This is a genomic window from Variovorax sp. OV084 (assembly GCF_900111625.1).
Taxonomy (GTDB): domain Bacteria; phylum Pseudomonadota; class Gammaproteobacteria; order Burkholderiales; family Burkholderiaceae_C; genus Variovorax.
Genome location: NZ_FOII01000028.1, coordinates 1 through 57,532, shown reverse-complemented (window position 1 = coordinate 57,532; position 57,532 = coordinate 1). Strand labels below are relative to the sequence as shown.

Here is a 57,532-nt window from a genome sequence, read left to right as displayed (position 1 = left end):
TATAGTTATTCACAGCTGGCTCCTAACGGAACCAGCTCCAGCCCCTGGTCAATGTTCGATTGGCACCGCTGATCACGATTGCACTGGCGCTAACACGCTGCAGTTCAGCGGGGTCCAGCGTCCCTTCGGTCATTAGCACCCAGAGATCGAAGTAGTCCTTCATCCGGGTGTTGGTCATTCCCAGGAGGCAGACCGCATGGAACTTTTCAGCCACCACGGTGTACTTGGGATAGCTGCGCAACTGCGGGGCGGGCAAGTCGTCAAGCAGGACCGGATAGCTGATGGCTTCCGCTGCTGGTGTTACAGCATCGCCGAAGCCGATGTCCACCTGCAGCGCGATGCGCGCGCCGTCCAGCATCGCTCTCAGGTCAATTCGCACGCCTCCGTAGCCGGTCTCCTTGCGAATGACTGCCCCTTGCACTGACGCGTCATCGAAGGTGATTCCATCTTCCACTGCAATCCGGCAGATTTCGCGAAATGCGTTCACCGCCGATTCGACGTCGTCTGGACCGAACCCCAACAGGTCGGCATCGCGGGTGGGCCGATGTGGCTGGTCGTACCAGAGCGAAAACAGCAGTGCACCCTTGAGCAGGTAGTTGGGGGCATGGTCCGAGATGGACAACCGGTACAGCAGGCGCTCAAGGCCATAGCGGGTGAGCGTCAGGTTGAAGTCCTGCTTCTTAGCATCCGCCTGTTGCTTCAAGCGGGCGCGGATGGAGGCTGCGATGTTGCGGCTCACGTGGTGACGCTTTCGAGGTAGGGGCGTATCACATTGGATACGCGGTCGATCGTGGCGTAATGCCAGAGCGCGTCAACTGTTACTTTGCGCTGTGTCCATCCGTCGCGTAGCGCTTCTAGCGCGACGTCCAGGCCGATTTTGTTGCGAAATTTGAAGCAGTCGGCAATGGTCTTGGCTGCGTTGAAGACCGGAACGTGTACACCATCGATCTGCATGGGTTCAACGCCTTCGGACAGTGCGGGGCCGGACATGCGGATGGCGCGTAGCGAAGGCTGGTCGAGCTTGGGTGTTGGCGAGTTGTGAGGAATCGCGATCCACACTTCAAACGGCGCTTGCGTGCCGATTCCATGGACGCGCAGCGCTGACAGCAGACAGACGATGCCCTGCGGCACGCGAAGGGCGACCTCTGCCAGTGAGCGGTGCTCACTGAGCGTGCGTCCCGGCAGGCTGTAGACGCCTCGGGCGACTCGTTCGAGCCGGCCTGCGGCGACCAGTCGGCTGAGTGCCATCGTGGGGAGGCCGTGCTCGGCTAGATCCCGCGCGCGCAGCAACGGCCGCTTTTTAGCCAGCGCCAGGACGGCTTGTTCGCGTGTCGAAATAGAGAGCATGCTGGAGTTTGTTGCATTTGCTAGTCATTTGTCAACAAAAGAAGAAAAAATGCAACGCGAGTGACTACGCGCGCCCCACAGCTATGCGGTCTATGTGACGCTAAAGATTTGGTTCCGAGAGTAGCGCCGGAGGGGGCGGCGAACTGCGACGGGGACGGGCGACCCCGTTCGCACGGTGGAGCGTCCGACTTCAGTCGGCCACGAGCGACGGTCGTCGACGACGGCATTCCGGCATTCCGGCATTCCGGCACGATAGTGATAACGCGCCAGTCCGGTCAGATCTATCCCAAACCTTGCCGAGGGCTTCGTGCCAGGCGGCGAGCGGAGCCTCACACACCCGCATCAGCCTATGCGGCGGCGGTACCTTTGGGCGAAATCCACGTACCAGTCGATGCTCCCAGGCTCCGCCAGCGCATCGCGGCTCACGACCTTCTCGAGCGCGTGGCCCAGTAGGAGCTTCTTGACGGGCAACTCCAGTTTCTTACCGGTGATGGTCTTCGGGATCGTGCTCACCTGGATGATCTCGTTGGGCACGTGTCGTGCTGACAAGCCTGTACGCAAGGCCTGCCGGATGTATTGCTCCAGCGGCGCGCTCAGCTGAATGCCGGGCTGCAGCTGAACGAACAGCGCCATGTACGACTCGCGCCCGAGGTACTCCAGGTCCACGACCAGGCTGTCCAGCACTTCGGTGATGCCCTGTACGACCCGGTACAGCTCGGAGGTTCCCATGCGCACACCCTGGCGATTGATGGTGGCGTCTGAACGGCCGTAGATCACGCCCGCCGTCGCTTGGGGCCGCGGCGCCAGTCGCAGCCAGTCGCCATGGCGCCAGACGTTGCGGCCCTGGCTGTCCTTGAAGTTCTCGAAGTAGCTCTCCAGGTAGCGCCGATTTCCCGCGTCTCCCCAGAAGTACAGCGGCATCGAAGGCAAGGGCCTTGTGCACACCAGTTCCCCCACCTCGTCCATCACGGGCTGCCCGGCATCGTTCCAGGCTTGCACACACGCGCCCAAGGTGCGGCATTGCATCTCGCCTGTGTAGACCGGCAGGGTGGGGAGCCCTACCAGGAAGCCACCGGCAATGTCCGTTCCGCCCGAAACGATGTTGAGCCAGAGATCGGGTTTGACGGCGCTGTACAGCCACTCGCAAGCCTCGGGTGACAGAGGAGATCCGGTGGATGACACCGTGTGCAACTGCCGCAGATCTGCGATGTCGTGCGGCACGATGCCGGCCTTGAGACAGGCGTGATGGATCGCGGCGCCCGCGCCGAACACGTGAACGCCCAGTCGCCCCGCCAGCTTCCACAGGTAGCCCCAGTCGGGCTCGGCACCGCCACCAGTCACGGCGCCGTCGTACAGCACGAGGGTGGCGCCCCCCAGCAGCCCCATGACGTGTGCGTTCCACACCATCCACGACGTGTTGGCGGCCCAGAAGACGCGCTCGCCCGGGTGCAGGTCGCCGTGCAGGATCATGTTCACCATGCCGTTCGCGAGCACGCCGCCGTGGCCGTGGACGATCGCCTTGGGCAGCCCCGTCGTTCCCGACGAGTAAAGGATCCACAGTGGGTGCTCCGCCGGGAGCGCCGCCGGTTGCCAGGCCGCCTCGCGCGCGATGGCGTCCTGCCAGTGCATCGTTGTGCGGCTCGCGGCCTGCACGGGTGGATGCGCTGCCGCGTCGAGATGCGCGATCCAGAGGATGCCGGTGACCGTCGGCAGCTCGCGCAGAATCTCGTCCAGTGCGCCGCGGCGGTCGAACGCCTTGCTGCCGAAGCGATAGCCGTCCACCGCGACCAGCACCTTGGGCTCGATCTGGCGGAGCCGGTCTCCCACGCTGACCGGCCCCATGTCCGGCGCGCACAGAGACCACACCGCACCCAGGCTGGCAGCGGCCAGGAACGCAACGACCGCCTGGGGAATGTTGGGAAGGTAGCCGGCCACGCGGTCACCTTGCTGCACGCCCAACTCGCGCAGGGCTTGGGCCACCGATGCCACTTGGCACCGAAGCTCGTCCCAGCTCACGGTGCCGGTGCCCGAGGCTTCGCTTTCAAAAACGATGGCGGGCGAGGCCAGGTGCGCGTGGCGGAACACCTGGTCGACCAGATTGAGCTGGGCGCCTTCGAACCATCGGGCGCCCGGCATGTCGTCGCAGGACAGGATGCGCGCGTACGACGTTCGCAACGGAAGCTCGAAGAAGGCCAGGACGGCACTCCAGAAGCCCTCCAGGTCGGTCACCGACCATTGCCACAGCGCCTCGTAGTTCTCGAAACGAAGACCGCGTTCGCGATCCAGCCAGGCCTCGAAGTGGGTGATCAGAGCCCGTGCCTTGCGGTCTGGTGAAGGCGTCCACAGGGGCGCATCGAGCGCCGTGTGAGCTGTGATTTCTGGATGTGTGGCCATCACGTTGCCGTCTTGCCGGTAGGTGCTTGCATGGAATTTCTGGGGGCTATGCCGAAACGATGCAGCACGTTGCCGAGCAGTTGTCCGAAGAGCGGGTCGCTGCCGATCACCCAGGCCGCACCGACGGCGCCTGCATGAAACACGCGCCCGCCCTGTGGCCGCTCCCAATAGATCATTTCGGCCGACAGTCCGTCGAGCGATTCGGTGGGTCTCGAGTAGTAGTCGAGGTACGCGTCCAACTTGCCCGGCACGCGCCGGATGCCCTTGGCGATGACCTCGATGCCTTCTTGTGCGAAGGGAAGGGAAGCACCGGGGGGGGCGCACTTCGTCATCTTCGCGAGGGTCGAAAGGGTCAGGTCCCACTCGTGTCCGATGGCGCGCGGCAGCCCGCCGCGGGGTGCGTGGCCGAAGGTGTCTCCCTTGCCGAGACCCAGCGGCTGCGGCTCGTTGAAGAGCCCATGCGCCGGCAGCTCGACGTGATAGACGCCGAAGTCGTCGCCATGGGCGAAGGCCCAGCCCGCAGTCTCAAGGCCGATGATTTCGCCGGCCGGTCGGCCCGATGCCTTGAGCCGTCCGCCGCGCGCCCAGTCCTGGCTGTGGTACTGCTCGCCGAATGCGCCGGCCGGCGGGCCCACGGGCGACCTGGTGTCGTCGTGATCAGGCCCGTTGACCTTGCGCTGCTCCATGACGGTGAAGTCTTCGTCGTAGCTCACGCGCAGGTACATGGTGTTGCCCGACAGCACGACCGCGCTGCCCCCGCGCTTCAGGAAATCGTCGAGTGCCTCCACGCCCGGCAGCGACCAATATTCGCTGTGGCCGTTGACGATGACGGTCTTGTAGCGCGCGAGCAGCGACGGATCGCGGTGCAGGTCGATGTCGCCGATCACGTCGTAGTCGTAGCCCTGCTTGTCGAGCCAGACGTGCAGATGGCGTTCGAGCCGCGTCCACTGGCTGAAACCGCTCTCGGCTGGGTCGTAGAGCGCATTGGGGCTGGCATTGGGCCAGGGCATGCGCAGGCCGACCTGGTAGCAGGGCTGGCCGTGGCGGTGGTAGACGTAGCTGCTGTAGGCCGGCGCGTCGGGATGGCTGTTCTCCAGGCCCTCCGAGCGGCGCGGCCACACCGGATCGTCGACCACGTTCTTCGCGAAGGGCGTGGTGGCGTAGGCGAGCCAGCTGTTGACGGCGCACAGCACGAGGATGGGGGCAGGTGCCACGTGCGCGGGCTTGCGCACGATGAAGGTGATGTCGTAGTCCGCCTTGCGGCCCTCGATATCGAAGCGCGCGCGGCCGACGTAGACGCCGGACCTAGCGTCGTCGGGAACGCGGAATGCGTGCACCGCATCCCAGCGGCAGTCGTAGAGGTCGTCGCCGGCGAAACGCAGGCCGTGCCCGCGCGTCGGATCGTGCAGCGGGTCGTAGGGCGATTCGTCTTCTTCGTACTGGCCGACCTTGCCGGGTTCGAAGGCCGGGCCGACGATCATCCAGGTCGCGTGGTTGACGATGCGGCCGGTGCGCTGGTGCCCACTGGCATCGGCCACTTGCGCGCCGCGCTCTTCCCGAAGGGGCCAGCAGGCGAGCACCGAGCGGCCCGTGGCGATCTGCAATCCGCGTTGTCCGTGTCGGGCGGCGATCTCGCTGCCCGACAGCGCCCGGTCGTACAACGCAGGCATGACGAGGTCGGCTTCGAGGAACAGGTCGGCCAGGCCGTCGATGGCGCTGGCGCCGAGCCGCAGCGGCGCGGCTGCGGGCTCGACGGCCTGCCGTGCGGGCCACTGCGCCACGCACCCCCCATCGATCCACAGCGTTGCGAACTCACCGTCCCACGTGGCGGCAACGTGCTGCCAACGGCGCGCCGCGAGCCGGCCGTGCGAAGGCGCGGCGTTGTCTCCCAGGTGGAACGACAGTGCGCCGCCGGGCTCGATGAAGAACGCAAAGCCGCGCTGCGCGGCGTCGTCGTCGTGCTGGCTGACGATGGTCTGCCTGACATCGACGGTCCAGGGCTTGATCCAGCATTCGAAGCTCAATCCGCGCAGCGGCAGGCCGGCCGGCAAGCCACGCTCCACATACACGTAGGAGCCGGGATGGATCGGCTGAACGCGCGCCTGATAGGGCGCGAACGCTTCGAGCGCCACGTCGTCGCTGCGTCCTTCGACGTCGCTGCCCAGCCGGCAGACCGCGAATTCGTAAGGCACGTCACTGCTGACGTGGAAGCGGACGAGTTCACCCGCCGCCACGGTCTTGGCATCGGCGTAGCCATGGAGGCCGGGCAGCTGCAGCGGTTTGTGCGGCGGGATCGGGTGCAAGGCGGTCGCCGTCATTCCGATGTGAATCCCGAGGCCTTCACCACCGGCCCCCATCGCTTGATGTCGTCGGCGATGAGGGCCGAGAGTTCTTCCGGCGTGCTCGGATTCGGGTCGCTGCTGAGCTTCAGCAGCCGTTCCTGCACGTCCTTGTTGGCCAGTGCCTTGCCGAGTGCCGCATTCAGCTGGTCGACGATGGGCCGCGGCGTGCCCGCCGGCACGAAGAGGCCGGTCCATTCCAGGTTGTCGAAGTGCGGCTGGCCGAGTTCCTTGAGCGTCGGCACGTCGGGCAGCAAGGCTGCACGCCGGGTGCCGTTCACTGCCAGCACCTTGAGCTTGCCCGACTGCTGATGCGCGACAAGGTCGGCAATGGGCATGATGCCGGCCGAGATCTGGTTGCCGAGCAGGTCCTGCACCAGCGGCGCTGCGCCTCGGTAGGGCGCGGCGACGAGGCCGGCCTTGGCGTCGCTGCCGAGGCGATAGCCCATGAACTGCGAGACGCTGCCCGGTGCGGGCACGCCGTAGTTCGCCTTCTTCGGGTCCCGAGTGGCGATGTCGAGCCACTGCTTCACATCCTTGGCCTGCAGCTCGGCGGGCACCGCGATGCCTTCGTAGAAGCTCGCGATGCGGCCGACGGGCTTGAAGTCCTTGACGGCGTCGTAGCGCACCGACTTCGTGGTCAGTGGCAGCATGACCATCATGTGCATGTTGGCCAGCAGCACGGTCAGGCCGTCCGCCGGCGCCGTGCGAACGTAGTCGGCCGCGATCGCGCCGCCCGCACCGGTGCGGTTGTCGACGACGACAACCGTGCCAAGCTCGGCGGCCAGCTTGTCGGCGAGCGTGCGCGCCTGCACGTCGGCCGAGCCGCCGGCCGGGTAGCCGACGATGAGCTTCAGCGGACCGTGCGCGGTGCTGATCTGTGCCGTGGCCGCGGCTGCGAAGGCCAGCGCGGTGCAGGCGAGCGTGACCTTGAGAGTGAACGGGAGCTTCATCGGAGGCTTTCCTGGGTGGGTTGCGAAATCGGTGCGATCGCCGGGTTCAGTGCGCGAGGCCCTTGCGCGCGATCTCGTCGGCGAGATCGGCCAGCGACTTTTCGAGCAGGTCGGCGAGTTCGTCGATCTCCGCCTCGTTGATCGTGAGCGGCGGCGTGATCATCTGGAAATCGCCGAAGGCGCCGAGGTTGGCTCGGCGGTTGTAGAGCGCGATGCCATGCTTCAACCCGTGCTCTGTCAACCGCGCGGGCGCGTTGAAGGCGACCGGCAGCTGGCTGCGCTCGGCCTTGCCCGAGACGATCTCGATGGCGGTGAGAAGGCCCTTGCCGCGCACGTCGCCGACGATCGGCGATCGCGAGGCGATGTCGCGCAGGCGTGCCATCAGCAGTTCACCCCTGTCACGTGCGCGGGTCACAAGGTCTTGCCTCACGACCTCGTCGACCACCGCGCGCGCCACCGCACACGACAGCGGATTCGTGAAGTAGGTGTGGCCGTGCACGAAGCCGCCGGCGCCTGCGATCGCATCGACCATCCGGTTGGGTGCAAGCAGGCAACCCAGCGGCGTGTAGCCGGCGGCCAAGCCCTTGGCGAGCGTCACGAGGTCGGGGCGCGCGCCCTCCCAGTGGTGCGCGGCGAGGAAGGCACCGGTGCGGCCGGCGCCGCTCATGATCTCGTCGAAGATCACCAGCACGCCGTGGCGGTCGCAGATCTCGCGCACGCGCCGGAAGTAGGCCGCCGAGGAAACCACCGCACCGGTCGAGAGGCCGCCGATGGGTTCGAGGATGAACGCCAGCACCGTGTCCGGGCCTTCGCGCAGGATGGTCTGTTCGAGAGCGTCGGCGCACGCCTGCTCGTGCGACTCCACCGTGTGGCCATCGGGGATGCGATACGACAAGGGCGCCGGCACCTTGGGCATGGCACGAACCATCGGGCCATACAGGTTGAGCGTGTTGGCATCGCCCGTAACCGCGAGCGCGCCGAGCGTCGAGCCGTGGTAGCTCGGATCACGCGAGATCACCTTCGCGCGGCTGCCCTGGCCGGTCACGACCGCATATTGGCGCGCGAGCTTGATCGCGGCCTCGTTGGCCTCCGATCCGCCCGAGACGAAGAATGCGCGATCGAAGCCGTCGCCCGCGAGTGCGCAGACGCTGTCGGCCAGCGCGATGTTGTGCTCGCTCTCGAAAAAGCGCGGGTACGCGAAGGTCACCTTCGAGGCCTGCTCGGTCATCGCGGCCAGCACGCGCGGATTGCCGTGGCCGATGTTCGCGACGACGGCGCCGGCCGTTGCGTCGAGATACCGCTTGCCGTTCGCGTCCCACAGGAAGACGCCTTCGCCGCGGGCGACGCGCGGCGGACGGGCCGACCCCTTGGGTGCGTAGAAGCCGAGGACGGAGCCGCCTTTGGGCTCGTCGCCGATCCGGGCGATGCCGGCCGTGGGGGCGTTCGAAGTGTTCATGGCCCGACGATACGAACCACAGTCACTTTCCGCTAGACGCATGGAGTGATGAAGTGCTATACGTTCGGCGTATGAAGCACGTACATGACCGGCTCGACCTGCTCGACACGTTCCAGAAGATCGGCGAGAGCGGATCACTCAGCAAGGCGGCGCGGCTGCTGGGCACGACGCAGCCCACGGTCAGTCGTCGACTGCTCGAGCTGGAGCGGCTGCTCGGCTGCAAGCTGGCGCTGCGCACGACCGCGAGCTTTTCGCTCACCGACGAAGGACGCTCGCTGCTTGCCGAGGCCCGTGACCTCGGGGACCGATGGTCAGGCCTGTCGCAGCGTCTGAAGGGCGGGCAAAGCCGGCCTGAAGGCACGCTGCGCGTGATCGGGCCTTCGGGGTACGGGACGGGCTTCCTGACCGACGCGGTGACCGATCTGCGCGCGGCGCATCCTGCTTTACGCATCGAACTCACGCTGACCGATCGGGTGCTCGACCTGACTGCATGGGGCGCGGATTGCTGGGTCTGCGTGGGGGAGGTACGCGATCCCGGATTGGTGAGCCGCAAGCTCGGCATGATGGAGCGCGTGCTGATCGCTACGCCCGAACTGCTCGAGAGGCTCGGGCCCATCAGCATCGCACGTCTTCCGCAGTTGCCTTGCGTCGGACTCGTGCCCTATGTGACCGGCAACGTGCGCATGCTGGATCGATTGGGCCGCCCCCGCATGGTGATGCTTGACACCCCGATCCAGACCGACAGCCTGCTGTCGAGCTACCGTGCGATCCTCAACGGATCGGGCATCGGCGCGGCGGCCCCCTGGATGTGCCAAGAAGACCTCAAGACCGGTCGGGTGCAACGGGTGCTGGCGAATTGGTGGCTCGAACCCATCGCCATTCATGTCGCGCTGCCTCCAGGCATCTACCGTCCCGCGCGCGTGACGGCCTTCATTCAAGCGCTCAAGGCGCGGATGTTTGCCCTTTCCGGATTCAAGCCATCGCGCTAAGAAGCCAAACCACCAAGGCGCACCCAATGGCCATTGCAATCCGAGGCCGAAGTTCTGCGACGTTTCATATCCGAGGGACCGCTCCCATGCGCCGAGCTCGTCAAAAAGCGCACAAAGGTTGCCCAACAAAGCTTCGCCGCATTTCGTCAAGATCGAGAGAAGAGGTCGTCCAATCGTTGAACGACAGCCTTTCGGAAGACAATTTTGGCGGCTGAACGCCGACAGTGGTTAAGGGTTGTCCGACACCTGTCCGTGCCAACATTACGAGCCCGCGCACGACAGTGCCTGAGGGCAGGTGTTGGACAAGCCTCTAAGGAGGAAACCGCGGAATGCTCTGCTGCGGACTGGGAAGGCTACGGGCCTATGGGGATTCGGACGCTTGGCCCGGAAGGTCGCCCTGGTGGCGGCCATGCGCAAGCTGCTGACCACGCTCAACGCCATTGCGAAGTCCGGAAAATACTGGGAGGAATCGCTCCACGCTTCTTAACTTTTAAGACGGTTGCTCAGGACGTCGAACGGGAATTTTTTGTTCTTGCTCGCGACAAAACCTTCGCGTTGTTGATCCGGTAAACCAGTCCATTGGGATTGTCGTCAACAATTTCCATCGTGCCTCGAATCGTCAGCGGTTCGTCGGTTTGACTTTGCGGCCTCAGCGCATTGATCTCCGCCGTGGTGGTCGGTGAATTCATGGCGTGGCACTCGTCGCACAACAAGGGCTGCGCACTTAGCAGGAATCGGGTGTGATGCTTGCCACCGGAAATCGCGGTCATATAGCCGACCAAGGTGACCGACTTGCCGTGAAGCTCGCGAATCTTCGCAGGCATAAAGGTCAACTTGTATTGACCGTTCTTCCTGGTTAACCCTGCGCGAGCGAGGTCACCCCACAAGACCAAGTCGCGCGGCGCGCCTGAGAAATCGGACGCTTTCAATTCTCTGGCAGCACCGTGCTCATGCACATCGCGAGAGCGCTGCGCCAACGAAGGGGTGGCCAGCAACGACAGCGCCGCAGTGAGCAACGCTGCCGAAGTGGCTCTCAGTCTGAGTCGTAGTTGAATCATCGAGGTTCAAAGAACTAAAGGGGAGTACTTGAATTCTGGTACACGCGCTTGCCACCGACATAGGTTTCAAGCGCTTTGAGATCCTCGATTTCACCGGTCGGAATCGTCATGATGTCACCGGATATAACCACGAAGTCAGCGAGTTTCGCCGGCTCGATGGATCCCTTGATATCCGCTTCGTCGGTGAGTTTGGCGTTGTTGAGTGTGAGAACACGCAACGCTTCTTCGCGACTGGTTGCCTGATTTGCGCCGGCGACGCCGCCCGAGATGGAGTCGCGCGACACGAGATGGTAGAGCCCCCAGAACGGATTGATGGGGATCACCGGAGCATCCGTTCCCCCTGCGACCAGAAGGCCTGCGTCAAGGTAAGTTCTGATCGGCGAATACTGCGAATATCGATCAACGCCAAGATAATTCTTAAGAATCGGCGCTACAAGATACAGGTGATCCTGGACGGACATGCGCAGATTCAGTGCCTTGAGCTTCGGCAATTGATCAGGGCGCATGATCGCCGCATGTTCGATGGTCCAACCGGTCTGCCGAATGTCCTTGGCTGCGCTGGCCTTCTCATAGCCCTCAAGTACCTGGTCGATTGCGGCATCGCCAACGGCGTGTGTTGCCACGCGCCAGCCGGCGTTGTTGAAGGCAATGACAGAGTCATTGAATGCCGCCTGCGGCATGGTCGCTAACCCGAAGTAAGTTCCGCCTTGCCCCATCGGCTCGGCGTACGCCTGGGTCGTGTGGGCGCCTTCAAAGCCACCGTCGACGGCCATTTTGATGCCCCAGACACTCACCAGGCTATCGCCCTCGCCCTGCTTGATTCCCTGGGACGCCAAGGCATCCGGACTCACGCCGCGGAAGAGAACGCTGTAACGCACAGTTGATCTTCCCGAGTCCCTGACTTGCTGCAGTTGTCGGTACGCCGCCACGCTCGTGCCCGCGACGCGGACGCTCGTCAGGCCATAGGAGTTGAGCACAGCCTGCTGCTTCTCGATGCTTGCTTGCGTCTCAGGTGGGGGCGGCGGCAACTCAACGGGATTACGCGCCGTATCGACCAGTTCGCCGGTGAGGTCGCCATTCGCGTCCCTTGGAATTGCGCCCCCAGCTGGCACAGGCGAACTGGTCGTAATGCTCCATTTCGCCAGCGCTGTCTTGTTCAGGAAATAGCTGTGCCCCCCTCGGACAAGCACCACTGGTATGCCGGGTGCTGCGGCTTCCAGCTCCGAGGCGGTAGGTGTGCGCTGCTCTTTGAGCTGGGCTTCGTGCCAGTCTGAATTCGAGACAAGAATTTGGCCGGGCGTGGCGGTCTTGGCAGCGTCACTGATCTTTGCAAAGATATCTGCAAGTGATCGGGCTTGAGAAATGTCAATGCCCGATCCGCCGCCAGGACTGTGAAAGTGACCGTCGGCCAATCCAGGTATCACCGTGCGGCCTTTGAGGTCTACCACCTGAGTATTCGCACTTGCAAGCGGTTTGATCTCATCGGTGGACCCGACACTCAAGAACTTTCCATCTTTGACGGCGAAGGCTTGCGCGACACGCGAATTGTTGTCCACGGTAACCACCTTGCCGTTGATGAAGATCGCGTCCGCTGATGCGGGAGTGACGGGACTCGTGTCCGTCGGTCCGACAGCGTTGAATCCGCCGAATCCGCTGGACCCGCCGGATCCGCCGCAGCCAGCCACAAGGATTGCTGAAGCGCTCGCGGCGGCGATCAGGCTGAGTGAAGATGGAACGCTTTTCATGTTGACCCTCGTTTTCTTGGTTCTGCTATGGCAGAAGGCCGTGAGAACCTGAAGCCCACTGCCCGCTCGGCCTCGATCAAGTAAATTCCCGCGGGATTCCGAGTCGACGGTGTGCCACGACATCTTTCGGTATCAGTTCGCGGGGCTGGCGCAGCCTGCGATCACCGAATGCGCAATCGTGGTCTCATCGAGGTTTCGCATTTGCGGGCTCCTATGACTTCCTTGCAGACCAAGGTCATGCAAGTGAGCAAGGTGGATGCTAGTGATCGCTCGAATGCAGATATATGTCGATTTTGGAAATGATTCTTCTACTGAAAGGAAGAATCTCGTTCGACATCGGACCGATTACAAAGCTCTGGGCAGGTGGTGAGAATGCGTTGCGCGGATCGGTGTCGAATGGCTTGAGCGCCACGGACGACCTCTGGAAAGCCGACAGCGCACGCCGCCGTGATTGGCCGCGCTAATAAGTGGCCGAGCTTGAGCGCCGGCCGTCATCCAACGCAATCGCGAGCCGCTGCGCACCGGCACCACCGTGCAGCACGCCAATCGCAAGGCCTTCCCGGGCCTGATGGAATCTGCTCGCCACCGGCTAGACCGGACGGCTGTCCTGGGCAATGGGTTGGTCGACATGCACCACTGGCAGGCGCTCGTGCTGTCTTTGGCGTCATTGGTTGCCGCCTTGGTCTACGCAATGAACGGATACCCGGCCTTTGACGCGATTGCGCCTATCAACCGGCCTGCTTGGTCTGTCCCCAAGCCATCGAATTCCAGCGCCGCTGGTAGTCCTGTCGTTCAAAGTCTTCGACCAGAAAGTCGATGAAGGCACGCGTCTTTGCGGGGACGAGGCGGCGGTGCTGATACACGAGGTTGACAGACATCGAGGGTAGCTTCCAGTCGGTCATAAGCGGAACCAGTCGGCCCGCCACCAAGTCGTCGTAGACCACGTACATCGGCTGCACCACGATCCCGAGCCCCTGCACACTGGCCACACGCAAAATCTGCCCATCGTTAGCTTCCAGTTTGGATTTGGTCGCAATCGTCACGCGTTCATCGCCTCGCTCGAAGGTCAGTGTGTCGGGGTCATGGTAGGTGTACAACAGCAATGGATGCTTCGCGAGTGCATGGGGGTCGCCGGGGGCTCCGTAGCGATCGAGGTACGCGGGCGAGGCGGCCAGTACGCGTCGCGTCGTTGCCAGGCTTCGGATGACGAGGCTCGAGTCAGGCTCGGACTCGCGCGTGCGCAGCGCCACGTCGATGTTGTTGTCGATGATGTCGTAGTAGCGATTTGCTGCGACCACCTCCACGCGCAGGTTTGGGTAGCGCTGCGTGAATTCCGGCAGCAGGGGAGCGATGTGCTGCAGCGACAGCGACAGCGACGCAGTCACGCGCAAGACGCCCACCGGATTGGATGTCGTGACGTTGACTGCCTCGACGGCCTCCTGCATGTCGTCCAGTGCGCCTTTGCAGCGGCGGTAGAAGTCCTGGCCAACGTCTGTCACAAACAAGCGGCGCGTGCTGCGTTCGATCAGCCGAGCGCCAAGGCGACGCTCCAGGGCCGCAAGCTGGCGGCTTGCCGAGGGGTTGGACAGGCCCATGGATTCGGCCGCCTTGCTGAGGCTACCCAACTCCACAACGCGCACGAAGAACTCGTACTCGATCCAGTGGTTCATGAGCCATCTTTCCTTGGGATGAAAATATAGTTTTCATTATCATCATATATTTCCATCTAAGTCATTAATAGCATTCGCTCAGACCTTCGTGAAACGACTTTTTGTCGGGGAAAGGTCCGGAGCGCACGAATGCAAAATCTCGACGAGACAACGATCACCCAAGCGGTGATCGCGCGCCACGCGAACACGGCGGACCAACGTCTGAAGACGGTCATGACCTGTCTGGTGCGGCACCTGCACTGCTTTGCGCGGGAGGTCGACCTCACTGAGGTCGAATGGGCCGCGGGACTCGAATTCCTAACGGCTGTCGGCCGTGCCTGCAGTCCAACACGGCAAGAGTTCATCCTGCTGTCGGACACGCTGGGCCTGTCGACGCTGGTGGCGGCTCAAAATCATCGCAAGCCCGTGGGCTGCACCGAGGCCACCGTGTTCGGTCCATTCCACGTCGAAGGCGCACCTGAGCGGGCGTTGGGCACCGATGTAGCGAACGGCGCCGAGGGCGAGCCGTGCTTCGTGCGCGGCAGCATCCGTGGGCTGGCCGGCGAGCCGGTGGCGGGGGCCGTGATCGAGATCTGGCAGGCAGATGCCAGGGGCCTATACGACGTGCAGTACGAGCCATTTGACGAGCATCGCGCGCGTGCCACGCTTCGTTCGGCAGCCGATGGCGGCTACCACTTCCTCAGCATCGTGGCGACGCCATATCCGATTCCGCACGATGGGCCAGTTGGTCAGCTCCTGGACGCATTGGGCCGCCATCCTTGGCGTCCAGCACACCTGCACTTTCGCATCAGCGCACCGGGCTACGAAACCCTCGTGACCCATGTGTTCCGCGCTGGCGACCCGTATCTCGACTCGGATGCAGTGTTCGGCGTTCGTTCGTCCCTTGTGGTGGACTGGGTTCGTCACGAGGCCGGGCTTGCTCCCAATGGCCAGCTGCTCGATATTCCGTTTTCGACGCTGGACTTCGACTTCGTGCTCAATCCGGCGCACCAGGGCTGATTCCATGATCAAGCACGTGGTCATGTGGAAGGTCTCGGGCGACACACCCGATGCACGTCGCGCCACGCGCGAGAAGGTCAAGCAGCAGTTCGAAGGCCTGCGCTCGCTGATTCCGGGCCTGCTCGCCTTGGAGGTCGGGCTGGATGTTAGCGGCGTCGACTACGCCTGTGATGTGGTCCTGTACACCGAATTCGATTCGCCGCAAGCACTGGCGGCCTATGCCGACCACCCTGAGCATCTGCGCGTCAGGCGCGAACTCGATGGCTTGAGGGTGGCCCGCTTTCAGGTCGACTACTTTCCTGCCGAGGCTTCGAGCCATGCGTGATTTCGTCTACGGCGCCCTGCTTGTACGGGTGGTATTTGCCGCGGGCAGTCGAACATGCCTCGCGAACGAAGTGGCAGCGCTGGGCATTCAACGCGCGCTGGTGCTGTGCACCCCCCATCAACGAGACCTGGCTGAAGCCGCTGCGACCTTGTTGGAACAGCGCTGCGTGGGCGTGTTCGACGGTGCGCGCATGCATGTCCCTGTCGAGGTGGCGCGCGCGGCGAGTGCATACGCCACCTCTGTCGGCGCCGATGGGCTCGTGGCGGTCGGTGGCGGCTCCACCATTGGGCTGGCCAAGGGGATTGCGCTCGATATGGGTCTGCCGATCGTCGCCGTTCCGACCACCTATGCAGGTTCTGAAATGACACCCATCTATGGGTTGACGGAAGACGGCGTGAAGAAAACCGGACGCGATGCGCGCGTGCTGCCTCGCACCGTGGTGTACGACCCCGAGTTGACGCTGGGGCTGCCGGTGGCGCTTTCTGTCACCAGTGGATTGAATGCGATTGCACATGCCGCCGAAGGGCTGTACGCACATGACGGCAACCCCGTGCTCGATCTCATGGCCGAGGAAGGCATTCGCGCCCTGGCCGCCGGTCTGACGCGCGTGGCTGCCGCGCCGAGCGATATCGAGGCGCGCAGCGACTGCTTGTATGGCGCGTGGCTGTGCGGCACGGTGCTGGGGCAGGCGGGCATGGCGCTGCATCACAAGCTGTGCCACGTGCTCGGCGGCAGCCTGGATCTGCCCCATGCAGAGACGCACGCCGTGATGCTGCCGCACACCCTGGCCTACAACGCACCGGCTGCGCCGGTGGCCATGCGCCGCATCGCGCGCGCCCTGGGCCGACCGGACGCCAGCTCGGGCCTGCACGAACTTGCCAAGGAGCTTGGCGCGCCAACGTCGTTGCGTGAGTTGGGCGTGACCGCCGGGGCCCTCGATCGAGTGACCGACCTGGCGCTCACCAGCCCCTACGCAAACCCGCGCCCGCTGAGCCGCGAAGCGATTGCCGGGCTACTGGCGCGCGCTTGGTCCGGCGCACCACCCGCGCCCTGACCGGCCGCGCCAGTGAGCAATGCAGCACCAAATTTCTACAGGAGAAAAGCGATGAAACGAATTACCCGTTGGGCCCTTTCCCTCATGGCGTGCGCCAGCTTGGCCACGGCTGGTGCCGCAGAACTTCGCATCGGCGTCATGACGACGCTGAGCGGCGCCCAGGCCGTGCCGGGCGTCGACATGCGAGACGGCATCGAGCTGGCCGTCAAGCAGCTCTCCGGAAAGGTCGGCGGGCAGCCGACCCGCCTGATCGTCGCGGACGACCAGTTCAACCCCGGTGCTGCCAAGCAAATCGCCGAGCGGCTGGTCAAGAAGGACAAGGTGCAGGTGCTCACGGGCATCATCTACTCGAACATCCTGCTGGCGGCGGCGCCTGTCGCGCTGGAAAACGGCAACGTCTATCTCAGCTCGAATGCGGGACCGTCGCAGTATGCGGGCGCGCAATGCGATAGCGGTTTCTTCAGCGTGAGCTGGCAGAACGACGCCGTGCACGAGGCTGCCGGCAAGTACGCGCAGGACAAGGATTACAAGCGCGTGATCCTGGTCGCGCCCAACTATCCGGCCGGCCGCGATGCGACCACCGGCTTCAAGCGCTTCTTCAAGGGCGAGGTGGTCGAGGAGCTCTACCCCAAGCTGGGCCAGCTCGACTTCGCCGTGGAAATCGCGCGCCTGCGCGAACAGAAGCCGGACGCCGTGTACTTCTTCCTGCCCGGCGGCATGGGGATCAACTTCACCAAGCAGTACCGCGCTGCAGGCATTTCGGACAAGACCCGCCTGCTGACCAGCCAGTTCTCCGCTGACCAGGACATCTTTGCCGCCAGTGGCGATGCGATGCTCGGCGTCTACAACACCGGCCACTGGTCGACCGACACCGACAACGCGCCGAGCCGCGAGTTCGTCAACGGCTTCGAGAAGGCCTACGGTCGCCTGCCGAGTTTCTACGCCTCCCAAGGCTACGACGCGATCATGATGATCGACGCAGCGGTTCGCGCGGCCGGAGGCAACGCCGACGATCCCGTGGCACTGCGCAAAGCCCTGGCCGAGAGCAAGTTCACGTCGGTCCGCGGCAAGTTCAGCCTTGGCCCCAATCGCTTTCCGGTGCAGGACTTCTTTGCTCGCGTCGTCTCGCGCGACTCCAAAGGCCGCCTCTACAACAAGACCGAGTCGCTCGTGCTGAGCAACCACGCCGACGCCTACGGCGCGGCCTGCACGCAGAAGTAAGCCAAGACCATGCTTTGGATCGAACAACTCCTCAACGGGTTGCAGTACAGCCTCATGCTGTTCCTCTTCGCCGCAGGCCTGACCCTGGTGTTCGGGATCATGAACCTGGTCAACCTCGCGCACGGTTCGCTGTACATGCTAGGTGCGTATGCGGCTGCCGCTCTGACCACATACAGCGGGTCGTACGTCATGGGCCTCATCGGTGCGCTGCTGTTCATGGGGGCCTTCGGCACGGTGCTGGAGATCGTGTTGATCCGGCGGCTGTACCGCCAGGATCACCTGACGCAGGTGCTGGCGACCTTCGCGTTGATCCTGATCTTCAACGAGTCCGTTCGCATCGTGTGGGGCGTGCAGCCGTTGCCCTACGACATGCCGGCCGCGTTGTCGGGCTCGGTGCCCATCGTGGGCGATCTGCGTTACTCGGCCTACAGGCTTGCGCTCATCGTCGCCGGCGTGGTCGTGGCGCTGCTGCTGTACTGGATGGTCGCGCGCACCCGGGTCGGCATGTGGGTGCGGGCCGGAGCCTCGAATCGCGAGATGGTGCAGATGATGGGCGTGAACGTGCGGTGGTTGTTCACCGCGATATTCGCTCTCGGCGCGGCCTTGTCCGGGCTGGCGGGCGCGGCGCTGGCACCGCTGATGTCGGTGCAGGTCGGCATGGGTGAGGAAGTGCTGATTCTTGCCTTCGTCGTCGTGGTCGTGGGCGGCGTCGGCTCGGTCCGTGGCGCGTTCATCGCCGCGCTGCTGGTGGGCATGGTCGACTCGCTGGGACGCGCTTGGTTGCCCGGCCTTCTGGGCGTGGTGCTCCCACAGGCGATCGTCTCCGATCTTGGGCCCGCGCTCGCGTCGATGTCGGTCTACCTGTTGATGATCGTTGTACTGGCGTTCCGGCCGATGGGCCTGTTCTCGCCCGGCGCCACGGGCCTTTGGCCGAAATGGCTGCGCGTGCGTCGCTCGCCCGTGCTCGCAAGTACCGAACTGGGGAGTGCGTCGTCATGAAGCGCGGAGTCATTGCGACCTTGCTGGTGGGACTCGGCCTTGCCGCGTTGCCTGTGGTGCTCGCCGCAGCAGGGCAGGAGTTCTACCTGGGCCTGTTGACGCGCGTCATGATCTACGCGCTGGCTGCCACCAGCCTGAACCTGTTGCTCGGGTATGGCGGCATGGTCAGCTTCGGCCATGCCGCCTTCCTCGGCATCGGCGGCTATGTGGTGGCGATCGCCGCACAGCATGGCGTGGGCAGCGCATGGGTGGCGTGGCCTCTCGCGCTGTCTGTCGTTGCACTGATGGGCGCCGTCATGGGCGCCATCAGCCTGCGCACCCAGGGTGTTCACTTCCTCATGATCACGCTGGCGCTGGCGCAGATGTTCTATTACGCCTTCGTCTCGCTGCGCAGCTACGGCGGCGACGACGGCCTCTCGATGGCCCGGCGCTCCAGCTTTGGCTGGGAAGCCTGGTGGCCAACAGGTGGCGACATGGGCTTCTACTACCTCGCCCTGGTGCTGCTGGCCCTCGCGCTGCTTCTGGTGCACCGCCTGATTCCTTCGCGTTTCGGCAGCGTCCTGATCGGCGTGCGAGAAAACGAAGCCCGCATGAGCACCATCGGGTTCCCGGTCTACCGCTATAAGCTGGTGGCCTTTGTGATCGCGGCGGTGTTGTGCGGCCTGGCGGGCGTGCTCAACGTCGAGCTCAACCGCTTCGTCAGCCCGTCGGTGATGCACTGGTCGCAGTCGGGCATGTTGATGGTCATGGTGATCATCGGGGGCCTCGGCCGCCCGTGGGCCGGTGTCGTCGGTGCCGCCGTCTTCCTTGGCCTCGAGGAAGTGCTGTCGCACTACACCGAGCGCTGGCAGTTGCCGCTGGGTATCCTGCTGCTGGCGCTGGTGCTTGCACGCGTGGCTGGCTGGAAGCTGCCCGGCAGTGCGCGCAAGGAGCCGCAGCATGTCTAGGCCGCTGCTGGAAATCCAGGGGCTGCACAAGCAGTTCGGCGCGCTGCGCGTGACCGACGACCTGCACCTGCAGGTGCGGCGCGACGAAGTGCATGCCTTGATCGGACCGAACGGGGCCGGCAAGACCACGCTGATCCACCAGATCGCAGGCACGCTGGCGTCCGATGCGGGCACGATCACCCTGGATGCGCACGACGTGACAGCCTTGCCTGCCAGTGCGCGCGTGCGGCGCGGCATTGCGCGCTCCTACCAGATCACCAACGTATTCCGCCAACTGAGCGTGCTGGACAACATCGCGCTCGCCGTGCAGGCGCGGCTCGGGCATAGCTTTTCATTCTGGCGCCCGGTCGCGCGCGACACCGCGCTGCGCGACGAAGCAGCGGCCGTGCTTGACCGGCTGGGGTTGACCGACCACGCCCTGCTTTCTGCTGCAAGCCTGTCTTACGGCGACCAACGCCTGCTGGAAGTCGGCATCGCGTTGGCCACCTCGCCGAGCATGTTGCTGCTCGACGAGCCGATGGCCGGCATGGGGCCGCAGGAATCGAGCCGCATGGTCGAGATGATCGAACGCCTGCGTGGGCAGGTCACTGTTCTGCTCGTCGAGCACGACATGGACGCCGTGTTCCGCCTGGCGGACCGCATCTCCGTGCTCGTCTACGGAAACGTCATTGCGACGGGAACACCGCAGGAGATCCGCTCCAACCCGGATGTCGTGCAAGCCTATCTGGGTGGGGAGGACATCGCGTGAGCGCTCTGCTGGACATCATCGAGATCGACGCCGCCTATGGGGAAAGCCAAGTGCTGTCGCAGGTTCGCCTGCAGATCCAGTCGGGCAGCGCGCACGCCTTGCTCGGCAGGAACGGCATGGGCAAGACCACGCTGGTGCGTTCGATCATGGGGCTGACGCCGCCCCGGCGCGGCGAGATCCGCTTCCTCGGCCAGCGCATCGACGGCCTGTCGACGAGCGAGATCGCGCGGCTGGGCATCGCGGTCGTGCCCGAAGGCCGGCAGATCTTTCCCAACCTGAGCGTGCGCGAGAACCTCACGGCGTTTGCCGCCACCCGGTCGGGCGACGGCCATTGGACCTTCGATCGCGTGCTGGCGCTGTTCCCGCGCCTGGGCGAACGGGCCGCCAACATGGGCAACCAGCTCTCCGGCGGCGAGCAGCAGATGCTGGCCATCGGCCGCGCACTGATGACCAACCCGCGGCTGCTGATTCTCGACGAGGCCACCGAGGGACTCGCGCCGCTGGTGCGCGCCGAGATTTGGCGCAGCCTCGCACTGCTGCGAGAGACGGGGCTCGGCATTCTGGTGATCGACAAGTACGTCGAGCGGCTCATCGAACTGGTCGACCGCCACACGATCCTCGAGCGCGGCCGCGTTGCCTGGGAAGGCGACTCCCGTGCGCTGGCGCAAGACCGAGCGCTCTGGCACCGCTACCTCGGTGTCTGACCACCGACTGAACTCAATCAAAGGAAGACAAGGCATGACTAACAGCAATCCGGCATCGACGCCGACCGTCGAAAAGCCGATGACTTGGCCCGCTGCGGACTTCTCGCGCGTGCCCTACGACGTGTTCACCGACCCGCAGATCTACCGGCTGGAAATGGACAAGCTCTTCCGCGGCGAGGTCTGGAACTACCTCGGCATGGAGTGCGAGATCCCGGCGTGGGGCGACTACCAGACCACCTGGATCGGCGATACCCAGATCGTGGTCACGCGCGCCAAGGACGGCTCCGTCAACGCGTTCGAGAACAGCTGCGCCCATCGCGGCGCGCGCATCGTCGACAAGCTGCGCGGCAACGCCAAGCGCCACACCTGCCCCTACCACCTGTGGACCTACAACCTCGCGGGCGAGCTCACGGGCGTGCCGCTGGAGAAGGGCCACAACGGCAAGGGCGGCATGCCTCCGTGCTTCGAAAAAAAGGACCATGGCCTGCGTACGCTGCGCGTGGCCACGCGCGGCGGGCTGATCTTCGGCACGTATTGCGACACGACCGAACCCCTCGAGGACTACCTCGGCCAGCACAGCGTGGCGCAGATCGATCGCCTGCTTGTCCAGCGCAAGCCCAAGGTCATCGGCTACCTGCGCCAGAAGATTCCCGGGAACTGGAAGCTCTACAACGAAAACGTTCGCGATCCGTACCACGCCTCTTTGCTGCACCTGTTCCAGGTGTCGTTCGGCATCCAGACGCCGGCCATGCAGGGCGGCATCAAGCTCGACAAGGATGGAAAGAACACCTGGAACCATTCAATCATGGGGGACAACGACAACGCGAACCTGGGCAAGCTGTCCGGCGCCTACGCGGACACAGGCAAGCTCATGCCCGACCTGGAAATGCATGACCCTTCGCTGCTGAAGATCCCGCTGGACCTGGGCGACGGCTACAAGACGACGATCCTGTCCATGTTCCCGACCCTGATCGTGGCGCAGGTCGACAACACCTACGCCGTGCGCCACCTGCGGCCCAAAGGGCCTGACGCGGTCGAACTGCACATCACCTACCTGGGCTTCGAAGGCGACACGCCGGAACAGCTGCATAACCGCTTGCTCGCGGTCAACCTCATCGGACCCTCTGGCTTCATCTCGATGGAAGACGGCGAGGCGCTGCGTCTGGTGCAGGAAGGCGTCAAGGCACGCCGTGGCGACCACTCGGTGCTCGAGATGGGTGGTGTTGGAAAGCCGCACGACACCGACTACCTGTCGCAGGAAATCTCGATACGCGGCTTCTGGCAGTACTACCACCGCATGATGGGCTTCGCGCCGGCAGGCAACATGAATCGCGACGAGGAGTCCGCCTGATGACTGTGTCACTTCAACAGCGCGTCGAGCGCTTCAACTTCGACTACGCGGATGCCTTGAACCATCGCCGCTTCGCCGAGTGGCCTGAGTCTTTTGCCGCCGACGCCTGCGACTACCGCGTGGTCTCGCGCGAAAACCATGATGCTGGCCTGCCTGCGCCACTGATGGGCTGCTACACATCGGGCATGGTCAAGGACCGCGTGTCGATGCTCATCAAGGAGACGCTGACGTACCGACAGATGTATTTGCGGCACTACATCACCAACGTGAGAGCCAATGAGGAATCCGACGGCACGATCACCGCCAGCGCCAACCTGCTGGTCATGCAGAGCGACCTGGAAGGAAATTCTTCTATCTATATCGTCGGCTGCTACGAGGACACGATGATCGAGATCGACGGGCAGCTCAAGTTGCGCAAGCGGCTGGTGATCGTTGACTCCTTCAGCATCGACAACATGCTGGCCGTGCCGCTGTGAGCGAAGGGACGGCACAGCCATGACTACCGGATCCACCATCGTCATCGTGGGCGCAGGCCTGGCGGGTGCCGAAGCCGCGTTCGCGCTGCGCGACGGCGGCTACGAAGGGCGCCTCGTGGTGGTCGGGCGCGAGACCTGGCCGCCCTACGAGCGTCCGCCTCTGTCCAAGGCCTTCCTCCAAGGCGAACCGGCACGCGACAGGCTCTGGCTTCGTCCCGCCAAGTCGTACGCCGAAGAGAACATCGAACTGCAGCTGGGCACCGAGGTCACCGCCATCGATCGCGCGCAACGCTGCGTGCACCTGAACACCGGCGCGGCGCTCGCCTACGACAAGCTGCTGCTGGCCACGGGCGGTGAAGCGCGCCGCCTGACGATCCCGGGCGCCGAACTCGAAGGAGTTTGCGAACTCAAGTCGCTCGACGATGCGGAACTCTTGCGCGCCAAGCTGGTGGAAGGGCGATCGGTCATCATCATTGGTGGAGGCTATGTGGGCATGGAGTTCGCGGCAACCGCCTGCCAGGCCGGTTGCCAGGTCACCGTGCTGGAGAGCCAGGACAGGGTGTTGTCGCGCTCGCTTTCTGCGGTGATCGCCCGATACCTGCAGCGCGAGCATGAAAGGCGCGGCGTACGCGTGCTCACGCAATCGAGCGTGGCGTGCGTTGAGGGTGATGAGCACGTCGACTCCGTGGTCCTCTCGGATGGCACGCGGCTTCCTGCCGATGTGGTGCTCGTGAGCATCGGCAACGAGGCCAGCGACGCGCTGGCGCGGGGTGGCCGTCTGCCGGTCGATCGCGGCATCGTGGTCGATCGCGAAGGACGCACCACCGATCCGCATGTGTTCGCCGCCGGCGATTGCACGGTCAGTCGGTGCGAAGGCTTCGCTGCACCGCTGCGGCTGGAGTCGGTGCAGCACGCCACACTGCAAGCCCGGCGGGCGGCGGCTGCAATGCTGGGTCAGCCTGCGGGACGCGACGAAGTGCCGTGGTTCTGGTCGGATCAGTTCGACATCAAGCTGCAGATGGCGGGATTGCCTTTGTCAGGCGATACCGAGCTGGTGCGCGGCGATCCGCAGAGTGGACGCTTCAGTGTCATTTATCAGAACGCCGATCGCCTCACGGCGATTCAATGCGTCAACGCGTCAGCTGACTTTGCGGCGGCCAAAAAAATGATCGCTGAGAGGCGCAGGTTCGCCTTCGCATTGTTGTGCGACCCGCTTGTCAGTTTGCGCGACGTCCGATTGGGCCGGACGGTGAGCGAATCAGTCCTGTAAATTTTGTTTAGTATTTTGAGAGTTCCTTATGGTCGATATAGCCATCGAAGTCACCGATCGGAGAGGTCGCGTCAGCCAATTTGCAGGTACCGAGGGCCTCACGCTCATGGATGCCCTCAAGAACCAGGGGCTGCCCGTGGCCGCTACATGCGGCGGAGCGAAATCATGCGCCACCTGCCATGTGTACATCGGCGAAGGCTCCGCGCCGGTTGGCCTCCCTGATGAGGACGAAATTGATCTGCTGTCCGAATCAGACCACTACCGCGAAGGCGTGTCGCGCCTGAGTTGCCAAATCGTGTTGCTGCCAGTGTTAGCAGGGTTGCGCGTTGAGCTGGCCCCTCAGGACTGAAATGCGCGGGCGATCACGCTCGCGGCAATGTCGTACAACTCACGCGACATGAATCTACGGCGGGAGAGCAACAGTTTTGGAGAAGGCGTCACCGATGGGACGCAATGAAAAGCCCGGCCGGATTGAATTCCTGAAGACCTCCAGTCCCCCCGGTCGAAAAAAAAATGGATGCACCCGTTCTAAGCCGGGTTCCTGTTGAATCTCGCCGGCCTCTGACCCTAGCGCGTCCCACGGCGGTGCCGTAGGGCCGGCCGAGCCTGATTCCCGTCGACCAGCTTCTCGCCGCATGCGGCGGTAGCCGGATGGCGTGCTGCCGAAAGCCGCCGTGAAGCCTTCATGAAGTCGGGGATGTCGCTGAAACCCCAACATGCCGCAATGGACCATCCCGGGCGCGTATCGCGACTATTTAATCTAGCGATGGTCAACACGGGGCAGGGTAGCCGTGCGCATTTCTCCAACATTCGTGCACGGCACTCATACGCGGGTAGGCCGCGCAGTTCTTAAAGTCTCACCGAGGCATTGCCCAAGCCACAGCACAGGCAGGGCAGCACACGAAGCTTGGGAGAAGCACAGATGCGACGGACGGAATTCGTCGCGTACGCGGCAGACAATGAAGACTCATTTCACACAAACTCAGCTGGCCGAACCGCAAATCGCGGAGGCCGCCGACATCCTGCAGAGTTGCCAGCACTTTGGCTTTTGCACATCCGGCTGCCCGACCTACGTTCTGCTGCACGACGAGAACGACGGTCCGCGTGGCCGTATCGACCTGATCAAGGAGATGCTCGAATCTGGCGGGGCGCCATCGCCGAAGACAGTGAAGCACCTTGACCGTTGCATGTCCTGCATGTCCTGCATGGGAACCTGTGCCGTCAAGGTGGATTACATGCATCTAATCGACGTGGGACGCGCGCACATCGAAAAGACGTACCGGCGCCCTTTGGCTGAGAGGTTGCTACGCAGTGCCTTGGGCTTCGTGCTCCCGCGCAGGAACCTGTTCAAGGCAGCGCTCAGCCTGGGTCGGATCGCGGCGCGTTTCGGCCGCTGGATGCCCCCGGCAGTGCGGCCGCTGCTGGAGCTACTGCCGCCCCCAAGATCATCCGATCCGGCAGACGCCATCGGACAACGCAGCTACCCGGCAGTAGGCGTTCGCCGATGGCGGGTCGCACTGCTTCAAGGATGCGTCCAGCCCGAGATTGCGCCGCACATCAATGCGGCCACCATTCGCATGCTGACTCGCTTCGGCTGCGAGGTCGTCATGCCAGAAGCTGCTGGTTGTTGCGGCTCCCTCAACCTGCACATGGGAAACCAGGAAGCCGCTCGCAGTTTCGCCAGGGCGAATGTTGCCGCTTGGCTCAATGAACTCGATCGAGGCGGGCTCGACGCCATTCTCGTCAATGCATCGGGCTGTGGAACCACAGTGAAGGACTACGGCCATCTGTTGAAGGGCGATCCCGACTTCGAGCAGGGCGCGCACCGAGTAGCCGCCATTGCGGTCGACGTGTGCGAGTGGCTCATGCGTATCGGAGTCTCTGCCCCGACGACACCCCGACGCCATAGGGTGACCTACCACGATGCGTGCTCTCTGCGAAATGTGCAGAAGGTAACGCAGCCGCCAAGGGCGCTTTTACTCAAGGCCGGCTATCTTGTTTCCGATGTGCCGGAGGCCCATTTCTGTTGTGGCTCCGCCGGAACCTACAACATGCTCCAGCCCGACCTCGCCAGGCAGCTTGGCCAGCGCAAGGCAGCAAACTTGGCAAGCACTCACCCTCAGATCGTGGCGGCTGGCAACATCGGCTGCATCACGCAGATTGGATTACATAGCCCCACGCCGATCGTACACACGGTGGAGTTGCTCGACTGGGCTTATGGCGGGCCAGCGCCTCTGTCATTGCGAACCGCTAGCCTCGAGGAGATTGCAATTGACGAGGTGGTGGATGAGTCGCTCGCTTCGTCATCTGAACAACCCATCCACTTCTCTCCGGGCAAGACGTCGAAAGACATGGGCGTTTGGTAGGCCCTCATTCCAGCAGTAATCCAATCATGAAAAACATACAGAACTTCCTGGCCCAGGTCCGCAGCGACTTGGGTGACCAATGGGTCGACCAGCGGCCCGAGACACTGGTGCGTTACGGAGAGCACACCCTGCCCGGGCAGGCAAGAGCGCCTTCCGCTGTTCTATTCCCTGAGTCAACGGCCCAGGTGGTTGCCATTGTCAAAGCCGCCAACGAGTTTGGCGTCGCGCTCTATCCGATCAGCACGGGTAACAACATCGGCCTGGGTTCGCGTGCCCCGGCACGTGCGGGACAGGTGGTGGTCGATCTCGGCTACCGTATGAACCGCATCCGCGAGATCAACGAAGAGACCTGCTATGCGGAGCTAGAGCCTGGCGTCAGTTTCCAGATGCTGCGCGACGAGCTCCGACGCCGCGGTGACAAACTGATGGTCTCCGCCACTTCGGGACCGCCGCATGGCGGAATTGTCGGTAACGCAATGGATCGAGGCGCCGGCTATGGGCCGTACTTCGATCACTTCGGGATGACCTGCGGCATGGAGGTCGTGCTCGGCAACGGCGAGGTGATCCGCACCGGCGACGGCAGCCTGGACACGGAATCGCTGGTGAACTGGCACGTGTCGAAGTTTTCCTTCGGTCCGGCCTTGGACGGTCTGTTCGCGCAATCGAACTTCGGCATCGTGACGCGAGTGGGCGTGTGGCTCATGCCGCGACCGCCGGCCTCGCGGTCCTTTCATTTCGTGTTCCCCGATGATGAAGATCTGGCGGAAATAATCGAGTTGTGCCGGCCGATGAAGCTCTCCAACTTCGTGCCGTCGCTCTTTCGCATTGCCAACGACTTGTATGCGATGGCGCCGGACGAGCGCAACCCGGAGTACCTGGAGGGCAGCAGACAAAGCATCTCCGGCGTCGCACGCAAGGCACTTCAAGGCAAGCACGGGCTCGGCGCGTGGCAGGTCTCGGGCATGTTCTACGGTGCGTCAACTGCGGCGATCGAGCCGCTGGTCGCGCGTGTGCGCGGGCACTTCGAGCGCAGCGGAAAGGCTCGCTACATCGGGCATGATGAAGCATTGAACATTCCAGCGCTTCGCATCGCGATCGATTCAATGTCGGGTGAGCCGAGCGCAGGCGAGTTGGGCATGCTGCAGTGGCGTCCGGGTAGCGGCAACTCGTGGTTCCTTCCGGGCACGCCCATGGTGGGCAGCCAGGCGATGGAACTCGACCGATTGGGCCGTTCGATTTATGAGAAGCATGGCATGGACTACATCGTCATGCACGTGGCGTCGGCACGCTTCGCCCGCGGTCTTCACGTCCTGGTCTGGAACAAGGATGACCGGGGCGAGAACACAAGAGCGGATGCCTGCTATCGCGAACTCACACTTGAATTCTCCAAAAGGGGCATCGGCGTTGGCCGTGCGCCGGCCGACTACGCAGATCTGCACATGGAGCAGATGATGCCTTCCCTGCGGCGGGCATGCCAAGCCATCAAGCAGGCGCTGGACCCCAACGGCGTCATCAGTCCAGGCAAATACGGCATCGATCTGCCAGGAGCGGAATAATGGCACTCCACGCAAATGGTCTAGAACCCGCTCGTTCCTCGCGCATGGTGGTTGCCGGCGGTTGCGGCGGTATTGGGCGCGAGTTGGTCGCCCAAGCTGCGGCGAGTGGCATTGACGTCATCGTGCTGGATTTGCCGCAGAGCATTCGCGATGACACGAAAGTCGAGGGGGCGCGCTATGTCGGGTTTGATGCTGCGGACCCGGCCACCATCGAAGCGTCAGTCGCCGATGTCGCAAGACAATGGGACCGCGTCGATTCGTTCATTTTTCTTTGCGGCTATCCCATCTTGCCGCGTCGCCCGCTCGCTGAGGTTTCCCTGAATCAGTGGAACCATCTAATGGCTGTGAACATGACCTCGGCCTACTTGCTTGCCAACGCACTGCTGCCCATGCTGCGCAAGAGTGAGCAAGCGGCAATCGTCACCGTAGCCTCCTCCCTCGCCTATCAGGTGATGCCGGGAATGGGGGCGTACGCATCGTCCAAAGGCGGTCTGGTGAGTCTCACAAAGGCGCTTGCGATGGAATGTGCGCCGCGCGTGAGAGCCAATGTCGTCGCCCCGGGCGCAGTGGAAACCGACTTTCTCGCCGGCGGCACGGGAAAAGCCGAGGGCGAGGCGGACCGAAGCTGGTTCGACGCTATGGCGGAGAAGTACGTCGCAACCGTTCCTTTGGGACGGGTAGCGACGCCCGCCGACGTGGTCGGGCCCATTCTTTTTCTGGCCGGACCGGCATCCGGCTACATGACCGGCCAGGTGTTACACCTCAATGGCGGCAGACTCACACCCTAAGCCCCCGGAGCACCCGATGAGTCTGCAAACTGAGGGACCGAACCACGCTGGCGACACCGAGTACCAGTATGTATCCGGACAGTTCCGCGGCAGTTTTGCTTCCCTGTTTTCCCGGTTCGACGCACTCAACGTCCAAGCCTTGACATCGAATTGCTGGCAATTGGATCTCCGGTACGGACCGCATGAGCGGCAAACTCTTGATCTCTGCCCTGCCGTCGGTGTGGCGCGCGGCACGGCCTTCTACTTTCACGCCGGTTACTGGCACTCGCGCGACAAGGCGCAATTCCGTTTTCTTGCTCCGCCCTTGGCCGATGCCGGTTTCAATGTGGCCATGGTCAACTATCCGCTGTCTCCGGAAGTCCGGATTCCGCAGATCACCGAGGCGGTGCGTGCTGCGGTTCCCGTGCTCATCGCGACGCTAGCTGACCGCCACAAGAGCCTGCCGCTGTTCTTGTGCGGGCACTCAGCCGGCGCTCATCTTGCGATCGAGCTTGCCGCGAACACGTCTTCGGCATGGCAATCGCAGGTGTCGGCCGTCATCTGCATCAGCGGTCTGTTTGACCTTGTTCCCTTGGTGAACACCTCACTTAATCAAAAGCTGGTGCTGGACCATTTGGACGCGCACGATTGCTCGCCTCTGTACCGGGTGAGATCGAACGAGCTTCCGGAGGGCTATTTTTTGGTGGGGGGTGACGAAACCCCCGCGTTTCAGGATCAAAGCCGAGCCATGGCCCAGCACTGGGCCAGCGCCGGTAACCGAAGTCGACTTATTGCCGTGGCGGGACAGGACCATTTCAGCGTCTTGGACGCGCTTCAGGGCCCAGATGGCTTGCTGCTCGCGCTTATGAACGAGCGGTCTACTGGCTGCTAAGAGACCTTGCCAGATGTGGCCCGGTACTGGCTTGGAGTCAGGCCGAATCGCCGTTTGAAGAGATGATTGAAGTGGGGGATGTCATTGAAGCCGCTGCGATAGGCGATTTCGGCCACCGTCGTGTCAGACAGCTGCATGAGCTTCTCGGCGGCCATTTGCAGCCGCGCTGCCATCAACACTGTCGAAAAATTCGTGTCCATCTCGTGCAAGATCTTTTGCACGAGCCGGGGCGAGATGTGAAGATGCTCGGCGACACGTTGTAGCGACAATTCGGGATCGGTCGCTTGCTGCCGGATGTAGTGCGCGATCGCCTGCTGGCGGATTTCCCTGGACTCGGCCGTCGCGATGCCTGCCCGCGTTGCGGCTATCTTGAGCAGGTTGCAGACGTTATCGGCCATCAGTGCCATCTCGTCCGAGGTGACTGCCGACTCTTGGTTGGAAAGCTCCTTGAGATACGAGATCAACATGCTGGCAACAGGCTCGGCTGGCCGTAGCAGCAGCGAGTGCGAGCGCAAAAGCGTAGGCAGCCGCTCCTCGATGGCGCGCGCCGGCAAGCTCGCGACAATGCGGTGTACGGGGCCTGGAAAGCGCACGCGCATCGATCTTCTGCCGTCCACAATTGCCAGGCTCCCCGGCGACAGCACGCTGCGAGAATCCCCGTGAGAGAGGTACGCATCTCCCTCCAGCTGCCAGCTGACCAGGTAGCCTGAACGACCGGCGTCCGAGAAGGAATCGCCCGGACAAGAAACTTCATGCGGTCCGCTAAGGAAATCCGCGCAACTGATCTGCCCGTCGCGGCGCGCCGAAATACACGCCGAGAAATCCCGCGCCGAAAGCTTGCCGATGTCCACCTTATGGATCATCTTGCTCACGGAGCTACGCCACCAGTCGCCGCGCTGTTGCGGCGCCATGGCTTGCGTTGACATCGAGACGACTTCCATTTTTCCGCGCTTTAGAGTTGCCCAAACACATGCAAGATCCCAGCCAGCCGCTGCCATAGTGGTCATCTGGCGTAGCTGCCGTCTCTCTTTTGCTGTGGAGAGTTCTGCAAAAGTTAATCCCGTGTGCGCCGCGGCGCGTACTTACCGAAGACGCGGCGTTCGGCTTAAGTACCGCAAGCTGCCGGGCCTTGGCCGCTGGTCCCGAATCATCTTGCTGAATCGCAGCGCTGTCGATCAGGTTTTGCCCTCGCTGCTCGACCAGCTTTTCGTGATTTCCAGGGCAGATCGTGCGCCGGCATTGTCGTGTGCGCGAATCCGATTCGAGTGAGTCCGATGGTCAAGGTGATCGACGATGCGGCCATACGCTTCGTCGAAGCTGATTCGTAGTGGAAATCCATATTGGGTCAACTTCACAATCCTGGCGGCTCCGGTGTACGGGGCGACCAGTGCACTTGACCTCATTGGCGGCTCTAAACGCGCGCGTTGCCTTAGCACGGCAGCCGCCTCAAACCCGTCCATGATGGGCAGGCATAGGTCGAGCAAGACTGCGCGGTAGTGCATCCAGGTTGCCTCCCGGACAGTCTCCAGCCGATTGTGGGCCGTACCGGTACAACAACTTCAGAGTTGCTCGATTCAGCACAGCTAAGTGAGCAGCGCGGCTCTCATGCCCGGCGCGTCTGGCTTGGTCTGGATCACACGGTCGATGGTGCGATGCAGTCTGCTGTTGCGCTGAACGGGTTGGATGGTGACTTGGCTGGCGATGATGGGCCAACCCATGGCCATGGCTCGATCGTTAACGCAGCACTGGGCGCGGCGTTCGTCGTCGAGAAGGGAATCGAGTATCGCTGACACTTCACGCTCCTGGCCATTACTTGCTACTTTGCCGCTTGGGCATTTGGTTGGGGCAGAACATGCATAGCTGACATCGGGTTCACGAGTTCAGACCTTTCCTAGAAGCTGTGGCGGACGCCCATCGCAATTGCGGTTTGGCTGCCGCCCGCGACTGGATTGCTGGCGGCCTGGCCGCTACTGACGGACAGCGACAAAGCTCCGTCGTTGTTGATCCGGCCCGCAGTCGCGTACACCGCTGTCCGCTTTGAAAAGTTGTAGGTGGCGCGCACGGCGACCATCGTCGACTTGTTGGAGTTGCCCTTGAACTTCAACCGGAAGAATTCACCATCCACTACCAGCTGCGGGGTTACGGTGTACGCGACTCCCAAGTAGGCCAAGTCGCTGCGCGGCGCGGCGACGCTGGCTTCGTTGTCTCGGCGGATCAGGCCAGCGCCCAATTTGAACGCTCCCAACTTGGCGTAGCCATTGGCCGACAGGCGAGTGTCCTTCAGGGCACTTCTGACCAGGCCCGCAAAGGCGCCGGCGCCGCCACGCATTTCGTCTACCGCCAACGCGGCACCCCACATGGGGGCGTCATACTTTATGAGGGCGGACCACTCTCGACAGGCCTGCTTGTCGGTGGCACTTTCACCGGCGCAATTGCTACCCGAAGGGCTGGGGCCGGCGTTGACGGTATCTCGCCCCAAGCTATAGGTCGCACCCACCGTAAAGCCGCTGAAGGTGCCGCGATACGCGATGGAATTATCGGCGCGGGCGTTGGGAATGTAGCTGTCGAGGGAAGAAGAGCCGTAAATGTTGGGCCCAAGAATGTCCGCGTCCAGGATGGACCAGAACAGCATGGTGTACTGCCGGCCCAGGGTCACCGAACCCCAAGGCCCGGCGAGGCCGACGAATGACTGCCGACCAAAGGAACGCCCCCCTTGGTTCATGCTCCCGCTATCGGGTGCGATGCCCATTTCTAGAGTAAACAGAGCGCCTAAACCTCCACCGAGATCCTCGGTTCCGCGAAAGCCCAGCCTTGAAGGAACGCTGCCTGTCAAACTGGGCATGCGAGTTAATCCTTCGCCCCCGGCGCCCACGTCGGTCACATGTTCTACGGCCGCATCCATGATGCCGTAAATGGTCACTGCGGACTGGGCAGATGCTCCGCCTGCGATCAGTGACAAGCCAATACTGGCGATAAGTTTTCGTTGCATTGTCTAGCTCCTCGTTGAAAAAACGACGTGCTGCCCTGGCGCCTTTGCGCACAGGGTTTCAATGCGGCACCTCAGCGAGCGACATCCATCACGTTAGGCATCAATCATTTAGAGGTCAACGATCGGCGATGCGATTTACCGCAGCGAATAGGGCACGTGCGCGTTTGCCCAAGCTTTGTGCGCCTTGCCCAAACCCGTCAGTTCGACGCAGCGTAAAAAATATTGCCTTGCTCACAAGGCATAGGGCGCTACAAGTCGTGCAGCCAAGTCACGAACCGGCGAAGGAGTAAGTCGATCCCTGCTAGCTATGTCAGGACATCGTTCATTCTTTGAAAGGAAACAAGATGTCGCGAGTTTCGTTTTCTCCACTGTCCACTCCGCAGCGCCTCATAACGCCGGGTCGACGTCACTGTTCCAAGGAGACTGTGTTGGCCCTGTTGTTTCGTTCCTTCCTCATCACGGCAGTCGCTGCGCTTGCCGCTTGCGGTGGCAACGGTGGCTCCGGCTTCGCCGCGATCCCCCAACCCGGCCCGGCCGCGATCCCCCCACCCGACGCAGCCCCGGTCCCCCAATCGCTGTTGACGTGCGACGACTCCCTGAAGACCGGCTTCTCTCCCGATGCCAACACCACGGTGGTGGCCGTGAAGTCGTTCAAGAAGGGCGATGCGCTGCTGCTGGCCGGCGCGGCAACTCCGCAGACGCCTGTGGCCGCCAACGACGTTTGCATGGTCAAGCTCAATGTCGGACCAGGCAACCCTGGCCCCGCCGATGCGCCGTCCACATCGCCCGGCATCGGAATCGAGATCTGGCTGCCAGCGAAGGCCAACTGGAACAATCGCGTGCACGCCGTCGGTGGCGGTGGTTGGATGGGCGGTGCGGCCGGTTCGGCTACCGCGATCGCGAGTTCGGCTCTCTGGGATGCCGCGGGTATCGCGACGAGCGAGGGCGCGGTGTCGTCGCTGACGGACACTGGCCACAGCACCATCGACGGCTCGTTCGCGATGAAACCCGACGGCACGATCAACAAGACGCTGTGGACCGACTATGCCTCGCGCGCGATCCATGAGCAGACCGTGAAAACGAAGGCGCTGGCCACTGCGTACTACGGCTCGGCGCCAAAGTACATGTACTGGGAAGGTGGCTCCAAAGGCGGGCTTCAGGGCTTGGACCTCGCGCAGAACAATCCTGAAGACTACGACGGAATCATCGCGAACTACCCAGCGGTCAACTTCACCCGCTTCATCACCGCGGAGCTGTACCCGCAAATCGTCTTTCAACGCGACCTCGGCGGCACGCCGCTCACGATTGCGCAACAGGACCTCGTCTCCAACGCCGCGATCGCTGCATGCGACGTGGTAGGCGGCAAGCACCTGGGCTACGTTCTCGATCCATCCGTGTGTACCTACGATCCGACCACTGATGCCGCTGTGCTGTGCACGGCCGATGGCGGCAGCAACGCCACCGCAGACTGCGTCTCCAGCACTCAGGCGACAGCGATAAACAAGATCTGGTACGGCATGACGAGCGACGGCAGCGTGCCCTCGCCCGCAACGGACAACGGCTGGGCGCAAGCCGCCACTTCGACGCTGCCTGGCAGTGGAACCCACCGATGGTTCGGCCTGACGCGTGGCACTTCTCTGTACGCCGCGATGTTTAATTTCCCCGGGTACTTCAATGGGCTCGCCAGCCCGAATGGTCCGTTCTCGACCGCCTCCGATCTTGTCGCGCTCGAACTGCAGAATCCGATGATCGCCGAGCCCAATTTCAAGAACGCGACGGGCAACGGACAATCGCTGTGGAGGTCGCTGTCATATGCGCAGCTGGCGAACGCTTTCGATCGCGGTGTGGCGCTGCAGCCCGAGTTCGGCAACATCAACACCGACAACCCCGACCTCTCGGCATTCAAAAATCGCGGCGGAAAGATGCTCGCGTGGCATGGCCTGGCTGACGAACTGATCATGCCGCAGGGCACGGTCAACTACTACAACCGCGTCGCGGCCCGGATGGGCGGGCTCGCCAGCGTCCAAAACTTCTACCGGCTGTACCTCGCGCCGGGCCTGGGACACGGCACGCCCAATGGCACTTCGAACCCGGCTGCAGCGCCCCCGAACTTCACGCCGACGCAGATGTATGACCTGCTGACGAACTGGGTCGAGAACGGCGTGGCGCCCGATCAGGTCACACTTCAGAGCAGCGCGGGTGCCGTCACGAAGAGCCGGCCCATCTGCGTGTACCCGAAGAAGGCGACCTACACCAGCGGTGACCCGAACACAGCCGCGAGCTACACGTGTTCGTGAAGCCTATTGGGCTCGCGTGGGCGGCGATCGGTCTCGCCCAGGACGCTGCGGCCGACCTACTGGTCGTCGCCCGCCTGGGGCCGTTCACTCGCCCGCTGGCCGGCAGCCGCCTGGCCCATCACGTATGCACGCGTGGAGGGCATGCGTGCATACGTGGAAGAGCCGAATGCAACCAGCGGCGTGGACGAGGGCCAGCCCGACGAATAGGACGGCGGCAACGATCTGGACTGACGGGGTGTCCGGCATGGACGGTGGCTAACTTCTACTTCGGCGCGGATAGGGAAAACAGCAGAAAGAATTTTCGTGCTCGATCTGAATGAAGTAGCAATGTTCGTACAAGTGGCCCGCTGCGGCAGCTTTGCCGAGGCCGCACGACGGTTGAGCGTGCCTTCCGCGACGGTGAGCCGGCGCATCCAGCAGCTCGAGGCACGCTTGGGCACGCGGTTGATGCAGCGCTCGACCCGCAAGCTCACGCTGACGAGCGCGGGTGAGTCTTTCCATGAGCGATGCGGCCCGGCAGTCGACGAACTCATCGAAGCCGGTCAGCTGCATGTGGCGGACAGCGCGGAGCCCAGCGGCACGGTGCGCGTAGCTGCGCCAACCAGCTTCTTCGGCTTTTTCCGGATGGAATGGGTGGAGGAGTTTCTGGCCAAGCATCCACTTGTGCGCCTGGACTTCGTTCTCAGTGATCTCTTGGTCGATCTGATCGCCGATCGCCTCGATGTCGCATTTCGCGGGGGGGCCTTGCAGGATTCGAGTAATGTGATCCGGCGAATCTTCGCGAGCCATGGCGAACTGATCGCCAGCCCTTCCTACCTGGCTGCGCATGGCATGCCCACTGACCCGGAAGAACTGCGCGAGCATGAGTGCGTGGTGCAGTCCAATACCGCTGGCGGCGCCACGTGGCACTTGCAGGACATGGATGGCATGCAGAAGGTGGTGCGCGTGAGCGGGCGTTTCAACAGCAACGCACAAGAGGTGTTACGCAAGGCCGCGTGCGCTGGCCTTGGCATCGCGGCGCTGCCGTCGGTCCTGACTGCATCAGACATCGCGGCGGGCAGACTGGTACGGGTGCTGCCGCAGTACGCGCGGGCCGGCCGCGGGGCTGAGCATTGTCTATCCCAGTCGCCAGCAGCGCCCGCTGGCGGTAACAGCGTTCGCCGACATGGCTGTGGAGAGGCTCAGTCATCCGGATTGGGTGCCGGCCTCCGGTGCATAGCGTTCAGAGGCTGTGCGCACGGGGAGAGAACATTGCCATTCCACTGAAAAGCGAGTGAGTGCATCTCGATTTTCAATGCATTTAAAAAGCAAGAATCAAGCGTCGGCAGTCTGGCCTGCCTGTTCGGTCTCAGCAATGGCAGTCACGGCAGCAATGGCGCCGGCCAAAGTGGCGGTAGCACAGGCGGGCTCGCGGGCTTATCGAAGAAATCGGCGCACCAAGGAAGCTGGCGGCTCGTTCTGGGCTCCGCGACTTTTCCGCACATGAACTACGGCTCCTATGTTTGATAAAACCAATTTTGCTGCTGCGTTGCTCATGTTGAGCTCCGTCGTGCTCCCGGGTTGCGGGGGCGGAAATTCGGGAAGTTTCCAGGCGGGCGCTCCGGTCCCTGCTGTCGCGGACGGTACCCCAGAGATTCCCGCTGTCTCGGGAGGCACCCCAGAGGTTCCCGCTGTCGCGGGAGGCACTCCGGAGACTTCCGCCACTGGAGGCACCCCCGAAATCCCCGCGGCCCCGGGCGACACCCCGGTAGCCCGAGTCATCAAGCATCCAGGTGCTGGGCTCACGCTCTCGGATCTCCAGACGGTCAAGGCATACGTCGATCTGGGCAAGCAGCCATGGAAGTCCGGCTACGACCAGTTGGCGAGCAGTCCCATGTCCAGGCTCACTTACGAAAGGTATGGCCCGTTCACGAAGGTGAGCCGCGCCCCTGATGAGAACCTCGGGGCCTGGCGCAACGACATGGTCGCGATCTGGAATCTCTCGCGGATGTGGTATTTCACTCGGGATGACCGGTACGCGGAGAAGGCGCGTGAGATGCTGCTGGCGTGGGCCAACACCCAGACCGAGTTCTCGGGGCGAGAGTCGATGCTCGAGCTGGGCGACTACGCGCTCCAGTTCGTGGGCGGTGCGGAAATCCTGCGCGCCACGTGGCCGGGCTGGCAGGAGGCCGACACGGCGACGGTGAAGAAGTACTTCAAGGATGTCCTGATGCCGGGGGCGAACCCCTATGGCGAAAGCTCGTTCGGCGCCGCCAACAAGGGCGCACTGTCCCTCGTCGCGCTGGGGCTGATGGCGATCTACAACGACGACATCGAGACATTGGACAAGGTCGTCTATCAGACCCGCACACTGGCCCACATCGGGCTGCGAAACTCCAATGACATCGGCATGCTCGGCGACTCGCTGCGCGACCAGGGGCATGCCTATGGGCAGCTCAAGTCATTGACCATGCTTGCCGAGGCGCTCTGGAGCCAAGGCATCGACATCTATTCCGACCTTGACAACCGTCTACTGGCGGCGGGTGAGTATTTCGCGCGGGTGAACGAGCTCGTACCCACGGCAGCGCTTCCGTTCGGCACCACCGATGCGTACTACCCCTCCGACCGCACCGGGCACGGTTGGCAGGGCGCCAATGGTGGGAACGTGGCGCTGACCCAGATTTACGGCGCCTACGTCCTTCGCAAGGGCCTCCAGGCACCCTTCATCGCTCAGAGGCGCCTTTGGATGCCCCTGAGCGACTCCAGCTTCATGTTCCTCAAGAATTCCGACATATCGAAGGCGACGCCGCCGCCGGCACTGCCCATTCCCTCGACCACCTCGATCACCTCGGGGTTCAGCAGTGCTGACATCGGGGGCGCCAGCCCGGCCGGCTCGGCCACATACGCCGCCGGCAAATGGAACGTGGCTGGGGCAGGCTACGACATCTGGGGCGAACGCGACAGTTGCCACTTCGCCTACAAGGCCCTCACCGGCAACAGCGCCATCATCGCGAAAGTCGAGTCGCTCGAGAACACCCACCCGTCCGCAGTGGCGGGCGTGATGATGCGCACAAGCCTGGATCCAGGCGCCCCGCGCGCCTGGATGGCGACAAACTACAAAGGTCAAGTCTTACAGAACATGACCAAACTGGCGGTTTATGGCGGCTCGAACTACGCGAACAAGGTTGTTAGCTCCGGGCTCACTTACTGGGTGAAGCTCGAGCGCATCGGCAACATCATCACCGGCTATGTTTCGCCCGATGGCACCAATTGGGCCGCTACCGATGTCGGCCGCATCGACGCCCCCGTTCCCGACACGGTCTATGTCGGATTGGTGGTCTCGTCAGTCACAAGCCAGCTAAACAACAGCGTCTTCAGCAATGTCCAGATCACCGGCGGCGACGGTGGTGCGCCGAGGGTCATCCCCTCGGCCCCCGCCATGCTGCTGGCCTCGCCGGGTGATCGGGCCGTACCGCTGCGCTGGCAGGCGTCCTTCGGGGCCACCGGCTACACGATCGGCCGCTCCGAGTTCAGCGGCGGGCCCTATGAAACCATCGCGTCGGGCGTCGCGGGCAGCAGCTACACGGACATTTCCGTGGTCAATGGCACGACCTACTACTACACCGTCACGGCGAGCAACTCCGCCGGAACGAGCGGTCGTTCTCCTGCCGACAGTGCCACGCCGGTTCCTTCGATGGTGAACGTCGCGACCGGCGGCGCCGCAAACGACAGTGCAGGCAACGCGACTAACGCTAAGCGCGCCTTCGACCTGAACACGTACTCGCAATGGCTCTACGCGGGCGTAACTGGCTGGCTGCAGTATGACCTCGGCCATACGGAGCGCGTCCTGCGCTATTCGGTCACCAGCACGCCTGACGCCAATCTCGTCGAGCGTGATCCGAAGAACTGGCAGCTTCAGGGCTCCAACGATGGTTCCAACTGGACCACGCTCGACACGCAAAGCAACCAGAAACGCTTCGAGTTGAAGACCTACGCGGTCGCGAATCCGGGCTCGTATCGCTACTACCGGCTGAACATCACAGCCAACAACGGCGACAGCGCTTTCACGGCTATTTCCGAACTTGGGCTGTTCGTTTCTAGGCCGCAGTGAGCCCGATGCGCGATTACCGGCGCATCGATCCGGGCGACGCATCGAGCTTTTTTTAACGGCCCGCGCGGCGACGATCTACGTGAATCGGCTCTTGCGGCGTTTGCAAAATTACACATAGATGACAAAAAATGTCACCAGATTCCAAAAAAAGAAAAGTGAGGTGTCCGTTGACCGATCAACGTCGGTTCCCTCGACGATCCCCTGCAACTGGAATAGTGCACGGCTCATCGCGATCGGCTCTGCTGAGCACATGGGCCGCGGCTTGTGGTGGTGAGTCGTCGGGCACGTCGACAGCAGCGCTCGTTGCAGGCACACCCGCCACTGCACCTGCAACCGCGTTTGAACCCGCATCCGCCTAGGCCTCCACCTGGAAGAGCATGAAGTTCGGCGGCGGCTACGTCGGCGCATCGATTGCAGTTGCCACGAGACGAAAGAGGCCTTTTGCGGGACGCCCAACCCCACCTGACGCTACATCTTTCTAGGCGTCTGCAGTTGCTGGCTTTGAGGGGGACCAATCGGGACGTGCGGGCGCCGCTCAGCATTTTTCACTTGATGCTTCTTCAAGCCGCTGTCAGTGCACGAAGCTCTTCTAGAAGCTTGGTCGAAGGACCCGGCAGCATGCCCGCCCGCCTCCGGAAGGCTGTCAATATCCTCTTGTCGCTTGCGCCAGGGATATCGAGGGCATCGATCAGCCCGGCCTTTCGCTCCGCGTCGTACATCGGCGCCGGCATCCACCCGAGAAAACCCGAGTGGCCGATCAAGCTCTTGAGCGCCATGACCGAGCGGGTCTCGACGACCACGTTGGGCAGCGCAAGGTTCTGCCGCGCAAACACGCTCTTCATGTGCTCGAACGGTCCCGTCCCCTTTGGAAGGATCGCCCAGCGCTCGGCCAGAGTGTCTGACAGCTTCAGCTTCGGTTTCTTGCGCAGCGGGTGGTGACGGCCCGCGACGACGTAGCTGGTGTCTTCCCATCGGCAGTCCTTGACCGCAACGATCTCGCCCGTGTCCTCGGTGTCGACCCCGAGCGCCAGGTCGATCTCGTGCGAGACGAGCGCGTCGGCCAGTCGATCCCATACGCCTTCGATGATCTGAACCTGAAGGTTCGGCCATTTCTTGCAAGTTCGGCCAATGGCCAAGGGAAGCACAAGGCAAGCGATGCTCCCAACTGCACCCACGCGGATGGTGCCCTTCGCCAGCCCGAGCATGGCCTTGATGTTCTCGCTCGCGTGCTCCGATTCGCGCTGCAGCAGCAATGCATGCGGCTGCAGCGCCCGGCCCACATCGGTAAGTTGCATTCCCTTCGAATGGCGCTCGAACAGCGGTGCTCCGGCTTGCTCTTCCAATCTGCGAATCGTGCGACTCAGCGCAGGTTGAGTGATGTTCAGCGCATCGGCGGCTCGCCCAAGGCTGCCCGACGAGACGATGGCGTTGAAAGCGACGAGCTGTTGCAGATCAAAAGTCATGCATGACGGTAATGACTTTTTCTCGAAAAGGCAATTTTCAAGATGGGTGTGCGGTTTCACACTCCCGCCATCGAGACAGCATTGCGAGTTCGCGGTGCACAGCAGGAGAGCACGAAATGACCGCACCCGTACCGCACGCCGTCGTCGCAAAGGCCACGCAGCCAGCAAACACCATCACCGTCCGCGAGGCCGTGTTCGACCTGATGCGCCGCTTCGGAATGACCTCCGTGTTCGCGAATCCCGGGTCGACCGAGCTTCCGATGTTCCGCGACTTCCCGAGCGATTTCCGCTACATCCTCGGTCTGCAGGAAGCCTGCGTGGTCGGCATGGCAGACGGCTACGCGCAGGCGACTCGAAACGCTGCGTTCGTGAACCTTCACTCGGCTGCCGGCGTGGGCAACGCCATGGGCAACATCTTCACCGCCTACAAGAACCGCACGCCCATGGTGATCACGGCCGGGCAGCAGGCGCGTTCGATCCTTCCCTTCGACCCGTTCCTGTCTTCGGCCCAGGCGACCGAACTGCCGAAGCCCTACGTCAAATGGAGCATCGAGCCTGCCCGTGCAGAAGACGTGCCGCTTGCGATTGCCCGGGCCTACTACCTGGCCATGATTCCGCCTTGCGGCCCGGTCCTGGTTTCGGTGCCCGTCGACGACTGGGACCAACGCGCCGAGTTGGTTCCGACCCGCGTCGTGAGCACGCGAACGCGCGCGCAGCCCGAACTCATTGCCCGGATCTCGGCTGCGCTGGAAGCCAGCGAGCGCCCGGCCTTCGTGGTGGGCGCTGCAGCCGACCGGGACGGCGCGTGGAACGAAGTCGTCGCACTGGCAGAGGCTCACAACGCACACGTGTGGGTCGCTCCGATGTCCGGGCGCTGCAGCTTTCCGGAAGACCATCGCCTGTTCGCCGGTTTCCTTCCGGCAATGCGCGAGCGCATCGTCGAATTGCTCGAGGGCCACGATCTCATCCTGGCCATCGGCGCGCCGGCATTCGCTTATCACGTCGAAGGCGCGGGACCCCATGTGCCTGCCGGCGCGGCCCTCTGCCAGTTGACCGAGGACCCCGATACGGCAGCCTGGGCGCCTGTCGGCATCTCGGCTGTCGGCAGCATCCGGCTGGGTGTGCTCGACCTGCTGGCCCTGCCGCCGAAGAAGGCCCGTCCGCTTCCCCCTTCGAGAAAGGCCGCGCCCCGCGCAGAGCCGACGCCGTTGATGTCGGTGGCTTACGTGCTCCAAACGCTCGCCGAAGCAAAAAGGCCGGAAGACATCGTGGTCGAAGAGGCACCGAGCGCAAGGCCGGTGATGCAGGCCCATCTGCCCTTCACACGCAGCGAAACCTTCTACACGATGGACAGCGGTGGCCTCGGCTACGGCATGCCCGCATCCGTGGGCGTTGCCTTGGGCAAACCGCGAAGCCGGGTCGTCTGCCTGATCGGTGACGGATCCAGCATGTATTCCATCCAGGCGCTTTGGAGCGCGGCGCAGAACAAGCTGCCGATCACCTTCGTGATCCTGAACAACCGCCGCTACGCCGCACTCCAGGACTTCGCACCGGTATTCGGTTTTTCGCCCACCGATGTCGTGCAGGGCACCGAACTCCCGGACCTCGACTTCCAGTCGCTGGCCAAAGGGATGGGATGCGCAGCATTGCGCGTGACCGATCCGGCCGATCTGCGCAAGGCACTCGATGAAGGCTTGTCCAGTGACACGCCATGCGTCGTAGAGGTTCGAGTCGCCTGACCTTGCCAATCATTCGCCGTTCCAACGGACGACGCATTCTTTCAAACCACCTTACGGAGACAAGCCGATGAAGATTTCGATGCTGATCAATGGCGAGCCCACGAACGCTCGCAACGGCGCAACCTTTGAGCGGCGCAACCCCCTGGACGGCAGCGTGGCCACCACCGCACCCGCGGCCACGACGGAAGACGCCGTTGCCGCCGTGGATGCCGCGGCCGAGGCCTTCAAGACCTGGTCGACCACAGGGCCCGGCGAACGCCGCGCGCTGCTCATGAAGGCATCGCATGCGCTGGAAGCCAAGGCAGAGGCCTTTGCCGCAGTCGTCGCCGCCGAGACGGGCGCATCGGCAATCTGGGCAGGCTTCAACGTCCACCTGGCGGCAGGCATGCTGCTGGAGGCCGCGTCGCTCACGACCCAGATCAGCGGCGAGGTCATCCCCTCGGATGTACCGGGCAATCTGGCGATGGCCGTGCGGCAGCCGGCCGGCGTCGTTCTGGGCATTGCGCCCTGGAACGCGCCCGTGATCCTGGCCGTGCGTGCCATCGCGACGCCCCTGGCTTGCGGCAATACCGTCGTTCTCAAGGGCAGCGAAATCTGTCCAGCCACCCATGGGTTGATCGTCGAGGCGCTGCAAGAGGCCGGCTTCCCCAAGGGCGTGGTGAACTTCGTGACCAACGCGCCTGCCGACGCTGCTGCGGTCGTCGAAGCGATGGTTGCGCACCCTGCAGTCCGGCGCGTCAACTTCACGGGCTCGACGCACGTCGGCAAGCTCATCGCCGCCACCTGTGCCAAGTACCTCAAGCCCGTTGTGCTCGAGCTCGGCGGCAAGGCCCCCCTGGTCATCCTGGACGATGCCGACGTCGACGCCGCCGTCAACGCAGCGGTGTTCGGGGCATTTGCCAATTCGGGACAGATCTGCATGTCGACAGAACGCGTCGTCGTCGACGAAAGCATCGCCGATGAATTCGTCGCCAAGCTCGGCGCGCGGGCCGCGAGTCTTCCGCTGGGCGACCCGCGGCTGGGGCCCGTCGTGCTTGGTTCGGTGGTGGACATGGGCACGGTCAACCGCTGCAACGAACTGATCGACGACGCGCTTTCCAAGGGCGCCACGCTCGTCACCGGCGGCAAGGCGAAGGACACGCTGATGCCCGCGACGCTGCTCGATCACGTCACGTCGGAAATGCGCATCTTCCGGGAGGAGGCTTTTGGCCCCGTAAAAGGCATCGTTCGCGTCAAAGGTGTCGAAGCTGCCATTGCCTGCGCCAACGACAACGAGTACGGCCTTGCGGCCGCGGTGTTCGGCCGGGATGTGGCGCGAGCCATTCAGGTGGCAGGGCGCATCGAGTCGGGCATCTGCCATGTGAATGGACCCACTGTCCACGACGAAGCACAGATGCCGTTCGGTGGCGTCAAGGGCAGCGGTATCGGCCGCTTCGGCGGAAAGGCCGGCGTGGACGCCTTCACCGAACTGCGTTGGCTGACCGTGCAGACCACGCCGCGCCAATACCCGTTCTAGGAAACGCACAAGCGCACACGCGTCCTTGTCGGACGCCATGTCACTTCGGTGATGCGCCGAGGTGAACGAGCCGCTGTATCCCGATTTTTAAAACTGGAGACAAGAAATGAAGTTTTGCTCGATGAGCCGCCGGCTTCTCGCCTGCACCCTGATCGGCCTGGGCGTCGCGCCTTTCGTCGCGCTTGCACAAGATCAAAAGCCGATCGAATGGGTTGTCGGCTATGCCGCTGGCGGCGGCTCCGACACCGTGGCACGAACGATTGCCGAGGAGATGGGCAAGTCGTTGAAGCGCACGATTATCGTGAGCAACAAGCCTGGCGCCGCAACCAACATCGCCGCTGACTATGTTGCGAAATCCAGGGACTACGGGAACATCATGTTCACCGCCGACTTCGCCACGCTGGCGGCCAATCCCGCGCTGTTCGTCAAGCTGCCCTACGACGCGGAGAGGGACTTCATGCCGGTCGGCATGCTTGCACGCTTTCCGCTCTTGCTTGTCGTTCATCCGAGCAACCCGGCCAACAACCTGAAAGAGTTCATCGCGTGGGCCAAAGCCAACCCGAACGGTGCGAACTTCGCATCGGCGGGTGCCGGCAGTCCCCAGCACCTGGCCGCGGAGCTGTTCAAGGAACGCACCGGTCTCGCGCTGCAGCATGTGGCCTATCGCGGCGGCGCACCGGCGGTCATTGATCTCGTAGGCGGCCAGGTTCCCTTCGCGCTCATGGACAGCGCCACGGTCCAGCAGTACGTGATGTCGGGCAAGCTCAAGGCGCTTGGCGTGGCCAGCAAGGAACGCCTGAAGAACTTCCCCGACGTTCCGACGCTTTCCGAGCAGGGGCTGACCGGTTTCGATGCGTCTGCCTGGCAGGGCCTGGTCGTTCCCAAGGGAACCCCGCCCGAGACCATCGCCGCCCTCAGCAAGACGCTGCAGGCCGCGCTCGCCTCCACGCCGGTGAAGGCGCGGCTGGAAACGTTGTCGCTCGAAGCATTGCCGGGTACGCCGGAGCAGATGACTTCTTACGTGCGTGCGGAGCGCGACCGATGGGGCGCGGTGATCCGCAAGAACCAGATCCGCCTCGACTGAAGGGCCAGGTCATGAAAACGCAAGTCGCAATCATCGGAGCAGGCCCTGCAGGGCTGATGCTCTCCCACATCCTCCACCTCCAGGGCATCGAGTCGATCGTCCTGGAGACGCGCAGCCGCGAGGCGATCGAGGCCACGATCCGCGCGGGTGTGCTGGAGCAGGGCACCGTCGATCTCATGAAAGAGATCGGTGTGGGCGCCCGCATGGAACGCGAGGGCTTTCGGCATGAAGGAACGATCCTGCGTTTTGACGGCATCGATCGCCGCATCGATTTTCCGCAGCTGACCGGCGGCAAGGCCGTGATGGTCTACGCCCAGCATGAGGTCATCAAGGATCTGGTGGAAGCGCGCCTGGCTTCGGGCGGCGACATCCGGTTCGAAGTGTCGGACGTGAGCCTGCATGGGCTGGAGTCCACGTCGCCTAGCGTTCGCTTTCGGCAGCCCGGCGGCGAACTGCAAACCATAGAGGCCGATTTCGTTGCCGGCTGCGACGGCACGCAAGGGGTCAGCCGGCCCTCGATCCCACAAGGTGTGTTGAAGGGCTTCGAGCGACTCTATCCGTTCGGCTGGCTTGGCATCCTCTGCAAGGCGCCGCCCTCATCCGACGAGTTGATCTACGCACTGAGCGACCGCGGCTTTGCGCTCGTCAGCACCCGTTCGCCCGAAGTGCAGCGCATGTACCTTCAATGCGAGCCGACGGACAAGATCGAGAACTGGTCGGACGACCGCATCTGGAGCGAGCTCCGCGCGCGCCTGGCAACTCGCGACGGCTGGGCTCCCATCGACGGAGAGATCTTCAGCAAGACCGTTGTCGGGATGCGCAGCTTCGTGACTGAGCCGATGCAGTACGGCCGTCTTTTCCTGGCAGGGGATGCTGCGCATGTGGTCCCTCCAACGGGTGCCAAAGGTTTGAACCTGGCAGTAGCCGACGTGCGGGTTCTTGCTCGTGCTTTCGCGGAGTTCTACAAGTCAGGCCGGGAAGACCTTCTCGAACGCTACAGCGACACCGCGCTGCGACGCATTTGGAAGGCGCAGCGCTTCTCCTGGTGGATGACCTCGATGCTGCATCGCTTCCCGGGTGCCGATGACTTCCAGCACAAGGTGCAGATCGCGGAACTCGACTACGTCACGGGCTCGCGCGCTGCATCGACCGCCTTGGCGGAGAACTACGTCGGGCTGCCATTCGAGGAACTCGTCGACTGATTCGTGCACGACCGCCATCAAGAGGCGGAAGCAATCGAAGGTCGGGGAAGCCCCGGAGAGCACCTCTCCCGGAACGCCGGCTTTTCGGCGGCAGCCAATCGTTGGCGCTGCACACCCTGAGCGCCAGGCAATGCCGAGCGCTCGTGAGTACTTCCAGGTTTCCGTCCATCAACTTCCATAGGTGTCCAATGTCCATTGAATCTTCACGTCGAGGCTTTCTGAAAGTTTCCAGCGCTGTCACTGCCTCCTCGTTGCTGGGCGGCGTTATGAGTGGTTGCGCTTCCACATCGCTCGGCGGTCTGTCCAAGGCCGATCAACTTGGTTTGACGGCATCGCAGGCGGTGGAGGCCATCAGCACCGGTCGACTTTCAGCCGAGGCGTATGTGACAACGCTTGTTGCCCAGGCCGAAGAGTTGTCCCATCTCAACAGCCTCATCACGCTGAACAAGGCTGGGGCCCTCGCGGCGGCGAAGTCCGTGGATGCCAAGCGCGCCCGTGGCGAGAAACTGCCGCCTCTGGCGGGCTTGCCGATCGTGGTCAAGGACAACATCAACACAAGCGACCTGCCGACCACGGGGGGAACATTCGCGCTGCGCGAGCTTCGCCCCACCGCCAATGCACCGACCCTCCAGAAGCTGCTGGATGCGGGCGTCATCGTGTTCGGCAAGGCGAACATGCACGAGCTTGCGTTCGGCGCCACCAACACGAACCTCTCCGCGTTCGCGGGGATTGCGCGCAACCCCTACGACACCGCGCGCGTACCGGGCGGCTCTTCGGGTGGCACGGGAGCTGCGGTCGCCGCGCGGATCGCGCCGGCCGGCCTGGGCACCGACACCGGTGGCTCGGTGCGAATCCCGGCATCGTTCTGTGGACTGGCCGGCCTGCGTCCTTCGGTAGGAAACGGGGGGCCGGACCGGCGCTACGACGGTACCGGTGTTCTCCCGATCAGCCATACGCGCGACACGATCGGGCCGATAGCCCGGACGATGCAAGATGTCGCGCTGCTCGACGCCGTCATGAGCGGGTCGCCCGTTGCGACACCGGTGCCTCTGTCTGGCTTGCGTCTGGGTGTCCCTGCAAGCTTCTGGTCGGGCATGGACCTGCAGGTGGCCGCAGTCATGGAGCGCGCGAAGGCGCGATTGCTCTCGGCCGGTATCGTCCTGGTCGATGTCGACACGGTGGGTCTGGCCGAGCTCAACAGCAAGGCGGCGTTCCCGATTGCTTTGCATGAAGCGCACGAAGACATCCCGAAGTACCTTGTGGCGACCGGCGCAAAAGGAATCACGCTAGCAGACATTGGCGCCAAAGTCGCAAGTCCCGATGTCAAGGGCGCCATGGGCGCCGTGATGAGCGATGCCGCCGGCGCCGAATACGACGCTGCAATCAGGATCCATCGTCCGCGCATGCAAGCGCTCTATGCCCGCTATTTCGCGGACAACCGGTTGGATGGAATGATTTTCCCTACCACGATCGTGCCGGCTCCCGTGATCGATCCGGTGAACGGATCTTCGAAGATTTCGGTCAATGGCGGCGCGCTCGTCGACACGTTCGGCACCACGATCCGCAACACCGACCCTGGCAGCACGACCGGGATCCCCGGCATTACCTTGCCGGCAGGTCTGACCCCCGCGGGTCTGCCGGTCGGATTGGCAATCGATGGTCCCATTGGCAGCGACCGCAAGCTGGTCGGGATCGGGATGTCCATGGAAACCTTGCTCGGTGTGTTGCCGCCGCCAACCATTTCACAGATGAAGCCATCGTGAAAATCTCGATCGTCGGCGCAGGCGCCATGGGGTCCCTGTTCGGCGGCTTGCTCGCCGAATCAGGCAACGAAGTCACGCTGATCGACGTGAACGACGCGCACATCGGAGCCGTCCGCGCCAAAGGGCTTCGCCTGGCCACTGACAGCGGAGACCGGCAGATCACGGCGCTCAAGGCTCTAAGGTCGGAAGAAGCCGCCGATCTTCCCGATCTGCTCCTGGTGTTCACCAAGACGCTGCACACCAGTGCGGCCCTGTCGGGGGTGCGGCATCTGATCGGACCGGGCGTGCATGTGCTGTCGCTGCAGAACGGCTTGGGCAATGTCGAGAAGATCGCCGGGTTCGCGTCGCCGGAGCGCATCCTGATCGGTGTGACCACGTGGCCGGCGGACTTGGTCGGCCCAGGCCACGTGCACTCGCACGGCAAGGGCGTCGTGCGGCTCATGGCGTCTGATGGAATCGATCGGCCCTTCGTTGCCCAAGTGTCCGAAATGCTCACGAGAGCCGGGCTCGATTGCACCTCGGACGGCACCGTGTGGGCGGCAATCTGGGAGAAGGTCGCGTTCAACGCTGCACTGAACAGCATCTGCGCCGTATCCGGATGCACGGTCGATGAGCTCGGCAAGGTACCCGACGGCAGTCGCCTTGCGAACGACGTCGTCACGGAAGTGCTGTCCGTCGCATTGCGGATGGGCATCGACGTGGACCCTGCCAAATGCCAAGCCAACGTGGCGAGCGCCATCGCGCAACACATCGGCCACAAGCCATCCATGCTGCAGGACATCCTGGCAGGCCGCCGCACCGAGGTCGAGAGCATCAATTGCGCGGTCGTGGCGGCAGCCGATCGCCTGCGCATCAAACTGCCTGTCACGGAGACATTGCTGTCGCTCGTGCGCCTCGCGGAAATGCGCGCCATCGCCTGACGCCGCATCGATACAAGACACGCTCACTGGACCCTTGGGTAACTCTCATGTTGTTGAACATCGAAGACTATCGGCGCCGAGCCCGTTCGGTGCTGCCGCGATTCGTCTATGACTACATCGAAGGATCTGCCGACGATGGACATTGCATGCGGCGGAACGCAGAGGATCTGTCGTCGATCGAGCTCACGCCGCGCGTGTTGCGCGACACCACGCAGGTCGATACGTCGGTCGAGGTCTTCGGCCGGAAATGGGCATTGCCTTTCGGCATTGCGCCTACCGGGCTCAACGGCCTGGTTCGGCCCGAGGGCGACCGCCTGCTGGCGAGCGCGGCCGCTGGTGCGGGGATTCCTTTTTCACTGTCGACCGCCTCCAACATGCGACTGGAGGATGTGCGCGCAGCCGCTTCGGGCGGCATGCAGTGGATGCAGCTGTACGTCATGCACCGCGAGATGGCGAGCCAGATCGTCGAGCGTGCCCAAAAGGACGATTACCAGGCGTTGGTGCTGACCGTGGACGTTCCCGTCAGCGGCAACCGCGAACTCGATCTGCGCAACGGATTCCGCATGCCGTTCCGGCCAACACCGCGCCTAGCCTGGGACCTGGTGAGTCACCCCAGGTGGTCGCTTCGGATGGCCCCGCGCGGCGCACCGGACTTCGCCAATCTGACGTCGTCCGGAAGCGGCGCGGGGTCGACCAGCATGCAGGCGGCGTTGCTGGCTCGCGCCATGGACCGGTCGCTCGTCTGGGAATCCCTCGCCTGGCTGCGTGGACTGTGGAAGGGGCCTCTCCTTCTCAAGGGCGTGCTCCATGCGGACGACGCACGCATGGCGCTCGACCATGGCATCGACGGCCTGATCGTGTCGAACCACGGTGGTCGCCAGAACGATGCGTCGCCTTCGGCGATCTCGGCGCTGCCGCGTGTCGTGCGTGCCGTCGACGGACGCATCCCCGTTTTCATGGACGGCGGAATTCGTCGTGGTGGCGACGTCGCAAAGGCCTTGGCCCTGGGTGCGACGGCTGTGTTCGTGGGTCGGCCCACGCTTTACGGCTTGGCGGCGGGCGGGCAACAGGGCGCTGCGGCCGTCCTGAAAATCCTGGCCGACGAACTTGTCCGCAGCATGACCCTGCTCGGCGCGAGCACAGTGCGCGATCTGTCTGGCTCGCCGGGCGGACGGTGACGCCTCAGGCGGTCGAGGCGGCACCGCTTGCGCGGTACGCGCGGGGCGAGAGGTCGAACCGTTGCCGGAATGCCCGGCTGAAGTGGCTCAGATCGTTGAACCCGTGCGCCATCGCGATCGCGGAGATACCGAGACCGGCGCGCGTCGGATCTTGCAGGTCGGACGCTGCACGTTCCAGACGCCGGCGCCAGATGTACCGCGTCAAGGAGGTGTTCTCGGCTTCGAACAACTTGTTGATATAGCGCGGCGACAAATTCAATGCAGTGCTCACCATCGACGTGCCAAGTTCGCACACGTCGAGATGGCGCTCCACGAAGTCCCTCACGCGCATCAATGCGGTTGCCCGGTATTCCGAGAGCGGCAGCGGCGAGGCCAGGATGACTTCGTCCAAGGCGGCAGCCAGCAGTTCGGTGAAGTTCCTGACCACTTTTTCCGATGTAGCTGGCTCGAGAAGCGAGGCCTGTTTGTTGAAACTGACCAGGTAGCCAAAAAGGATCGGGCACATCTGGCTCGACTCCGCCAAGCTTCTCGCTGTGATGCGATGAATGCTCGCGGCCCGGTGTGCGATGGCTGAACGCGCAAGTTTGATCGTGATGAGCTTGAACGCGTCGTCAAATCTGAGCGAATAAGGACGCTGTGCGTCGCAGACGGCGCCATCGCCAGCCGTCAACACAACGCTTCTTCCGTCCTGCTCCGCCAAGGCTGTGCCCGAGAGCACGAAGTTGAAAATCAGCGACTCTTCGCCAGAACGCGATATGGCCGAAGGCTGACGGGCGACACGGTGCGCGGAAGCTTCGATCTGGGCAACGCTCAACCCCTCAAGACGCGATCCCCTGACGGACGCCTCGAAGGCCATGCCGTCCATGGGCCTGCACTCGAGATCGACCAACGCACGGCACACGACGTCCTGCCAATAGCCGAATTTGTCGTGGTGATCGAAGTCGGCAGTGGAAGCGAGTATCGAGGTGGCAGTTGAGGTCGACATGGCGGCCCGCCTGGGGCTGACGTTGCACTTGCTCGGTGCCCGGGCAACGCAGGCCTGGTGCATTGATCCGGATGTCCGGAGTCTGATTGAAATCATGCAAGGTTGATGCCAAGAAAACCCTAGGTGACTCCTCGGCCGAGCGCATCTGTAGCCCCTGCGAAGGGCCGTTCCAGTCAACTTTTCCGGCCGGGCCAACAAAGTCGCGCGTGCCGGAAAAAAGGAAAGTTGGGCAGGCCTTCGCGGAGGGCTGTAACCGCAACGGAGCGCACCTTGAAGACATCGACTCACATGCAGAACGCCGGCGACACCGGCCTCGTTGGCAACCGCCGCCAGTTGCTTCGCGGCGCGGCGGCGCTCGGCGCGGTAGCGGCCCTTGGCCAGGCCAGTTCGGCTTGGGCGGCCGACAAGGACACGATCAAGATCGGCTACATCAGCCCGAAGACGGGTCCTTTCTCGCCGTTCGCCGAAGCCGATGACTTCATCCTCGATCAGGTGCGCAAGTCGCTTGTGGACGGGCTGACCGTCGGCGGCAAGAAATACAAGGTCGAGATCCTGGCGCGCGACGACCAGAGCAGCCCGGACCGGCAGTCCAACCTGGCGGCCGAGCTCATCAACAAGGAGAACATCGACCTCATGCTGGCGCAGGTGTCGATCGGTCCCAACGCATCGCAGCAATGCGAACTCAATGGCGTTCCCTGCATCTCGACGGTAGGTCCGTGGCAAGCCTGGCTGTTTCCCCTCAAGGGCGATCCGGCCAAGGGCTTCAAGAGCGTCTTCCACTTCTTCTGGGGCCTTGAAGACATCGCCGACGTGTACCTCGACATCTGGTCCGACGTGCCGTCGAACAAGGTCGTCGGATCGGTCTTCAGCAACGACGTGCCGGGCAATGCCATGGGCGACATGAAGCTTGGCATGCCCGGGGCCTTTGCCAAGGCTGGCTACAAGGTCGTGGACATCGGCCGGTTCCCCGCCGGTGCCGACGACTTTTCCTCCTACATCCAGGCCTTCAAGAAAGACAACGTCGAGATCGTCACCGGCCTGTTCAATCCGCCCGAGTGGGCTTCGTTCGTCAAGCAGTCCGCACAGATGAACTTCAAGCCGAAGGTCGCGACTGTGGCCAAGGCCTTGCTCTTCCCCGGCGGGGTCGCTGCGCTCGGCCCGCGCGCCGACGGCATGTCCACCGAGATCTGGTGGACGCCTGCCTACCCGTTCAAGTCGAGCCTCACCGGCCAGACGGCCAAGCAGTTTGCCGATGCCTATACCGCCGCCACGAAGCGCGAGTGGACGCAGCCGTTGGGAGTGGTTCACGCGCTGTTCGAAGCTGGGATCCAGGCGCTCAAGGCCAGTGGCGACCCCAAGGACCCGGTCAAGGTGGCCAACGCTGTGCGCGTGATGAAACACGACACCATCATCGGCAGACTCGACTTCGCATCGAGCGGCATCAAGAACGTCTCCAAGATACGCGTCGTCGGGGGGCAATGGCGAGTGAACGCCGCAGGCAAGCCGGAGCTCTTCATCACGAACAACAAGACTGCGCCCGAGATTCCCGTGCAGCGCAAGTTCGAACTCCTGAAGCTGGCCTGAAGAACTGCCATGCTGCTCGAACTGCGTGACGCAACCAAGCGCTACGGCGACATGATCGTCATCCCGAAGCTCTCGCTTTCCGTAGCGGAGGGCGAATTCATCGGCGTGATCGGTCCCAACGGCGCAGGCAAGAGCACCATGTTTGGGCTCATTTCCGGAAGCACGCGCTGCGACAGCGGCAGCGTGCTTCTAGACGGCATGGACGTCACCACGCTGGACGCGGCGCAGCGGTGCCGCGCGGGCATCGGGCGCACCTTCCAGATTCCGCAGCCGTTCGAAGGCATGACTTCCTATGAAAACGCGTTGGTCGCCGCGACCTTCGGCAGCAGCGGGAACGGGAGTGCCGCACAGGCATTGGCGGTAGACGCGATCGAACGCTGCGGCCTCGCTCCCGTGGCGAACAAGCTGGCAGGCACGCTCACGCTGCTTCAGAGAAAACGCCTCGAGCTCGCGCGTGCGATCTCCACGCAGCCACGCCTGTTGCTGCTCGACGAGGTGGCCGGAGGGCTGACCGACGGCGAGATGCAGCAGCTGCTGCAGCTGATCGTCACGATTCATCAGAGCGGCGTCACCGTTCTCTGGATCGAGCATCTGGTGCACGCCCTGGTTTCGGCAGCGGATCGTCTTGTGGTGCTTGCAAGCGGTGCCGTCATCTGCGATGGCGATCCCCGGTCGGTCATGGACGACCAAACCGTGCGGGACACATACCTCGGCTCCGACATCGGCGAGGAGGTGGACCATGTTGCGCACTGAACGACTCGATGCGTACTACGGACTCTTCCAGGCGTTGTTCGGTCTCACCTTCGAGGTCAAGCCAGGGGAAACAGTGGCCTTGATTGGGTCGAACGGTGCGGGCAAATCGACGCTGCTTCGTTCGATCGTCGGTTCGGTCCGCGCACGCCCCGACGGGGTTCAGCTCGATGGCCGGCCCGTGGGCGGCGACCCGGAGCGCAAGCAGCTCGATCGCGGCATCGCACTGGTGCCGGAAGGCCGACGGTTGTTTCCCAGCCTGACGGTTCGTGAAAACCTTCAGTTGGCAATGCGCAATGGACGCAAGGGGCCATGGACCATCGAGCGCTTGATGAAGGAATTTCCTGTGATGGAAGCATTTCAGCACCGCCCAGCGACGGCCTTGTCGGGCGGTCAGCAGCAGCTCGTGGCGCTCTCTCGTGCGCTGGTCTGCAACCCCAGCTATCTGCTGTGCGACGAGATCTCGCTAGGCCTCTCACCGGTTGCCGTCAACGAGGTTTACGAACTCTTGGGGCGGGCCCGCAGCGATGGCCTGGCCGTCGTGCTGGTGGAGCAGAACGTGAAGCGCGCGCTTTCCGAATCCGATCGCTTCTATTGCATCCAGAAGGGACGCGTGGTGCTGGAAGGAACGTCCGAGCATGCGGACCACGCGCAAGTTGCCCAAGCCTACTTTGGAATCTGACATGCAAGCATTTATCGAGACCATCGCAGGCGGGCTGATGCTCGGTGCGCTCTATGCCCTGTTCGGACTGGGCCTGAGCCTAAGCCTGGGCGTCATGAAGATGATCAACATCGCGCACGGCGATCTGATCGTGCTGGGCGCCTATCTGTGCAGCACCGTGATGCAAGCCTTGGGCGTCGGTCCATTTCTCTCGTTGCTCGCCGTTGTTCCCATGATGTTCGTCATCGGCTATGTGCTGCAACGGGTGTTGCTCAATCGCGTGGTCGGCAGGGGTGCGCTTTCGCCGCTGCTGCTGACGTTCGGCCTCTCGATCGTCGTGCAGAACGTCCTGCAGGAGGTCTATACCGCCGACACGCGCAGCCTTCAGGCCGGCGAGTTCGCCTTGCGAGGATTCGATCTGGGCGGCGTGTCGATAGGCCTGCTGCCGCTCGTCTCGACATTGATCAGTGTGGCCATCTTTGCGGGCACCAGTTGGTTGATCGGTCACTCGCATCTGGGTCGGCAGGCGCGTGCCGTGGCGGACGATCCCGGCACCGCGCGTCTCGTTGGCGTCAATGACCGCAACTTCTTTGCGCTGGTCACCGGCTTTGTCCTGGCCGTGATCGCGCTGGCGTCGGTGATGTACGGCATCCGGACGCCGTTTTCTCCCACGGCGGGCCCCGAGCGCCTGCTGTACTCGTTCGAGGCCGTCGTGCTCGGCGGCCTCGGCAATGTCTGGGGCACGTTCGTCGGCGGCTTGATCATCGGCGTGGCACAGCTCCTTGGTGCCAAGGTGTCGTCGGGCCTTGGTCCCTTCTTCGGGCACCTGGTCTTCTTGATCGCGCTGCTGGCACGTCCACAAGGGCTTTTTGGAAAGGGTTCCCGATGAACTCGGTCGCATTGATGGACGATGGGGCACGGTCCCGCAAAGCGGGGAGGGCGGTGGTTGGCGTCGCGTTGCTCGTCGTGGTGGGCACCTTGGCTTTGGCGCCGTGGTTCACGAGCTTCGCAACGCAACGTCTCCTTGTAGAAATCTTCACCGTCTTCGCGATGGCCCTGGCCTGGAATCTGCTCGCAGGCTACGGCGGACTGGTCGTCGTTGGGCACCAGATGTTCGTCGGCGTGGGGGCCTACGCTCTTTTCGCCCTTTCCAACAGGTTGGGAATCAACCCCTGGTTGATGCTGCCGCTGGCAGCGGCGGCGACCGCGCTTTTCGCACTGCTGAGCGCACTGCCGATGTTTCGGCTCAGCGGCGCCCACTTTGCGGTGGGAACGTGGGTTCTTGCGGAGATGCTGCGAATCCTGACACTCAACAGCGAATGGCTCGGAGCCGGCGGCGGCATGCCGCTCGAGGTACTCGCAAGCTTCGATCGTTGGACACGCAACGCGGGTGTCTATTGGTCGGCGCTGATCACTGGCGTTGGCGCACTCTTTGTCGCCCGCCTGATGCTCAGGGGCCAGCTGGGCCTGGCGCTGATGAGCGTGAGGGATTCGGAGGCTGCTGCGGCCGCATCCGGCGTTTCGATCCAGCGAGCCAAGCTTGCGCTCTGGGTCATTGCGGGATCCATCACCGGGCTCGCAGGAGCCGTGGCCTACATGAACACGCTGCAGGTGACGCCGGATGCGACCTTCTCGTTGAACTGGTCCGCTGCGGCCATCTTCATTGCAGTGCTGGGCGGTATCGGAACACTGGAAGGCCCGATCCTGGGAACGATCCTCTACTTCCTCTTGCGCGAGTCCTTCGCCTCCTACGGCTCCTGGTATTTCATCGGGCTCGGCTCGCTGGCCATCGCCACCATGGTGTTCGCACCTGGCGGCGCCTGGAGCCTCGTCACCCGGCGATGGGCCATCGATCCTTTTGGCGTGCGACGCGACATGCCTCGCCGCTGACCTCATCTCCCCCTTACTTCAGTTCACTTCCGGTCAAGGAAATCCAGATGTCCGAAACAGCATTCAAGGTCGCCGTCGTCCAGGCTTCCCCGGTCTTTCTCGACGCGAAGGCGTCCACGGAAAAGGCCATCGGCCTGATTGCCGAAGCGGGGGCGAACGGCGCCAAGCTCGTGGCCTTTCCCGAGGTCTTCATTCCGGGCTACCCGTGGTGGCTGTGGCTCGGCACGCCTGCATGGGGGATGCAGTTCGTCTCCAGGTACCACGCGAATTCGTTGAGGGCGAACGGGCCCGAGCTGGCTGCAATCGCTGCCGCCGCCAAGGCATCGGACATCAATGTCGTGATCGGTTTTTCCGAGATCGAAGGTGGCTCCCTGTACATCAGCCAGGCGCTCATCAGCGACAAGGGCGAGATGGTGTTCAAGCGCCGAAAGCTGAAACCCACGCACGTCGAGCGCACGTTGTTCGGCGAGGGCGATGGATCGGACTTCCAGGTCGCCGACAGCAGCGTCGGCCGGCTGGGCGCGTTGTGTTGCGCGGAGCACATTCAACCGCTCTCCAAGTACGCGATGTACTCGATGCACGAGCAAGTGCACGTCGCGTCCTGGCCGTCGTTCACGCTGTACCGGGGCAAAGCGTTTGCGCTTGGGCACGAGGTCAACCTTGCCGCCAGCCAGATCTACGCGCTCGAAGGAGGCTGCTATGTGCTTCATTCCAGCGCCGTCACCGGACAGGACATGTTCGACGTGTTGTGCGACACGCCTGAGCGAGCGGAGCTGCTTAATGCCGACGGAGGCAAGCCTGGAGGGGGGTACTCGATGATCTTCGGCCCGGATGGGAAGCCTCTGGCAGCGCACATTCCTCAGAATCAGGAGGGCCTGCTCTACGCAGAAATCGATCTCGCCGACATCGCAGTTGCCAAAGCCGCTTATGACCCATCAGGTCACTACGCTCGAGGCGACGTTGTACGGCTCATGGTCAACAAGAATCCACGCCGGACGAGCATTAGCTTTGGAGAGGACGGAACCGATGGAGCGCAATGGACAGAGGCCAGGCCGGATTGAATCCCTGCACTCCAACGCGCTCTCTGGCTGCGGTTTAGCGCCGTAAGGCCAAACGCGCCTTCGACCTGAACACATGCTCGCAGGCTCTATGCGGGCTTGACTGGCTGGCTGCAGTGTGACCTCGGCCACACGGAGCGCGTCCAGCGCTGTTCGGTCACCAGCACTCCCGACGCAGAGCGTTCGGGATTGCTCCACGTACCCAAAGCGATGTCTGCAGGGGTTGGGCCAGCGGGTAAATCGAGCGAAGGTGGCATGTGCTTTGGCCTGACGCCGCGCAGGTGTTCCGGCCTCAGATGGGTGTATCGCTTGAGCATCTTCCAGTCCTTGTGCCCGGTCACAAGCGCAGCCTGTTCGATTGTGAATCCGGCCTCGAAGAGGCGACTGGCGGCTTCGTGCCGTAGATCATGGAACTTGAGATTCTTGATGCGCAGTTCCTTGCACGCCCGACGGAAGGCCGTACCGACGGAGCGGCCGTTGTACGGAAAGACCAGGCTACTGTTCCCCGAGAACGGTTTCTGCTCCTCGAGAATGGCCCAGGCATCGAATCCGGTGACATCGAGCAATGGCACCTTCTGGTCATTGCCGTTCTTGTCCCGTGGATCTTTCCGGTCACGCACGATCACGGTACGAGCCTTGGCATCGATGTCCTCCCATCGGATGCGGCAGATCTCGTCCTGGCGCATCGCGGTGGCGACCGCGAACCGCATGATTCGCCCCAGGGGGATGATCTGCCG

Annotated in this window: 48 protein-coding genes and 2 pseudogenes; 35 read left to right on the top strand and 15 right to left on the bottom strand. The window is 63.2% G+C overall.

The features are described from left to right. Nucleotides 1-22: 22 nt before the first annotated feature. The 6 genes from BMW87_RS32520 to BMW87_RS32495 form a co-directional block, all read right to left on the bottom strand. Nucleotides 23-739 (bottom strand): nucleotidyl transferase AbiEii/AbiGii toxin family protein, encoded by a 717-nt coding sequence (locus BMW87_RS32520; RefSeq protein ID WP_093082268.1) that lies wholly within the window; start codon nt 737-739, stop codon nt 23-25. Then, a complete protein-coding gene (locus BMW87_RS32515) occupies nt 736-1,347 on the bottom strand; it encodes a type IV toxin-antitoxin system AbiEi family antitoxin domain-containing protein (protein WP_093082266.1) in 612 nt (203 codons plus the stop codon). Before BMW87_RS32515 ends, BMW87_RS32520 begins: the two co-directional genes overlap by 4 nt. Before the next feature lie 342 nt (nt 1,348-1,689). Next, complete coding sequence (locus BMW87_RS32510; protein WP_093082263.1) at nt 1,690-3,741, bottom strand: acetoacetate--CoA ligase; 2,052 nt, start codon at nt 3,739-3,741, stop codon at nt 1,690-1,692. Then, on the bottom strand, nt 3,741-6,059 hold the full coding sequence (locus BMW87_RS32505) for a LamG domain-containing protein (protein WP_093082261.1): 2,319 nt from the start codon (nt 6,057-6,059) through the stop codon (nt 3,741-3,743). Before BMW87_RS32505 ends, BMW87_RS32510 begins: the two co-directional genes overlap by 1 nt. Continuing rightward, a complete protein-coding gene (locus BMW87_RS32500; protein WP_093082258.1) occupies nt 6,056-7,033 on the bottom strand; it encodes a Bug family tripartite tricarboxylate transporter substrate binding protein in 978 nt (325 codons plus the stop codon). Before BMW87_RS32500 ends, BMW87_RS32505 begins: the two co-directional genes overlap by 4 nt. Before the next feature lie 46 nt (nt 7,034-7,079). Beyond that, nucleotides 7,080-8,489, bottom strand: a complete 1,410-nt coding sequence (locus BMW87_RS32495; RefSeq protein ID WP_093082255.1) for an aminotransferase family protein — start codon at nt 8,487-8,489, stop codon at nt 7,080-7,082. Between the two features lie 71 nt (nt 8,490-8,560). Here BMW87_RS32495 and BMW87_RS32490 point away from each other — a divergent pair, with 71 nt between their 5' ends. Together BMW87_RS32490 and BMW87_RS35620 are read left to right on the top strand one after the other, a co-directional pair. Then, nucleotides 8,561-9,478, top strand: coding sequence for a LysR family transcriptional regulator (locus BMW87_RS32490; protein WP_093082253.1), 918 nt, complete (start codon nt 8,561-8,563; stop codon nt 9,476-9,478). Nucleotides 9,479-9,851: 373 nt separating this feature from the next. Beyond that, nucleotides 9,852-9,965 (top strand): annotated as a pseudogene (locus BMW87_RS35620) (IS110 family transposase); the annotation flags it as partial. A gap of 16 nt (nt 9,966-9,981) precedes the next feature. Here BMW87_RS35620 and BMW87_RS32485 read toward each other — a convergent pair. From BMW87_RS32485 to BMW87_RS32475, 3 genes are all read right to left on the bottom strand, one after another. Beyond that, a complete protein-coding gene (locus BMW87_RS32485; protein ID WP_143062646.1) occupies nt 9,982-10,536 on the bottom strand; it encodes a hypothetical protein in 555 nt (184 codons plus the stop codon). Between the two features lie 14 nt (nt 10,537-10,550). Continuing rightward, on the bottom strand, nt 10,551-12,281 hold the full coding sequence (locus tag BMW87_RS32480) for an amidohydrolase (RefSeq protein WP_093082248.1): 1,731 nt from the start codon (nt 12,279-12,281) through the stop codon (nt 10,551-10,553). A gap of 728 nt (nt 12,282-13,009) precedes the next feature. Beyond that, nucleotides 13,010-13,951 carry a LysR family transcriptional regulator gene (locus BMW87_RS32475; protein WP_093082245.1) on the bottom strand — a complete coding sequence of 314 codons (942 nt, stop codon included), beginning with the start codon at nt 13,949-13,951 and terminating at the stop codon, nt 13,010-13,012. Between the two features lie 129 nt (nt 13,952-14,080). On the opposite strand from BMW87_RS32475, the gene BMW87_RS32470 reads away from it, so the two are divergent. The 16 genes from BMW87_RS32470 (at nt 14,081) to BMW87_RS32395 (ending at nt 29,626) form a co-directional block, all read left to right on the top strand. Then, on the top strand, nt 14,081-14,950 hold the full coding sequence (locus tag BMW87_RS32470) for an intradiol ring-cleavage dioxygenase (RefSeq protein WP_093082243.1): 870 nt from the start codon (nt 14,081-14,083) through the stop codon (nt 14,948-14,950). A gap of 4 nt (nt 14,951-14,954) precedes the next feature. Beyond that, nucleotides 14,955-15,275 carry a Dabb family protein gene (locus BMW87_RS32465; protein WP_093082240.1) on the top strand — a complete coding sequence of 107 codons (321 nt, stop codon included), beginning with the start codon at nt 14,955-14,957 and terminating at the stop codon, nt 15,273-15,275. Beyond that, a complete protein-coding gene (locus tag BMW87_RS32460; protein ID WP_093082238.1) occupies nt 15,268-16,329 on the top strand; it encodes a maleylacetate reductase in 1,062 nt (353 codons plus the stop codon). The genes BMW87_RS32465 and BMW87_RS32460 overlap by 8 nt, the downstream gene beginning before the upstream one ends. 51 nt (nt 16,330-16,380) lie before the next feature. Then, nucleotides 16,381-17,550 (top strand): ABC transporter substrate-binding protein, encoded by a 1,170-nt coding sequence (locus BMW87_RS32455; RefSeq protein ID WP_093082235.1) that lies wholly within the window; start codon nt 16,381-16,383, stop codon nt 17,548-17,550. A 9-nt stretch (nt 17,551-17,559) separates the two neighbouring features. Beyond that, nucleotides 17,560-18,549 (top strand): branched-chain amino acid ABC transporter permease, encoded by a 990-nt coding sequence (locus BMW87_RS32450; protein WP_093082232.1) that lies wholly within the window; start codon nt 17,560-17,562, stop codon nt 18,547-18,549. Then, nucleotides 18,546-19,496, top strand: a complete 951-nt coding sequence (locus BMW87_RS32445; RefSeq protein WP_093082230.1) for a branched-chain amino acid ABC transporter permease — start codon at nt 18,546-18,548, stop codon at nt 19,494-19,496. The genes BMW87_RS32450 and BMW87_RS32445 overlap by 4 nt, the downstream gene beginning before the upstream one ends. After that, nucleotides 19,489-20,244, top strand: a complete 756-nt coding sequence (locus BMW87_RS32440) for an ABC transporter ATP-binding protein (protein ID WP_093082227.1) — start codon at nt 19,489-19,491, stop codon at nt 20,242-20,244. Before BMW87_RS32445 ends, BMW87_RS32440 begins: the two co-directional genes overlap by 8 nt. After that, nucleotides 20,241-20,948: an ABC transporter ATP-binding protein gene (locus BMW87_RS32435; protein ID WP_093082225.1), complete on the top strand. Its 708-nt coding sequence runs from the start codon at nt 20,241-20,243 to the stop codon at nt 20,946-20,948. Before BMW87_RS32440 ends, BMW87_RS32435 begins: the two co-directional genes overlap by 4 nt. Before the next feature lie 34 nt (nt 20,949-20,982). Further along, a complete protein-coding gene (locus BMW87_RS32430) occupies nt 20,983-22,299 on the top strand; it encodes an aromatic ring-hydroxylating dioxygenase subunit alpha (RefSeq protein WP_093082222.1) in 1,317 nt (438 codons plus the stop codon). Then, a complete protein-coding gene (locus BMW87_RS32425; protein WP_093082220.1) occupies nt 22,299-22,775 on the top strand; it encodes an aromatic-ring-hydroxylating dioxygenase subunit beta in 477 nt (158 codons plus the stop codon). The genes BMW87_RS32430 and BMW87_RS32425 overlap by 1 nt, the downstream gene beginning before the upstream one ends. 19 nt (nt 22,776-22,794) lie before the next feature. Then, nucleotides 22,795-24,045, top strand: a complete 1,251-nt coding sequence (locus BMW87_RS32420) for an NAD(P)/FAD-dependent oxidoreductase (protein ID WP_093082217.1) — start codon at nt 22,795-22,797, stop codon at nt 24,043-24,045. 28 nt (nt 24,046-24,073) lie between these two features. Beyond that, complete coding sequence (locus tag BMW87_RS32415; protein WP_093082214.1) at nt 24,074-24,394, top strand: 2Fe-2S iron-sulfur cluster-binding protein; 321 nt, start codon at nt 24,074-24,076, stop codon at nt 24,392-24,394. 610 nt (nt 24,395-25,004) lie between these two features. Continuing rightward, nucleotides 25,005-26,411, top strand: a complete 1,407-nt coding sequence (glcF, locus tag BMW87_RS32410) for a glycolate oxidase subunit GlcF (protein ID WP_093082212.1) — start codon at nt 25,005-25,007, stop codon at nt 26,409-26,411. Nucleotides 26,412-26,437: 26 nt separating this feature from the next. After that, nucleotides 26,438-27,967 (top strand): FAD-binding oxidoreductase, encoded by a 1,530-nt coding sequence (locus BMW87_RS32405; RefSeq protein ID WP_177192901.1) that lies wholly within the window; start codon nt 26,438-26,440, stop codon nt 27,965-27,967. Further along, nucleotides 27,967-28,755 (top strand): SDR family NAD(P)-dependent oxidoreductase, encoded by a 789-nt coding sequence (locus BMW87_RS32400; protein WP_177192900.1) that lies wholly within the window; start codon nt 27,967-27,969, stop codon nt 28,753-28,755. Before BMW87_RS32405 ends, BMW87_RS32400 begins: the two co-directional genes overlap by 1 nt. Nucleotides 28,756-28,771: 16 nt before the next feature. Next, nucleotides 28,772-29,626: an alpha/beta hydrolase gene (locus tag BMW87_RS32395; RefSeq protein WP_177192899.1), complete on the top strand. Its 855-nt coding sequence runs from the start codon at nt 28,772-28,774 to the stop codon at nt 29,624-29,626. Here BMW87_RS32395 and BMW87_RS32390 read toward each other — a convergent pair. After that, nucleotides 29,623-30,567, bottom strand: a complete 945-nt coding sequence (locus BMW87_RS32390; RefSeq protein ID WP_177192898.1) for an AraC family transcriptional regulator — start codon at nt 30,565-30,567, stop codon at nt 29,623-29,625. The genes BMW87_RS32395 and BMW87_RS32390 overlap by 4 nt on opposite strands. 624 nt (nt 30,568-31,191) lie before the next feature. Between BMW87_RS32390 and BMW87_RS34890 the strand changes: the two genes are divergently transcribed. Continuing rightward, nucleotides 31,192-31,416: a hypothetical protein gene (locus tag BMW87_RS34890; protein ID WP_143062645.1), complete on the top strand. Its 225-nt coding sequence runs from the start codon at nt 31,192-31,194 to the stop codon at nt 31,414-31,416. A 101-nt stretch (nt 31,417-31,517) separates the two neighbouring features. Here BMW87_RS34890 and BMW87_RS32380 read toward each other — a convergent pair whose 3' ends face one another. Continuing rightward, nucleotides 31,518-32,615 carry a porin gene (locus BMW87_RS32380; RefSeq protein ID WP_093082199.1) on the bottom strand — a complete coding sequence of 366 codons (1,098 nt, stop codon included), beginning with the start codon at nt 32,613-32,615 and terminating at the stop codon, nt 31,518-31,520. A gap of 425 nt (nt 32,616-33,040) precedes the next feature. Here BMW87_RS32380 and BMW87_RS32375 point away from each other — a divergent pair, with 425 nt between their 5' ends. Further along, a complete protein-coding gene (locus BMW87_RS32375; protein WP_256217004.1) occupies nt 33,041-34,912 on the top strand; it encodes a tannase/feruloyl esterase family alpha/beta hydrolase in 1,872 nt (623 codons plus the stop codon). Between the two features lie 56 nt (nt 34,913-34,968). On the opposite strand, the gene BMW87_RS35245 is transcribed toward BMW87_RS32375, so the two are convergent. Next, nucleotides 34,969-35,130 carry a hypothetical protein gene (locus BMW87_RS35245; RefSeq protein WP_177192897.1) on the bottom strand — a complete coding sequence of 54 codons (162 nt, stop codon included), beginning with the start codon at nt 35,128-35,130 and terminating at the stop codon, nt 34,969-34,971. Nucleotides 35,131-35,215: 85 nt separating this feature from the next. Between BMW87_RS35245 and BMW87_RS32365 the strand changes: the two are divergent. Further along, nucleotides 35,216-36,131 (top strand): annotated as a pseudogene (locus BMW87_RS32365) (LysR family transcriptional regulator). 654 nt (nt 36,132-36,785) lie between these two features. After that, a complete protein-coding gene (locus tag BMW87_RS32360; RefSeq protein WP_256217003.1) occupies nt 36,786-39,002 on the top strand; it encodes a discoidin domain-containing protein in 2,217 nt (738 codons plus the stop codon). A gap of 560 nt (nt 39,003-39,562) precedes the next feature. Here the strand turns inward: BMW87_RS32360 and BMW87_RS32350 are convergent. Next, entirely contained in the window at nt 39,563-40,465 is a 903-nt protein-coding gene (locus BMW87_RS32350; protein WP_093082186.1) for a LysR family transcriptional regulator, read from the bottom strand. Nucleotides 40,466-40,581: 116 nt separating this feature from the next. Between BMW87_RS32350 and mdlC the strand changes: the two genes are divergently transcribed. From mdlC to BMW87_RS32315, 7 genes are all read left to right on the top strand, one after another. Next, a complete protein-coding gene (gene mdlC / locus BMW87_RS32345; RefSeq protein WP_093082184.1) occupies nt 40,582-42,204 on the top strand; it encodes a benzoylformate decarboxylase in 1,623 nt (540 codons plus the stop codon). A gap of 67 nt (nt 42,205-42,271) precedes the next feature. Further along, nucleotides 42,272-43,720, top strand: a complete 1,449-nt coding sequence (locus tag BMW87_RS32340; RefSeq protein ID WP_093082181.1) for an aldehyde dehydrogenase — start codon at nt 42,272-42,274, stop codon at nt 43,718-43,720. 106 nt (nt 43,721-43,826) lie between these two features. Further along, nucleotides 43,827-44,804, top strand: coding sequence for a Bug family tripartite tricarboxylate transporter substrate binding protein (locus tag BMW87_RS32335; RefSeq protein ID WP_093082179.1), 978 nt, complete (start codon nt 43,827-43,829; stop codon nt 44,802-44,804). 11 nt (nt 44,805-44,815) lie between these two features. Continuing rightward, the gene (gene pobA, locus BMW87_RS32330) at nt 44,816-46,006 is read left to right on the top strand and encodes a 4-hydroxybenzoate 3-monooxygenase (protein ID WP_093082176.1); all 1,191 of its coding nucleotides are present in this window, start codon (nt 44,816-44,818) and stop codon (nt 46,004-46,006) included. 266 nt (nt 46,007-46,272) lie between these two features. Next, on the top strand, nt 46,273-47,769 hold the full coding sequence (iaaH, locus tag BMW87_RS32325) for an indoleacetamide hydrolase (protein ID WP_256217005.1): 1,497 nt from the start codon (nt 46,273-46,275) through the stop codon (nt 47,767-47,769). Continuing rightward, complete coding sequence (locus BMW87_RS32320; protein WP_093082171.1) at nt 47,766-48,689, top strand: ketopantoate reductase family protein; 924 nt, start codon at nt 47,766-47,768, stop codon at nt 48,687-48,689. Before iaaH ends, BMW87_RS32320 begins: the two co-directional genes overlap by 4 nt. Before the next feature lie 47 nt (nt 48,690-48,736). After that, the gene (locus BMW87_RS32315; RefSeq protein ID WP_093082169.1) at nt 48,737-49,867 is read left to right on the top strand and encodes an alpha-hydroxy acid oxidase; all 1,131 of its coding nucleotides are present in this window, start codon (nt 48,737-48,739) and stop codon (nt 49,865-49,867) included. A 4-nt stretch (nt 49,868-49,871) separates the two neighbouring features. Here the strand turns inward: BMW87_RS32315 and BMW87_RS32310 are convergent, their stop codons facing one another. Then, entirely contained in the window at nt 49,872-50,852 is a 981-nt protein-coding gene (locus tag BMW87_RS32310; protein ID WP_177192896.1) for an AraC-like ligand-binding domain-containing protein, read from the bottom strand. Between the two features lie 270 nt (nt 50,853-51,122). Between BMW87_RS32310 and BMW87_RS32305 the strand changes: the two genes are divergently transcribed. The 6 genes from BMW87_RS32305 to BMW87_RS32280 are packed head-to-tail and all read left to right on the top strand — an operon-like array spanning nt 51,123 to nt 56,798. Continuing rightward, nucleotides 51,123-52,436, top strand: a complete 1,314-nt coding sequence (locus tag BMW87_RS32305; RefSeq protein ID WP_256217002.1) for an ABC transporter substrate-binding protein — start codon at nt 51,123-51,125, stop codon at nt 52,434-52,436. A 9-nt stretch (nt 52,437-52,445) separates the two neighbouring features. Then, complete coding sequence (locus tag BMW87_RS32300) at nt 52,446-53,189, top strand: ABC transporter ATP-binding protein (RefSeq protein WP_093082161.1); 744 nt, start codon at nt 52,446-52,448, stop codon at nt 53,187-53,189. Beyond that, nucleotides 53,176-53,868, top strand: coding sequence for an ABC transporter ATP-binding protein (locus BMW87_RS32295; protein WP_093082159.1), 693 nt, complete (start codon nt 53,176-53,178; stop codon nt 53,866-53,868). Before BMW87_RS32300 ends, BMW87_RS32295 begins: the two co-directional genes overlap by 14 nt. 1 nt (nt 53,869) lies before the next feature. Continuing rightward, nucleotides 53,870-54,736, top strand: coding sequence for a branched-chain amino acid ABC transporter permease (locus BMW87_RS32290; protein ID WP_093082156.1), 867 nt, complete (start codon nt 53,870-53,872; stop codon nt 54,734-54,736). Further along, nucleotides 54,733-55,737 carry a branched-chain amino acid ABC transporter permease gene (locus BMW87_RS32285; RefSeq protein WP_256217001.1) on the top strand — a complete coding sequence of 335 codons (1,005 nt, stop codon included), beginning with the start codon at nt 54,733-54,735 and terminating at the stop codon, nt 55,735-55,737. The genes BMW87_RS32290 and BMW87_RS32285 overlap by 4 nt, the downstream gene beginning before the upstream one ends. Nucleotides 55,738-55,784: 47 nt before the next feature. Continuing rightward, the gene (locus BMW87_RS32280; protein WP_093082153.1) at nt 55,785-56,798 is read left to right on the top strand and encodes a nitrilase; all 1,014 of its coding nucleotides are present in this window, start codon (nt 55,785-55,787) and stop codon (nt 56,796-56,798) included. An 86-nt stretch (nt 56,799-56,884) separates the two neighbouring features. On the opposite strand, the gene BMW87_RS32275 is transcribed toward BMW87_RS32280, so the two are convergent. Then, nucleotides 56,885-57,532: site-specific integrase (locus BMW87_RS32275; RefSeq protein WP_143062644.1), on the bottom strand; the 648-nt coding region annotated here is incomplete at its 5' end.

What these genes read in the sequence shown, in the direction of transcription:
- BMW87_RS32515 (WP_093082266.1), bottom strand. Translation starts at nt 1,347, where the DNA reads ATGCTCTCTATTTCGACACGCGAACAAGCCGTCCTGGCGCTGGCTAAA.
- BMW87_RS32510 (WP_093082263.1), bottom strand. Translation starts at nt 3,741, where the DNA reads ATGGCCACACATCCAGAAATCACAGCTCACACGGCGCTCGATGCGCCC.
- BMW87_RS32505 (WP_093082261.1), bottom strand. Translation starts at nt 6,059, where the DNA reads ATGACGGCGACCGCCTTGCACCCGATCCCGCCGCACAAACCGCTGCAG.
- BMW87_RS32500 (WP_093082258.1), bottom strand. Translation starts at nt 7,033, where the DNA reads ATGAAGCTCCCGTTCACTCTCAAGGTCACGCTCGCCTGCACCGCGCTG.
- BMW87_RS32495 (WP_093082255.1), bottom strand. Translation starts at nt 8,489, where the DNA reads ATGAACACTTCGAACGCCCCCACGGCCGGCATCGCCCGGATCGGCGAC.
- BMW87_RS32490 (WP_093082253.1), top strand. Translation starts at nt 8,561, where the DNA reads ATGAAGCACGTACATGACCGGCTCGACCTGCTCGACACGTTCCAGAAG.
- BMW87_RS32485 (WP_143062646.1), bottom strand. Translation starts at nt 10,536, where the DNA reads ATGATTCAACTACGACTCAGACTGAGAGCCACTTCGGCAGCGTTGCTC.
- BMW87_RS32480 (WP_093082248.1), bottom strand. Translation starts at nt 12,281, where the DNA reads ATGAAAAGCGTTCCATCTTCACTCAGCCTGATCGCCGCCGCGAGCGCT.
- BMW87_RS32475 (WP_093082245.1), bottom strand. Translation starts at nt 13,951, where the DNA reads ATGAACCACTGGATCGAGTACGAGTTCTTCGTGCGCGTTGTGGAGTTG.
- BMW87_RS32470 (WP_093082243.1), top strand. Translation starts at nt 14,081, where the DNA reads ATGCAAAATCTCGACGAGACAACGATCACCCAAGCGGTGATCGCGCGC.
- BMW87_RS32465 (WP_093082240.1), top strand. Translation starts at nt 14,955, where the DNA reads ATGATCAAGCACGTGGTCATGTGGAAGGTCTCGGGCGACACACCCGAT.
- BMW87_RS32460 (WP_093082238.1), top strand. Translation starts at nt 15,268, where the DNA reads ATGCGTGATTTCGTCTACGGCGCCCTGCTTGTACGGGTGGTATTTGCC.
- BMW87_RS32455 (WP_093082235.1), top strand. Translation starts at nt 16,381, where the DNA reads ATGAAACGAATTACCCGTTGGGCCCTTTCCCTCATGGCGTGCGCCAGC.
- BMW87_RS32450 (WP_093082232.1), top strand. Translation starts at nt 17,560, where the DNA reads ATGCTTTGGATCGAACAACTCCTCAACGGGTTGCAGTACAGCCTCATG.
- BMW87_RS32445 (WP_093082230.1), top strand. Translation starts at nt 18,546, where the DNA reads ATGAAGCGCGGAGTCATTGCGACCTTGCTGGTGGGACTCGGCCTTGCC.
- BMW87_RS32440 (WP_093082227.1), top strand. Translation starts at nt 19,489, where the DNA reads ATGTCTAGGCCGCTGCTGGAAATCCAGGGGCTGCACAAGCAGTTCGGC.
- BMW87_RS32430 (WP_093082222.1), top strand. Translation starts at nt 20,983, where the DNA reads ATGACTAACAGCAATCCGGCATCGACGCCGACCGTCGAAAAGCCGATG.
- BMW87_RS32425 (WP_093082220.1), top strand. Translation starts at nt 22,299, where the DNA reads ATGACTGTGTCACTTCAACAGCGCGTCGAGCGCTTCAACTTCGACTAC.
- BMW87_RS32420 (WP_093082217.1), top strand. Translation starts at nt 22,795, where the DNA reads ATGACTACCGGATCCACCATCGTCATCGTGGGCGCAGGCCTGGCGGGT.
- BMW87_RS32415 (WP_093082214.1), top strand. Translation starts at nt 24,074, where the DNA reads ATGGTCGATATAGCCATCGAAGTCACCGATCGGAGAGGTCGCGTCAGC.
- glcF (WP_093082212.1), top strand. Translation starts at nt 25,005, where the DNA reads ATGAAGACTCATTTCACACAAACTCAGCTGGCCGAACCGCAAATCGCG.
- BMW87_RS32405 (WP_177192901.1), top strand. Translation starts at nt 26,438, where the DNA reads ATGAAAAACATACAGAACTTCCTGGCCCAGGTCCGCAGCGACTTGGGT.
- BMW87_RS32400 (WP_177192900.1), top strand. Translation starts at nt 27,967, where the DNA reads ATGGCACTCCACGCAAATGGTCTAGAACCCGCTCGTTCCTCGCGCATG.
- BMW87_RS32395 (WP_177192899.1), top strand. Translation starts at nt 28,772, where the DNA reads ATGAGTCTGCAAACTGAGGGACCGAACCACGCTGGCGACACCGAGTAC.
- BMW87_RS32390 (WP_177192898.1), bottom strand. Translation starts at nt 30,567, where the DNA reads ATGGAAGTCGTCTCGATGTCAACGCAAGCCATGGCGCCGCAACAGCGC.
- BMW87_RS32380 (WP_093082199.1), bottom strand. Translation starts at nt 32,615, where the DNA reads ATGCAACGAAAACTTATCGCCAGTATTGGCTTGTCACTGATCGCAGGC.
- BMW87_RS32360 (WP_256217003.1), top strand. Translation starts at nt 36,786, where the DNA reads ATGTCCAGGCTCACTTACGAAAGGTATGGCCCGTTCACGAAGGTGAGC.
- BMW87_RS32350 (WP_093082186.1), bottom strand. Translation starts at nt 40,465, where the DNA reads ATGACTTTTGATCTGCAACAGCTCGTCGCTTTCAACGCCATCGTCTCG.
- mdlC (WP_093082184.1), top strand. Translation starts at nt 40,582, where the DNA reads ATGACCGCACCCGTACCGCACGCCGTCGTCGCAAAGGCCACGCAGCCA.
- BMW87_RS32340 (WP_093082181.1), top strand. Translation starts at nt 42,272, where the DNA reads ATGAAGATTTCGATGCTGATCAATGGCGAGCCCACGAACGCTCGCAAC.
- BMW87_RS32335 (WP_093082179.1), top strand. Translation starts at nt 43,827, where the DNA reads ATGAAGTTTTGCTCGATGAGCCGCCGGCTTCTCGCCTGCACCCTGATC.
- pobA (WP_093082176.1), top strand. Translation starts at nt 44,816, where the DNA reads ATGAAAACGCAAGTCGCAATCATCGGAGCAGGCCCTGCAGGGCTGATG.
- iaaH (WP_256217005.1), top strand. Translation starts at nt 46,273, where the DNA reads ATGAGTGGTTGCGCTTCCACATCGCTCGGCGGTCTGTCCAAGGCCGAT.
- BMW87_RS32315 (WP_093082169.1), top strand. Translation starts at nt 48,737, where the DNA reads ATGTTGTTGAACATCGAAGACTATCGGCGCCGAGCCCGTTCGGTGCTG.
- BMW87_RS32310 (WP_177192896.1), bottom strand. Translation starts at nt 50,852, where the DNA reads ATGTCGACCTCAACTGCCACCTCGATACTCGCTTCCACTGCCGACTTC.
- BMW87_RS32300 (WP_093082161.1), top strand. Translation starts at nt 52,446, where the DNA reads ATGCTGCTCGAACTGCGTGACGCAACCAAGCGCTACGGCGACATGATC.
- BMW87_RS32295 (WP_093082159.1), top strand. Translation starts at nt 53,176, where the DNA reads ATGTTGCGCACTGAACGACTCGATGCGTACTACGGACTCTTCCAGGCG.
- BMW87_RS32290 (WP_093082156.1), top strand. Translation starts at nt 53,870, where the DNA reads ATGCAAGCATTTATCGAGACCATCGCAGGCGGGCTGATGCTCGGTGCG.
- BMW87_RS32285 (WP_256217001.1), top strand. Translation starts at nt 54,733, where the DNA reads ATGAACTCGGTCGCATTGATGGACGATGGGGCACGGTCCCGCAAAGCG.
- BMW87_RS32280 (WP_093082153.1), top strand. Translation starts at nt 55,785, where the DNA reads ATGTCCGAAACAGCATTCAAGGTCGCCGTCGTCCAGGCTTCCCCGGTC.